This window comes from Bacillus sp. FSL K6-6038 (assembly GCF_038050455.1).
GTDB lineage: Bacteria > Bacillota > Bacilli > Bacillales > Bacillaceae_G > Bacillus_A > Bacillus_A pseudomycoides.
The window spans coordinates 5,133,717-5,191,387 of sequence record NZ_JBBOUH010000001.1; the positions used below are offsets into that span (position 1 = coordinate 5,133,717).

General features: G+C 38.2%; 53 protein-coding genes and 1 pseudogene (2 of these 54 cut by a window edge). 13 read left to right on the plus strand and 41 right to left on the minus strand.

What is annotated here, in order from left to right; genetic code table 11:
• The 5 genes from glyA to NSQ40_RS27045 form a co-directional block, all read right to left on the minus strand.
• On the minus strand, positions 1 to 570 hold the 5' end (the start) of the coding sequence (glyA, locus tag NSQ40_RS27025) for a serine hydroxymethyltransferase (RefSeq protein ID WP_003202273.1). The gene continues 672 nt to the left of window position 1, outside the view; only the first 570 of its 1,242 coding nucleotides appear in the window; the start codon lies at positions 568 to 570; the stop codon falls past the left edge of the window.
• A gap of 251 nt (positions 571 to 821) precedes the next feature.
• Positions 822 to 1,394 carry a TIGR01440 family protein gene (locus NSQ40_RS27030; protein ID WP_033796584.1) on the minus strand — a complete coding sequence of 191 codons (573 nt, stop codon included), beginning with the start codon at positions 1,392 to 1,394 and terminating at the stop codon, positions 822 to 824.
• A gap of 57 nt (positions 1,395 to 1,451) precedes the next feature.
• On the minus strand, positions 1,452 to 1,895 hold the full coding sequence (gene rpiB, locus NSQ40_RS27035) for a ribose 5-phosphate isomerase B (RefSeq protein WP_003202270.1): 444 nt from the start codon (positions 1,893 to 1,895) through the stop codon (positions 1,452 to 1,454).
• 138 nt (positions 1,896 to 2,033) lie between these two features.
• On the minus strand, positions 2,034 to 2,474 hold the full coding sequence (locus NSQ40_RS27040; protein WP_033796585.1) for a low molecular weight protein arginine phosphatase: 441 nt from the start codon (positions 2,472 to 2,474) through the stop codon (positions 2,034 to 2,036).
• A 264-nt stretch (positions 2,475 to 2,738) separates the two neighbouring features.
• On the minus strand, positions 2,739 to 3,236 hold the full coding sequence (locus NSQ40_RS27045) for a PTS sugar transporter subunit IIA (RefSeq protein WP_003202266.1): 498 nt from the start codon (positions 3,234 to 3,236) through the stop codon (positions 2,739 to 2,741).
• Between the two features lie 390 nt (positions 3,237 to 3,626).
• Between NSQ40_RS27045 and NSQ40_RS27050 the strand changes: the two genes are divergently transcribed.
• Together NSQ40_RS27050 and NSQ40_RS27055 are read left to right on the plus strand one after the other, a co-directional pair.
• Positions 3,627 to 4,013 carry a DoxX family protein gene (locus NSQ40_RS27050; RefSeq protein ID WP_003209227.1) on the plus strand — a complete coding sequence of 129 codons (387 nt, stop codon included), beginning with the start codon at positions 3,627 to 3,629 and terminating at the stop codon, positions 4,011 to 4,013.
• Between the two features lie 365 nt (positions 4,014 to 4,378).
• Positions 4,379 to 4,990, plus strand: a complete 612-nt coding sequence (locus NSQ40_RS27055; RefSeq protein ID WP_003202262.1) for a flavin reductase family protein — start codon at positions 4,379 to 4,381, stop codon at positions 4,988 to 4,990.
• A gap of 65 nt (positions 4,991 to 5,055) precedes the next feature.
• Here the strand turns inward: NSQ40_RS27055 and NSQ40_RS27060 are convergent, their stop codons facing one another.
• The 14 genes from NSQ40_RS27060 to spo0F all read right to left on the minus strand — a co-directional run bounded on the left by NSQ40_RS27060 (position 5,056) and on the right by spo0F (position 19,040).
• Complete coding sequence (locus NSQ40_RS27060; RefSeq protein ID WP_018781178.1) at positions 5,056 to 5,331, minus strand: DUF3935 domain-containing protein; 276 nt, start codon at positions 5,329 to 5,331, stop codon at positions 5,056 to 5,058.
• A gap of 229 nt (positions 5,332 to 5,560) precedes the next feature.
• On the minus strand, positions 5,561 to 6,109 hold the full coding sequence (locus tag NSQ40_RS27065) for a manganese efflux pump MntP (RefSeq protein ID WP_006096663.1): 549 nt from the start codon (positions 6,107 to 6,109) through the stop codon (positions 5,561 to 5,563).
• 751 nt (positions 6,110 to 6,860) lie between these two features.
• Entirely contained in the window at positions 6,861 to 7,904 is a 1,044-nt protein-coding gene (locus NSQ40_RS27070) for an L-threonylcarbamoyladenylate synthase (protein WP_016112693.1), read from the minus strand.
• A gap of 107 nt (positions 7,905 to 8,011) precedes the next feature.
• Complete coding sequence (locus tag NSQ40_RS27075; RefSeq protein WP_003209230.1) at positions 8,012 to 8,470, minus strand: hypothetical protein; 459 nt, start codon at positions 8,468 to 8,470, stop codon at positions 8,012 to 8,014.
• A 50-nt stretch (positions 8,471 to 8,520) separates the two neighbouring features.
• Positions 8,521 to 9,402, minus strand: coding sequence for a stage II sporulation protein R (gene spoIIR / locus NSQ40_RS27080; RefSeq protein ID WP_003202253.1), 882 nt, complete (start codon positions 9,400 to 9,402; stop codon positions 8,521 to 8,523).
• A 245-nt stretch (positions 9,403 to 9,647) separates the two neighbouring features.
• Entirely contained in the window at positions 9,648 to 10,499 is an 852-nt protein-coding gene (prmC, locus tag NSQ40_RS27085; protein WP_003202251.1) for a peptide chain release factor N(5)-glutamine methyltransferase, read from the minus strand.
• A complete protein-coding gene (gene prfA / locus NSQ40_RS27090) occupies positions 10,499 to 11,566 on the minus strand; it encodes a peptide chain release factor 1 (RefSeq protein WP_026008495.1) in 1,068 nt (355 codons plus the stop codon). Before prfA ends, prmC begins: the two co-directional genes overlap by 1 nt.
• A 397-nt stretch (positions 11,567 to 11,963) precedes the next feature.
• Positions 11,964 to 12,548 carry a thymidine kinase gene (locus tag NSQ40_RS27095; protein WP_003202246.1) on the minus strand — a complete coding sequence of 195 codons (585 nt, stop codon included), beginning with the start codon at positions 12,546 to 12,548 and terminating at the stop codon, positions 11,964 to 11,966.
• Positions 12,549 to 12,657: 109 nt separating this feature from the next.
• Positions 12,658 to 12,903, minus strand: coding sequence for a type B 50S ribosomal protein L31 (locus NSQ40_RS27100; RefSeq protein WP_000643436.1), 246 nt, complete (start codon positions 12,901 to 12,903; stop codon positions 12,658 to 12,660).
• A gap of 379 nt (positions 12,904 to 13,282) precedes the next feature.
• Complete coding sequence (gene rho / locus NSQ40_RS27105) at positions 13,283 to 14,554, minus strand: transcription termination factor Rho (protein ID WP_003202242.1); 1,272 nt, start codon at positions 14,552 to 14,554, stop codon at positions 13,283 to 13,285.
• 217 nt (positions 14,555 to 14,771) lie between these two features.
• Positions 14,772 to 15,737 carry a class II fructose-bisphosphatase gene (gene glpX / locus NSQ40_RS27110; protein ID WP_003209232.1) on the minus strand — a complete coding sequence of 322 codons (966 nt, stop codon included), beginning with the start codon at positions 15,735 to 15,737 and terminating at the stop codon, positions 14,772 to 14,774.
• Between the two features lie 188 nt (positions 15,738 to 15,925).
• A complete protein-coding gene (gene murA / locus NSQ40_RS27115; RefSeq protein WP_003202346.1) occupies positions 15,926 to 17,215 on the minus strand; it encodes a UDP-N-acetylglucosamine 1-carboxyvinyltransferase in 1,290 nt (429 codons plus the stop codon).
• A 388-nt stretch (positions 17,216 to 17,603) separates the two neighbouring features.
• On the minus strand, positions 17,604 to 18,461 hold the full coding sequence (locus NSQ40_RS27120; protein WP_018781175.1) for a class II fructose-bisphosphate aldolase: 858 nt from the start codon (positions 18,459 to 18,461) through the stop codon (positions 17,604 to 17,606).
• 210 nt (positions 18,462 to 18,671) lie between these two features.
• On the minus strand, positions 18,672 to 19,040 hold the full coding sequence (gene spo0F, locus NSQ40_RS27125; RefSeq protein WP_000398590.1) for a sporulation initiation phosphotransferase Spo0F: 369 nt from the start codon (positions 19,038 to 19,040) through the stop codon (positions 18,672 to 18,674).
• A gap of 204 nt (positions 19,041 to 19,244) precedes the next feature.
• Between spo0F and NSQ40_RS27130 the strand changes: the two genes are divergently transcribed.
• Positions 19,245 to 19,772 (plus strand): DUF2529 domain-containing protein, encoded by a 528-nt coding sequence (locus NSQ40_RS27130; protein ID WP_018764917.1) that lies wholly within the window; start codon positions 19,245 to 19,247, stop codon positions 19,770 to 19,772.
• Positions 19,773 to 19,807: 35 nt separating this feature from the next.
• Here the strand turns inward: NSQ40_RS27130 and pyrG are convergent, their stop codons facing one another.
• The 8 genes from pyrG to NSQ40_RS27170 form a co-directional block, all read right to left on the minus strand.
• A complete protein-coding gene (gene pyrG, locus NSQ40_RS27135) occupies positions 19,808 to 21,415 on the minus strand; it encodes a CTP synthase (RefSeq protein WP_003202338.1) in 1,608 nt (535 codons plus the stop codon).
• 257 nt (positions 21,416 to 21,672) lie between these two features.
• Positions 21,673 to 22,185 carry a DNA-directed RNA polymerase subunit delta gene (rpoE, locus tag NSQ40_RS27140; protein WP_003209233.1) on the minus strand — a complete coding sequence of 171 codons (513 nt, stop codon included), beginning with the start codon at positions 22,183 to 22,185 and terminating at the stop codon, positions 21,673 to 21,675.
• Positions 22,186 to 22,510: 325 nt separating this feature from the next.
• Complete coding sequence (locus NSQ40_RS27145) at positions 22,511 to 23,140, minus strand: TetR/AcrR family transcriptional regulator (protein WP_018764915.1); 630 nt, start codon at positions 23,138 to 23,140, stop codon at positions 22,511 to 22,513.
• Positions 23,141 to 23,203: 63 nt separating this feature from the next.
• Positions 23,204 to 24,343, minus strand: a complete 1,140-nt coding sequence (acdA, locus tag NSQ40_RS27150; RefSeq protein WP_003202333.1) for an acyl-CoA dehydrogenase AcdA — start codon at positions 24,341 to 24,343, stop codon at positions 23,204 to 23,206.
• Between the two features lie 27 nt (positions 24,344 to 24,370).
• Positions 24,371 to 25,501: an acyl-CoA dehydrogenase gene (locus NSQ40_RS27155; protein ID WP_033796586.1), complete on the minus strand. Its 1,131-nt coding sequence runs from the start codon at positions 25,499 to 25,501 to the stop codon at positions 24,371 to 24,373.
• A gap of 89 nt (positions 25,502 to 25,590) precedes the next feature.
• Positions 25,591 to 26,442, minus strand: a complete 852-nt coding sequence (locus NSQ40_RS27160) for a 3-hydroxybutyryl-CoA dehydrogenase (protein ID WP_003202329.1) — start codon at positions 26,440 to 26,442, stop codon at positions 25,591 to 25,593.
• Between the two features lie 18 nt (positions 26,443 to 26,460).
• Positions 26,461 to 27,744, minus strand: coding sequence for an acetyl-CoA C-acetyltransferase (locus NSQ40_RS27165; protein WP_097786662.1), 1,284 nt, complete (start codon positions 27,742 to 27,744; stop codon positions 26,461 to 26,463).
• A gap of 9 nt (positions 27,745 to 27,753) precedes the next feature.
• Positions 27,754 to 29,865, minus strand: a complete 2,112-nt coding sequence (locus tag NSQ40_RS27170) for a (Fe-S)-binding protein (RefSeq protein WP_033796588.1) — start codon at positions 29,863 to 29,865, stop codon at positions 27,754 to 27,756.
• A gap of 204 nt (positions 29,866 to 30,069) precedes the next feature.
• Here NSQ40_RS27170 and cls point away from each other — a divergent pair, with 204 nt between their 5' ends.
• Together cls and uvsE are read left to right on the plus strand one after the other, a co-directional pair.
• A complete protein-coding gene (cls, locus tag NSQ40_RS27175; RefSeq protein WP_341286162.1) occupies positions 30,070 to 31,263 on the plus strand; it encodes a cardiolipin synthase in 1,194 nt (397 codons plus the stop codon).
• Positions 31,264 to 31,308: 45 nt separating this feature from the next.
• Entirely contained in the window at positions 31,309 to 32,262 is a 954-nt protein-coding gene (uvsE, locus tag NSQ40_RS27180; protein WP_033796590.1) for a UV DNA damage repair endonuclease UvsE, read from the plus strand.
• A 180-nt stretch (positions 32,263 to 32,442) separates the two neighbouring features.
• On the opposite strand, the gene NSQ40_RS27185 is transcribed toward uvsE, so the two are convergent.
• Positions 32,443 to 32,580 carry a quorum-sensing peptide PapR gene (locus NSQ40_RS27185; protein ID WP_033796591.1) on the minus strand — a complete coding sequence of 46 codons (138 nt, stop codon included), beginning with the start codon at positions 32,578 to 32,580 and terminating at the stop codon, positions 32,443 to 32,445.
• A 111-nt stretch (positions 32,581 to 32,691) separates the two neighbouring features.
• Positions 32,692 to 33,582: a helix-turn-helix domain-containing protein gene (locus NSQ40_RS27190; protein WP_003202316.1), complete on the minus strand. Its 891-nt coding sequence runs from the start codon at positions 33,580 to 33,582 to the stop codon at positions 32,692 to 32,694.
• A gap of 164 nt (positions 33,583 to 33,746) precedes the next feature.
• Here NSQ40_RS27190 and NSQ40_RS27195 point away from each other — a divergent pair.
• Positions 33,747 to 34,229, plus strand: a pseudogene (locus NSQ40_RS27195) (M4 family metallopeptidase); the annotation flags it as partial.
• A gap of 90 nt (positions 34,230 to 34,319) precedes the next feature.
• Here NSQ40_RS27195 and NSQ40_RS27200 read toward each other — a convergent pair.
• From NSQ40_RS27200 to NSQ40_RS27215, 4 genes are read right to left on the minus strand one after another with little or no spacing between them, the layout of a single operon-like run.
• Positions 34,320 to 34,922 carry a response regulator transcription factor gene (locus NSQ40_RS27200; RefSeq protein ID WP_033796592.1) on the minus strand — a complete coding sequence of 201 codons (603 nt, stop codon included), beginning with the start codon at positions 34,920 to 34,922 and terminating at the stop codon, positions 34,320 to 34,322.
• Positions 34,919 to 36,046: a sensor histidine kinase gene (locus tag NSQ40_RS27205; protein ID WP_003202311.1), complete on the minus strand. Its 1,128-nt coding sequence runs from the start codon at positions 36,044 to 36,046 to the stop codon at positions 34,919 to 34,921. The genes NSQ40_RS27200 and NSQ40_RS27205 overlap by 4 nt, the downstream gene beginning before the upstream one ends.
• On the minus strand, positions 36,047 to 36,781 hold the full coding sequence (locus NSQ40_RS27210; protein WP_033796593.1) for an ABC transporter permease: 735 nt from the start codon (positions 36,779 to 36,781) through the stop codon (positions 36,047 to 36,049). It abuts the gene before it with no gap.
• Complete coding sequence (locus NSQ40_RS27215; RefSeq protein ID WP_003202308.1) at positions 36,778 to 37,680, minus strand: ABC transporter ATP-binding protein; 903 nt, start codon at positions 37,678 to 37,680, stop codon at positions 36,778 to 36,780. Before NSQ40_RS27215 ends, NSQ40_RS27210 begins: the two co-directional genes overlap by 4 nt.
• 171 nt (positions 37,681 to 37,851) lie before the next feature.
• Here NSQ40_RS27215 and map point away from each other — a divergent pair, with 171 nt between their 5' ends.
• Complete coding sequence (gene map, locus NSQ40_RS27220) at positions 37,852 to 38,649, plus strand: type I methionyl aminopeptidase (RefSeq protein WP_026008493.1); 798 nt, start codon at positions 37,852 to 37,854, stop codon at positions 38,647 to 38,649.
• Positions 38,650 to 39,088: 439 nt separating this feature from the next.
• Positions 39,089 to 40,489 carry a M28 family metallopeptidase gene (locus NSQ40_RS27225; protein ID WP_003202305.1) on the plus strand — a complete coding sequence of 467 codons (1,401 nt, stop codon included), beginning with the start codon at positions 39,089 to 39,091 and terminating at the stop codon, positions 40,487 to 40,489.
• Between the two features lie 421 nt (positions 40,490 to 40,910).
• On the opposite strand, the gene NSQ40_RS27230 is transcribed toward NSQ40_RS27225, so the two are convergent.
• The 3 genes from NSQ40_RS27230 to NSQ40_RS27240 all read right to left on the minus strand — a co-directional run bounded on the left by NSQ40_RS27230 (position 40,911) and on the right by NSQ40_RS27240 (position 48,554).
• A complete protein-coding gene (locus NSQ40_RS27230) occupies positions 40,911 to 44,756 on the minus strand; it encodes a Cna B-type domain-containing protein (protein WP_341286163.1) in 3,846 nt (1,281 codons plus the stop codon).
• Positions 44,757 to 46,446: 1,690 nt separating this feature from the next.
• Complete coding sequence (gene argS, locus NSQ40_RS27235; RefSeq protein WP_003202452.1) at positions 46,447 to 48,117, minus strand: arginine--tRNA ligase; 1,671 nt, start codon at positions 48,115 to 48,117, stop codon at positions 46,447 to 46,449.
• Positions 48,117 to 48,554: a DUF1934 domain-containing protein gene (locus NSQ40_RS27240; RefSeq protein WP_016112723.1), complete on the minus strand. Its 438-nt coding sequence runs from the start codon at positions 48,552 to 48,554 to the stop codon at positions 48,117 to 48,119. The genes argS and NSQ40_RS27240 overlap by 1 nt, the downstream gene beginning before the upstream one ends.
• A 203-nt stretch (positions 48,555 to 48,757) precedes the next feature.
• On the opposite strand from NSQ40_RS27240, the gene NSQ40_RS27245 reads away from it, so the two are divergent.
• The gene (locus NSQ40_RS27245; protein ID WP_003202447.1) at positions 48,758 to 49,744 is read left to right on the plus strand and encodes a S66 family peptidase; all 987 of its coding nucleotides are present in this window, start codon (positions 48,758 to 48,760) and stop codon (positions 49,742 to 49,744) included.
• 26 nt (positions 49,745 to 49,770) lie between these two features.
• Here the strand turns inward: NSQ40_RS27245 and NSQ40_RS27250 are convergent, their stop codons facing one another.
• On the minus strand, positions 49,771 to 50,133 hold the full coding sequence (locus NSQ40_RS27250; protein WP_018764896.1) for a YxeA family protein: 363 nt from the start codon (positions 50,131 to 50,133) through the stop codon (positions 49,771 to 49,773).
• A 225-nt stretch (positions 50,134 to 50,358) separates the two neighbouring features.
• Between NSQ40_RS27250 and NSQ40_RS27255 the strand changes: the two genes are divergently transcribed.
• Positions 50,359 to 51,396 carry a PTS sugar transporter subunit IIC gene (locus NSQ40_RS27255; protein ID WP_003209243.1) on the plus strand — a complete coding sequence of 346 codons (1,038 nt, stop codon included), beginning with the start codon at positions 50,359 to 50,361 and terminating at the stop codon, positions 51,394 to 51,396.
• A 73-nt stretch (positions 51,397 to 51,469) separates the two neighbouring features.
• Positions 51,470 to 51,616 (plus strand): hypothetical protein, encoded by a 147-nt coding sequence (locus tag NSQ40_RS27260; protein WP_155896280.1) that lies wholly within the window; start codon positions 51,470 to 51,472, stop codon positions 51,614 to 51,616.
• Between the two features lie 138 nt (positions 51,617 to 51,754).
• On the opposite strand, the gene speB is transcribed toward NSQ40_RS27260, so the two are convergent.
• The 4 genes from speB to NSQ40_RS27280 form a co-directional block, all read right to left on the minus strand.
• Positions 51,755 to 52,627 (minus strand): agmatinase, encoded by an 873-nt coding sequence (gene speB, locus NSQ40_RS27265; RefSeq protein ID WP_003209245.1) that lies wholly within the window; start codon positions 52,625 to 52,627, stop codon positions 51,755 to 51,757.
• Positions 52,628 to 52,945: 318 nt separating this feature from the next.
• Positions 52,946 to 53,773: a spermidine synthase gene (gene speE, locus NSQ40_RS27270; protein WP_003202439.1), complete on the minus strand. Its 828-nt coding sequence runs from the start codon at positions 53,771 to 53,773 to the stop codon at positions 52,946 to 52,948.
• A 186-nt stretch (positions 53,774 to 53,959) separates the two neighbouring features.
• Positions 53,960 to 55,123: an MFS transporter gene (locus tag NSQ40_RS27275; protein ID WP_033796598.1), complete on the minus strand. Its 1,164-nt coding sequence runs from the start codon at positions 55,121 to 55,123 to the stop codon at positions 53,960 to 53,962.
• Positions 55,124 to 55,128: 5 nt separating this feature from the next.
• Positions 55,129 to 55,536, minus strand: a complete 408-nt coding sequence (locus NSQ40_RS27280) for a MerR family transcriptional regulator (protein WP_016112729.1) — start codon at positions 55,534 to 55,536, stop codon at positions 55,129 to 55,131.
• Between the two features lie 151 nt (positions 55,537 to 55,687).
• Between NSQ40_RS27280 and NSQ40_RS27285 the strand changes: the two genes are divergently transcribed.
• Positions 55,688 to 56,413 carry a glycerophosphodiester phosphodiesterase gene (locus tag NSQ40_RS27285; RefSeq protein WP_003209250.1) on the plus strand — a complete coding sequence of 242 codons (726 nt, stop codon included), beginning with the start codon at positions 55,688 to 55,690 and terminating at the stop codon, positions 56,411 to 56,413.
• A gap of 85 nt (positions 56,414 to 56,498) precedes the next feature.
• Positions 56,499 to 57,671, plus strand: the 5' portion of a protein-coding gene (locus NSQ40_RS27290) for a transglycosylase domain-containing protein (protein ID WP_033796599.1). The gene runs 879 nt beyond the window's last position; the window shows 1,173 of its 2,052 coding nt (coding positions 1-1,173); the start codon lies at positions 56,499 to 56,501; the stop codon falls past the right edge of the window.

The window sequence follows — 57,671 nt, forward strand, 5'->3', positions numbered from 1 at the left end:
AACTTCGTCTGCGATTTCACGGAATCTCTTGAAATCGATAACACGAGGGTACGCACTTGCACCTGCAACGATTAATTTTGGCTTATGTTCTTTTGCTTTTGCTAACACATCATCATAATTGATGCGGTGTGATTCAGCATCAACGCCATATTCTACGAAATTATATTGTACCCCACTAAAGTTAACAGGGCTTCCGTGTGTTAAGTGACCACCGTGGGATAAATTCATACCAAGTACTGTATCGCCTTGCTCTAAAATCGTGAAGTATACAGCCATGTTCGCTTGTGCACCAGAGTGTGGTTGAACGTTCACATGCTCTGCGCCAAAGATTTCTTTTACGCGATCACGTGCAATATCCTCTACTATGTCTACATGCTCACAACCGCCATAGTAACGTTTACCAGGATATCCTTCTGCATACTTGTTTGTTAAAACAGAACCTTGTGCTTCCATTACAGCTTCACTTACGAAGTTTTCTGAGGCAATTAATTCAATTTTTGAACGCTGTCTTCCTAGTTCTGCTTCAATTGCAGCAAATACCTTTTCATCTTGACGTTTTAAATGATCCACCAAAATCCCCCTTTTCTGAACGAATTACACTGATTCCCGATAGTTTTTTCTTATTTATTGAGAAAAAACGAAAATTCAAGTTGTAATTCTTTAGAACCTTCATGTTTTCAACTACATTCTAACATGACTTTCTATATCATAAAAGAAAAAAAGACCGAGTTCGGTCTTTTCTTTTATCCTTTACGAAGTCAGACTACATACCTCTTTACATGTTATATAAAGGATACAGTATTTCTGTTTCTTCTTTATTTTTAGCTACAAGTAACTGCTTCTTCTACTGCCGCATATACAGCACGTGCCCCACCAATAAGTTTCGCACGTGTTTTAGCCATCGTTACGTGTGCACTTCCAATCTCTTTTACACGTGTACGAATTGGAACCGCAACATGTTTTAGATGCATACCAATAAATGTATCACCGATATCCATGCCCGCATCTGCTTTTATAAATTCCACGACTACAGGATCCTTTAGATTGTGATAGGCATATGTTGCTAATGCACCACCGGCTGATCTAACAGGCGTAACAGTTACAATTTCAAATTGATACTTCATTGCTACTTCTCTCTCTACTACTAAAGCACGATTTAAATGCTCACAACATTGGAATGCCAACTCTATACCAGCTTGCTCTTGAAATTGTTTTAGCTCAAAAAAAATCGCTTCCGCCACTTCCATCGTTCCTGATGTCCCAATTCTCTCTCCGAGCACCTCGCTCGTGCTACAACCCACTACAAAAATTTGCCCGCTTTGTAAAGAAGCTTGCTCTTGAAAATCAGAAAGCGATATTTGTAGCTGCTCTTTCATTTTTACTATTTCCGTCATGACGCCTCTTCCTTTCACAGATTGGTTCAACAAATTATAGTATGTCCTAATAGAAGATTACTTCGCTTCGTATGTTTTAATTTTCCCTACGCGATTTTCGTGACGTCCGCCTTCATAATCAGTTGTTAGCCAAATTTTTGCGATATCACGCGCTAAACCAGCACCAATTACACGCTCACCCATCGCTAACATATTCGTATCATTATGTTCTCTTGTTGCTCTTGCACTAAATGTATCATGTACTAACGCACAGCGAATACCGTGTACTTTATTTGCTGCAATTGACATACCAATGCCTGTTCCACAAATTAAAATACCACGGTCTACTTCACCATTTGCAACCATTTCTGCCGCTGGAAATGCAAAATCAGGATAATCAACAGAACCTGCTTCACATTCACATCCTAAATCAACATATTCAATATTCAATTCTTCTAATAAACTTACGATTTCTTTGCGGATATTCATTCCACCGTGATCAGATGCTACTACTACTTTCATTTTGACCCCTCCAAAATTTTAGTGAAACTTCTATCAAGTAGGATTACTTATCCCCACTGATGAATGATTGCAAAAGTTTGATACTCACTTGCTCATTCCAAGCAAGATCATCTCCAGTATCGTATTATACACGAAACATTAACCTTCTGAATATTTTTCCAATAAAGTTTGTACAAGTTTTTCCATCTCTACTAATGTTGATTGATAAATAGAAAGAGAACCGCCAAACGGGTCTGAAATATCTTTACTTGTACCCTCTACAAATTCATAGAATGTATGCACTTTCTCCCTAGCACTCGGATGATATTCAACCACAAGTTGTTTATGGCTTTCCGTCATCGTGAGTACCATATCAGCCCACTCAAGTAATTCATTCGTTATTTGCTGCGAAGCATGCGCTACTTTAATCCCCTTTTCTGCTAATGCATCTTTTGCATGTAAAGATGCATCACTTCCAAAACTGGCAAAAACACCAGCAGACTTCGCCTCAAATTTCCCTTCCCCATAGTGACGAAGCAACGCTTCTGCCATTGGGCTACGACATGTATTTCCAGTGCAAACAAACAACACTCGCTTCATCCAAATCCACTCCTTATGGTGAATGTCCTACATTCATCATAACGTACATTACAATGGAACAAAAGAAATGTGAACATACAAAAGGCGCATTTCCCTTTTATTTTTTCTAAGAGAAATACGCCTTATCCACATATATGTGAAACCCTAGTTCCAAGTACCTTCAATATAGTATCATACATCACTAAAACATCCCACGAAAAAAACTTATGACTAAATAAAATAAGGAATCCATTTCATATAAAATGGATTCCTTACAAAAAATCATTATTTCATTGTAACTTTCATTACTTCTGTTGAACCTTTTGTAGCTGAAACACCTACAGTTGTATTAATAGATTCAGCTGCATCTGTATTTGTAATAACAATTGGAGTAATTGTGCTTTTTGCTTTTTCGCGAATTAATTCTAAATCGAAAGAAATTAATTTATCGCCAGCTTTCACAGCTTGTCCTTCAGATACGTGAGCTTCGAAACCTTCGCCTTCCATTTTTACAGTTTCTAAACCAACATGGATTAAAATTTCTGTACCGTTTTTCGCTTTAATTCCAACAGCATGTTTTGTGTGGAATAATTGTACGATTTCGCCATCTACTGGTGATACAACTACACCTTCAGTGGGAACGATTGCAACACCGTCGCCCATCATACGACCAGCGAATACTGGATCTGGTACTTCTTCAATATTTTTCACTTCTCCAGTTAATGGAGCTACGAGTGTTTCTACATTTGTTTTTGAACCAAGGCCAAATAATTTTTTAAACATAGGATAGTCCTCCTTATAATTAGGTTGAAAATGTATAGGGCAATCCCTAGTAAAGATTGAGATACACGTAAGACTTCATACTTCAAATATTATATTGTAAAAACGCTTTCGAAAAGAATTACGTTATTACCAATAGACCCTTATTGTATCGCTTTGCAAAATTCCAGTCAATTCAGATTGTCTGAATAACAATTATGAGAATTAACTTCTTACTTGTATTTTCTCTTTTTCTCCTCCGCTCGTCTAGAGGTCTTTACAACATATTTATTTTTTATTATTGATTTGTAAAATTTTCTTCAAATTTTATAAGAAAGTCACTTGACTAAAGTAAGTAACTCATTTATTATAACTTACATAATGTAAGTAAATAACTTTTTGGAGGTTTTATAAATGATGAACATCGGTCTTCTTCTTATTCGTCTTGTTATCGGAATTACATTCATGGGTCACGGTACTCAAAAATTATTTGGCTGGTTTGGTGGTCACGGTCTGAAAGGAACAGGCGGCTGGATGGAATCAATCGGCTTACGCCCTGGCGTATTCATGGCATTTATGGCTGGCGCAACTGAGCTATTAGGTGGTTTCTTATTCGCTTCAGGTATCTTCACTTGGGTTGGCTCATTATTTATCGTTGGTACAATGCTAGTTGCAATCTTTACTGTACACGGAAAAAATGGCTACTGGGTAACACAAAACGGGTTTGAATATAACATGATCTTAATCGCTATTGCAGTTGGCGTTGCGTTAACTGGACCTGGCGCTTACATTTTACTTTAATCAGTTATCTCAAATTCAAGATATATAAGTGCAAATTGAAAAAACTTTTTTTAGGTGGGAGAGAGCATCCGGCCATGCATAGAAGCGGTCAGATCCTTTTCCAGCCCCATGCCAAGTGAAAACAAAGCGAGAAAATGAGTGCAGATCATCTTTTATTCTTCATAGCCGCGACTTATATGTTGAAAAATCAAAATGTATTTATATATTTATTAATGATAGGAGTAGATTCCAAGCTGGAATCTACTCCTATTCTTTTTTCTCATTTACAAAAACCGTCAAAAAAATATTTTTTTAGCAGGAGTTTCCCTCCATTATCTTGTAAACAAACAAAGAAGTATTCATATCGAGGAAGGGAGATTACAAATATGCTTTCGATTAATCCAAACGAACAAACAGAAAAAGATAATTACAAATTATTAACAGGGAGTATCATTCCGCGCCCTGTAGCATTCGTAACTTCTGTAACAAAAGATGGTGTTTTAAACGGGGCTCCATATAGCTATTTTAATATCGTTGCTGCTAATCCGCCGCTCATTTCTGTTTCCGTACAACGTAAAGGAGGAGAAAGAAAAGATACTTCTCGAAACGCCATTGAAAAAGGTGAATTTGTTGTACATATTTCCGACGAATCCTATGTGGAGGCCATCAACGAAACCGCTGCAAACCTCCCTCCAAATCAAAGTGAGATTGAATTAGCGAAACTAACCCCGATCGAAAGTGATGTCATCTCCGTACCAGGCGTAAAAGAAGCGAATATTCGAATGGAATGCGTATTAGAACGCGCCATCCCACTAGGTGGAACAGAAGACTCCCCAGCATGTGACCTTCTTATCGGCCGCGTTGTCCGGTTCCACGTTGCAGAACATTTATATGAAAACGGACGAATTCATGCAGAAGGACTAAAACCAGTAAGCCGCCTAGCAGGACACAACTACGCAAAATTAGGAGAACAATTTGAGCTTGTAAGGCCAATTTAAAAGTGGCGACAGCTCGTTCATTCCACAACAAAAAATCCCCCGCCATTATAAGCGGGGGATTTTTTTTATATTTCTTCACGCTTTTCTTCTAGCGTAGGCGCATTTTCCTTCTTCGGTTTTCCAAGCTTTACAACAAAGAAATATAAAGAGAGCAATGTAATAAGAAAAACGATAAAAAATGGATACGGCGAATAAAACATACGAGCCGTCTCTGTTTTTCCCTCAATAAATTTTAAAGAACTTATATCTAAAAACTCAGCAAACATTTGTACACCGAGCATACTAAACCAAAATACGAAAAAGCTAATAATAATACCCAAAATTTGTTTTACTCTTGTCACTTGTACCATCCCTTCTATGTATAAGAGTTAGAGTTATTTTTAGTGCGACAAGCAATAATAGAAACAGTAAGGTTGTACAGGAAAGAGGCTTCCGTTACCATTCCCAATTTCATTTCATCCAGCAAAGTACTACTATTTATAAAATAGCCCCGTAAACAATAAACCTACATAACTATCTTGATAAAAATGTCAAAAACTAAATGTACCATTTTCTTATATGATAGCAAGATTATATTGGAAAAAGAAGACATAATCCAAACCCAACAAGAATAATACCGCCGAGTACTTCACCATATGTACCGAGCATATGCTTTGCATGTCTTCCAATAAGTAAACCACCCCATGCTAATATCATACTGACCAATCCAAACATCAATATTGTTACAACCATTTGCGCTCCGTAAATCCCGAGGCTGAGCCCAACTGAAAAGCTATCTATACTTACACTAAATGCAAATACCAATAAGCTAATTCCTACCGGAGCAGACCTTGTTTCTTCACTTTCTAAAATGGAAGAATACACAATATAAAATCCTAATCCAATTAACAGAATAGCCCCAGCAACAGTCGCAATATGCCCAAATTTCTCTGATAAAAAACGACCTAGTATCATACCGAGAAACGGCATAACAATATGAAACAGCCCTATTGTCATACCGATATAAATGATTTGTCGCATTCTGAGCGTTATCATACCCATGCCGAGGCTTACAGAAAATGCATCCATCCCTAAGGCAAATGCCATTATAATCAAAGGTACTAGTTGTTCAACCGTCATCCATGTCCCTCCTCGGACTTGCTACTTCACAATATGCTCATCCGAGGAGAAATAGAATCTACGAAATTTTTCTGTATAAAGTGAAACTTTAATCAGTGGGAGTTTTCTTCATCCCCCACTGATTATTAGCCCCACTAATAGGGCTTTTACAGGATACATCCATTTCAATTATCCAACATTCACATTAGGGCCATGAAAAACAAAAGGTGAACCCGCGCTCGTTCTCTCCTTCTGGTTTCACTCGGCATGGGGCCAAAAAGGTACTGACCGCTTCTATGCATGAGCGGATCCTCTCTTCCAACTTAAAAAATGGAATACCTCGTTTTTCAATTTGTATTTACACAAATTAAAACTTTCACCGCATACTCCCATTTTCATTATCCAACACTCACATTACGGGCTATGAAAACAAAAGGTAACCCGCGCTCGTTCTCTCCTTCTGGTTTCACTCGGCATGGGGCCAAAAAAAGCACTGACCGCTTCTATGCATGAGCGGATCCTCTCTTCCACCCTAAAAAATGGAATACCTCGTTTTTCAATTTGTATTTACACAAACTAAAACTTTCACCGCATACTCCCATTTTCATTATCCAACACTCACATTACGGGCTATGAAAACAAAAGGTAACCCGCGCTCGTTCTCTCCTTCTGGTTTCACTCGGCATGGGGCCAAAAAAAGCACTGACCGCTTCTATGCATGAGCGGATCCTCTCTTCCACCCTAAAAAATAGGTTTTAATTTTTCAACTCGCCTACTCTTCAATAATAATATGATGCCCTGCCGCTTTCGTTAAACGGTTCATGATCGCATTTCCAATTCCTTCATTCGGAAATGACTCACTAAAAATCACATCTACTTTACTGGCATCAAATGTTCTCAGCACATCGTATAATTTAGTTGCAACGCTTGCTAAATCACTTCGCACTCCGCAAGACAATACAACATCCGCTTTATATTCATGTTGATATTCTTCTGTCGTTAATACACCTACCGTATACCCTTCGTCTTTCTTCTGATCTACAAGCTGTTGAATAAAATCACGAGACCCTTCAACAATACTAAGTGGTGCTTTCGGTGCATAATGTGTATATTTCATCCCTGGTGCCTTCGGTTTTTCTTTCTCATCTTTTAGCGCAGGATCTAACGAAACAGTTCCGATCACTTCTTCTAGCTGTTCCTTCGTAATCCCACCTGGACGTAAAATCGTCGGTACTTCACTTGTACAATCAATTACCGTTGATTCAACCCCAACGCCAGTCGCACCACCATCAACAATACCAGCAATCTTTCCATTTAAATCTTCATATACGTGAGATGCTAGTGTTGGACTCGGACGCCCAGAACGATTGGCACTGGGTGCTGCAACAGGTACATTCGCTTCTTCAATAAGAGCTAGCGCCACTGGATGATCCGGCATTCTAACTCCAACTGTATCTAAACCAGCCGTAACCTTTTCAGAAATCCCCTCTTTTTTCGGTAAAATAATTGTTAATGGTCCCGGCCAAAAGTGCTTCATTAAGACTTCTGCAACCTCTGGTATTTCTCTAACAATTCCTTTTAACTGCGATTTAGAACCAATATGGACAATCAGTGGATTATCACTCGGTCTGCCTTTCGCTTCAAAAATTTTCGCAATTGCTTCATCATTCATCGCATTTGCTCCTAGCCCGTATACCGTCTCTGTCGGAAAAGCAATCGCTTCATTTTCCCTTAGTAATTTTGCTGCTTTTTGTAATTGTGGATAATCTTTTTTTATTTCCACAACATTATCCACAGTCCACATATTTGTATGCATTTTTTCCCACGTCCTTTTTTCCCATGAAATACTTGTTATATTTAGTTTACTATGAGATTTATCCAAAAGACAAACAAGGTTTATCCACAAAATGTGGATAAACCCAATTAATCAGTGGATAACTTTGTGAATAGCTGACAATTTAGTATTATTACATTCTGCTGTTTTATATTTTCACAAAAATGTTCTAACTGCTGAATATCCTCTGGAACTTTATGTTTTTCCACAGTTATAAAGTTAAAAAACTGAAAGATCGTCACAGATTGTGGATGATTTGTGAGTAAATATACTTGCCCCATACTTTTCTCTTTCATATACTGCAAAAACATTTCAAAAAAATATAAGAAAGTCTTGTTATCCACAATGGGTGTGAACAAACAAGAACGAATGAGTGCATTTTCTCCTTTTTGTTCATAACCAATTACAGCTTGTATCTCTCCGGCATCTTCCAATATCATAAATTGCTCGTATAACTCATTTATTTTATCATCTTTTTTATTAGCTTGTCCGAAAAAAGAATGTAATCTCTCAACATCAGCGTTTGTAGCAAAATAAGTCTTTTTCACAACAAATCCCCCCTCATTTCTATATATGAGGAAGGATTCCAAAATAGTACTTATTTAGAAAATAACGATGTGAATGCTTCTACAATAAATAATTTCACTTTCGGTTTTTCCTCTTGCTCTTCTGTTTCTACTGTTTCAATTGTTTGTTTTTGTTTTTGTTTCTTCTCCAGAGGTTTTTCTATTTTTTCCACAGGCTGTTTTTCTCCCTGTTTTACGCTTTTTTCTTGTGCAATCTTTTCATTTGTTTCTTTCACAGGAGTTTGTACTTTTGAAATAACCTCTTTTTTCGATGTTTCTTGTCCCTTTTTTTGTTTTGACAGAACATCTTGATTTTGTTTTTCCGATACCTCTTCTTTTTCTTCCTGTATTTTTACTGGCCGTTCTTCCTCATCCATTGATTCTGCTTTTACAACATGCTCTTCTTTTTTTACAGCCGATCCACTAGAGAAATCTAGAAAACACATTGGCGGGAATAACACGCACCACCAATTTGCCCCTTCACCTTTTCCAATTGAAATGAGTACTGCTTCATATTCCCCTGCTGGATAAATAAAATTCCCATATACTTTTGTAGGAAATTTAATGTTTTTGCTAAATGTAACTTGAAATGATTCTTTACTTCCTTCGCGTTTTAACGTATTAGCAACCGTTTTTTCAATTTCTGGGATTTGACTCTGAATAACGCGACGTGCATCTTCAAACGATTTCAAATCTGCTACCCAACCATCAATTTGCATCTTTACTTCATCGCGCACTTTACGTTTGAGCGCCTGATCTTCCTTCGAATCGCTATTTGCTAAAATACGTAATCGAACAGCTTCTTTCGGAATAACAGTTTTTCCCTTCGCATCAACTTTCATATATCCAAACTGCACAAGTAACTGTGCACCAATTAATAATAAAAGAAAATAGGCAATCGCTTGTTTTTTCATCTCCTACACCGTCCCTTCTGTAAACAGTGTAGACACTCTTACCTCTTTCTAAACTATTAAATTCTAAATCTATAGAAAAACTTTCGAGTGTATGTAAATACAAATTGAAAAAACGATTTAAAACCTTTCTTTTTGGATGGAAGAGAGCATCTAGCCATGCACAGATGCGGGCTTTTCATAGCCGCGACTTATATGTTGAAAAGGCAAAATGGATTTATATAGAAAAATGGAGTAAGGTTCTATCCTTACTCCATTTCCGCAAATACCATACGATCTTTTCCGTTAATATCAAATACAACTTCTACATGGGCATGCGGAAATGTCTGCTGCAATAACCTTTTAACATCTTCACCTTGCCCTATGCCTACTTCAAAAGCAACAATTGCTTTTCTTTGCAAGACGTTTGGCAACTCTTCCATAAAACGGCGATAAAAATCAAGCCCATCTTCCCCGCCAACAAGCGCACGCTTCGGTTCATGCTCTTTTACAACCGGAGAAAGACCTCTCCAGTCTTCTTCTGGAATATACGGGGGATTTGAAACAACAACATCTAATTTTTGCCCCGTTTCATAAAACGGTGATAATAAATCACCATGATAGAACGTTACATTTGCACCTAATGCTTTTGCATTTTCTTTCGCAACTTCAATAGATTCCTGTGCGATATCTACTGTATACATACGAAGATTTTGATTTTCTAAAGCGAGCGTAATTGAAATTGCTCCACTTCCCGTACCAATATCAGCTATATGCAGTTCCTGCTTACCAAACATACGCTGGATTCTATCTAATACACCTACTATAAGCTCTTCTGTTTCTGGTCTTGGTATTAATACTTCTTCATTTACGAAAAACGAACGACCATAAAACATTTCATATCCCATCATATATTGAACAGGAATCCCACCTACATGTTTGTGGATAAAGTTCGTAAACGTCTTCTGTTGTTCCTCAGACATTTCTTCACGCATGTTCATCATTAAGCCTGTTCGATTCGTCTTTAATACATGACAAAGGACAATTTCTCCCGCATTTTCATCTCGCCCATTTTCTTGTAAAAAAGAAGAAGCCCATTTCAGGGCTTCATAGACACGCATTACTCAGCTGCCTCCATCTTTTGCGCCTGATCTTCCATCACTAAGGCATTGATGAAATCATCTAACTTACCTTGTAAGATTTGATCTAGCTTCTGAATCGTTAAACCGATTCGATGGTCTGTAACACGGTTTTGCGGGAAGTTATACGTACGAATACGCTCTGAACGGTCTCCCGTACCAACAGCTTGTTTACGGTTTTGATCGTACTCAGCTTGCGCTTCTTGTCTAAATTTATCATAAACACGTGCACGTAATACTTTCATTGCTTTTTCTTTGTTCTTAATTTGCGATTTTTCATCCTGACAAGATACAACTACACCAGTCGGTAAATGCGTTAAACGTACCGCTGACATCGTTGTATTAACACTTTGTCCACCAGGACCACTAGAAGCAAATGTATCAACACGAACATCTTTTTCATGAATATCGATTTCTACTTCTTCTGCTTCCGGTAATACAGCTACAGTTGCTGTAGAAGTATGGATACGTCCTCCAGATTCTGTTTCCGGAACACGTTGCACACGATGTGCACCATTTTCAAACTTCAACTTTGCGAAAGCGCCTTTACCGTTGATCATAAAGATAATCTCTTTATATCCACCTAACTCTGTATAACTCGCTTCGATAATTTCAGTTTTCCAACCTTGTACCTCAGCATAACGGCTATACATACGGTATAAATCACCAGCAAATAAAGCAGCCTCATCGCCACCAGCAGCACCACGAACCTCCACAATAACGTTTTTATCATCATTCGGGTCCTTTGGAACAAGTAAAATTTTCAGACGCTCTGATAATTCTTTCTCTTGTCCCTCTAACTCAGAAACTTCTTCCTTTACCATCTCACGCATGTCAGCATCTAACTTTTCTTCTAACATTGCCTTCGCATCTCGTAATTGCGCACGAACATCTTTATACTCACGGTACACCTCTACCGTTTCTTGCATATCAGATTGTTCCTTTGAATATTCACGAAGTTTATTCGAATCACTAATAACCTCCGGATCACTTAACAGCTCGTTTAACTTCTCATAACGATTTTCTACAGCTTGCAAACGATCTAACACATCATTCACCTCAACATCCTAGTCTTTAATACAAATAGTATATGGTACTTAATCAAAAAAACGCAAATTATTATTTTAAAAGTGCAGGCGGCTCGCTCAGAATGGGAGGGGGATGGAGCTTCTGACATAGAGGCGCCTTTTGCCTCGCAGGAAGAAGCGAAGCCACCGACCATTCTTGCCGCCGGAGCTAGATATTATTTAAAAGCGCAGGTGGCTCGTTCAGCTCTGACCGGCTAAGGTTCTTTCGCACACAAGGCGCTCTTTGCCTTTTGTGCGGAAGGTTCTTAGACGCGAAGAGCTTGCCACCGAAACTAGATATTATTTTAAAAGTGCAGGCAGCCCGCCCCACTCTTCATCTATTTTCGAAAAAAACCCGCCCTATTGTAGCGAGTTTTACTTATTTTTGTTTTGTAGGTACTGCATGACAATGACGACAACGCGGCTCATATGACTCTGAAGCCCCAACTAAAATAATTGGATCATCGAATGCAGCTGGTTCTCCATCAATTAAACGTTGTGTACGGCTTGCTGGAGATCCGCATACAGAACAAACTGCTTGCAATTTTGTTACATGTTCAGCAATCGCCATCAGCTGAGGAACTTGTCCAAATGGTAGACCACGGAAATCTTGGTCTAAACCGGCTACAATGACACGATAGTCACGATTTGCCAATATTTGCACCACTTCCACAATGTCCCCATCAAAGAATTGCACCTCATCAATTGCAATAACGTCCATTTCTTCTGTTATATGATTAAATATATCTTTTGAAGCTGAAACAGGAACTGCTTTTACCTTTAATCCATTATGTGATACAACATCTTCTTCACTATAACGATTATCAATACATGGTTTAAATACAATCGCATGTTGCTTTGCAAACTGGGTACGGCGCACGCGGCGGATGAGCTCTTCTGATTTTCCAGAAAACATACTTCCGCAAATCACTTCAACCCAACCGTTTTGATTTATTAAGTACATGGAGCTCTCCTTTCATCTACTTTTTTATCCAAAGTAGGGTAAAGGTTTAATATTTTCGCAAAAAAAACAGACAAGCGAATAGATACACTTGCCTGTTTTATGTTTTTTATTACTTAAGACCGTATTTCTTATTGAAGCGGTCAACACGTCCGTCTGCAGTAGCAAACTTCTGACGTCCAGTGTAGAATGGGTGAGAATCAGAACTGATCTCAACTTTTAGTAATGGATAAGTGTTTCCATCTTCCCACTCAACCGTTTCGCTAGATCCTTTAGTAGATCCGCTTAAGAATTTGAAGCCTGTGTTTGTGTCCATGAATACAACTTTCTTGTAATCCGGATGAATTCCTGCTTTCATTCTTTTCATCTCCTTCCGCCCTGAATCATTTTCGAAACAGAGTTTTTCATCTTTAGCTGCGAATACAACTATAATGATGAAACACATATGATGAAATTATAACAAGGCTAACTTCATTTTGCAACTACCTGTTTTTGTCTTTTATAAATTAAAAGTGGAAGCGGCTCGTTCAGAATGAGAGGGGGATGGAGCTTCTGACGTAGAGGCGCCTTTTGCCTCGTAGGAAGACGCGAAGCCACCGACCATTCTTGCCGCTGGAACTGGATATCACTCTAAAAGCGGAGACGGCTCATTTAACTCTAACCAGCTAAACTTCTCCACAAAAAGACATGAAAAAACTCGCTTAGCATAAAAATAAGCGAGTCATCACCGTTTCCCTTTACTTCGTTGTTACATATCTTTTGGAATCTGCAACAATGTTTTGTAAAAATTCTTCATTTGTTTTCATTTGACGCATCTTGCGTAAGAAACTTTCAACAAAGTCTGGTGTATCACGCATTGTTTTGCGAATGCCCCATAGCTTGTCTAAATGTTCTTTCGGAATTAATAGATCCTCTTTACGCGTACCAGAACGGCGAATATCAATCGCTGGGAAGATACGACGCTCAGCTAACGAGCGATCCAAATGAAGTTCCATATTACCTGTTCCTTTAAACTCTTCGTAAATAACATCATCCATACGAGACCCTGTATCAACAAGTGCTGTTGCTAAAATCGTTAAGCTACCGCCCTCTTCAATGTTACGAGCTGCCCCGAAAAATCGTTTTGGTCTATGGAACGCAGCTGGGTCAATACCACCCGATAATGTACGTCCACTTGGTGGAATAACAAGGTTGTAAGCACGTGCTAAACGGGTAATACTATCCATTAAAATGATAACGTCTTTTTTATGTTCTACAAGACGCATCGCACGTTCTAATACAAGCTCTGCCACCTTAATGTGGTTTTCCGGTACTTCATCGAACGTAGAACTTACAACATCACCTTTAACAGAACGTTCAATATCCGTTACTTCCTCTGGACGTTCGTCAATTAAAAGTACGATTAATTCTGCTTCTGGATGATTTGTTGTGACACTATGAGCAATTTCTTTTAATAGTATCGTTTTACCAGCCTTTGGAGGCGCGACAATTAAACCACGTTGTCCAAATCCAACTGGTGCAATTAAATCCATGATGCGTGTTGATAGTTTCTTCGGCTCCGTCTCCAATTTCATTTGACGATTTGGATATAACGGTGTTAATGCAGGGAAATGCACACGCTCTTTTGCTGATTCTGGATCATCACCATTTACTGCTTCGACTTGCAGCAATCCAAAATAGCGTTCGTTTTCTTTCGGCGGGCGTACTTTACCAGAAACCTTATCTCCATTACGCAAATCAAAACGACGAATTTGCGAAGCTGAAATATAAATATCTTCTGAGCTTGGAGAATAGTTGATTGGACGTAGGAACCCAAATCCTTCTGATTGAATAATTTCGAGTACACCTTCCATGAAGAAGAAACCTTCTTTTTCTGCACGAGCTTTTAATATAGCAAAAATTAACTCTTTCTTTGTTAATTTGCTGTAATACGAAATCTTAAATTCTTTCGCATGCTCGTATAACTCTTTTAATTTCATGTTTTCTAATGCTGCAATTGACAAATTCATTCAGACACCACACTTTGACATTATTCTCTTTTCACATGGGTAAAGGGAAAATATACGGAAGGCAAATACATAATAATGAAAGGCAATAAGTTCAAGTAGGGTAATATTCACTATTGTAACCCTTTTATCCAGTTTTAATCAATACGTTGTAACACAAATACAAGAAGCGAAGACAAGAAAATTTGTCTCCGCTTTTTATATTGCTTCTGTTTTCTCTTTATTTAATTACTAAATTTGGTTTTTTATTTAAGCTATGGCGTCCGTCAACGAAACGAACTGTTCCGGATTTTGCACGCATAACAAGGGATTCTGTTGTACCAACACTGCCTTTAAATTGAACACCACGTAGTAATTCACCATCTGTTACGCCTGTTGCTGCAAAGATTGCGTCGTCACCTTTCACTAAGTCTTCCATACGAAGGATACGATTTATATCTTCAATACCCATTTTTTTACAACGAGCTAATTCTGCTTCATTTTGAGGAAGAAGCTTCCCGTGAATTTCCCCGCCCAAACATTTTAATGCAACTGCTGCAAGAACGCCTTCAGGTGCACCACCAGAACCGAATAAAATATCAACACCTGTACGATCAAATGCTGTATTAATTGCTCCAGCTACATCGCCATCATTAATCAATTTAATACGAGCGCCAGCTTTGCGAATTTCTTCAATAATCGCTTGGTGACGCGGGCGGTTTAGAACTGTTGCTACAACATCTTCAATATCTTTATTTTTCGCTTTTGCAACAGCGCGTAAGTTATCAATAATAGGTGCGTCAATATCAACTGCACCAACTGCTTCTGGTCCAACTGCAATTTTATCCATGTACATGTCAGGAGCATGTAACAAATTACCGTGATCCGCAATCGCAATAACAGCAAGTGCATTCCAGCCTCCAGCTGCTACGATATTCGTTCCTTCTAACGGATCAACTGCAACATCGACGCGCGGTCCGTATCCTGTACCTAATTTTTCCCCGATGTATAGCATTGGCGCTTCATCCATTTCCCCTTCACCAATTACAACTGTACCTTTCATCGGAATTGTATCGAACACATCGCGCATTGCTGATGTTGCTGCACCGTCTGCTTCATCTTTTTTTCCGCGTCCCATCCAACGCGCTGATGATAATGCTGCAGCCTCTGTTACACGTACTAACTCCATAGATAAACTTCTTTCCACAATAATCCCTCTCCTTTAAGTCTTAATATTTATGCCGTATTTTGTGAACCGGTTCCTTCTATAAAGTGTAGCTTCCGTCAGCAGTAATTCTTCGTCCCCCATTAACGGAAGCACCACCACTTCATCTTCATTTTGCAATAATAAGCAAAACTCCATATCAAGAGTACATTGCCAACAATCTTTGCAAATTATGCATTTTTCATTTCTTCAATCTCTTGCCGCGTCATTTGTTCTCGCCAAATGTTCGCACCAAGACCTTTAAGCTTGTCTACTATATTTTCATAACCTCGGTCAATATGTTCAAGCCCTGTCACTTCTGTAATCCCTTCAGCCATTAATCCTGCAATTACAAGTGCAGCACCCGCTCGTAAATCGCTCGCTTTTACCTTTGCTCCTTGCAAAGCAACAGGTCCTGTCACAATAGCAGAACGGCCTTCTACCTTAATTTGTGCATTCATCCGGCGCAATTCATCAATATGTTTAAAGCGAGCACCATAAATCGTATCCGTTACAACTCCCGTTCCATGCGCCTTTGTTAAAAGAGTTGTAAAAGGTTGTTGTAAATCTGTCGGAAATCCTGGATACACAAGTGTTTTTATATCAACAATCTTTAACTTACGATCCCCATTTACCTTAATTTGATCATCGTTCGTCTCAACTTGTACACCAGCTTCTCGTAATTTTGCAGTGATTGACTCTAAATGTTGCGGGATTACATTATCAACTGTTATTTCTCCACCAGACGCCGCTCCTAAAATCATGTACGTACCCGCTTCAATTCGGTCTGGAATAATAGAATGGTGACAACCGTGCAGAGAATTCACACCATCAATACGAATCACATCTGTACCAGCACCTTTAATTCGTGCCCCCATACTTGTTAGTAATGTTGCTACATCAATAATTTCTGGTTCTTTCGCAGCGTTTTCAATCACCGTTCTACCTTTTGCACGCACAGCTGCTAGCATAATGTTAATCGTTGCTCCTACACTAACAACATCTAAATAAATACGAGCTCCTCGTAATTCATCCGCTCTTAAATAGATTGCACCTTGCTCATTTGTCACATGTGCACCTAATGCTTCAAATCCTTTAATGTGCTGATCAATTGGTCTTGGCCCTAAGTGACATCCACCAGGAAGCCCAATTACAGCTTTGTTAAAGCGGCCAAGCATAGCGCCCATCAAGTAATAAGAAGCACGCAATTTTTTTACCTTCCCGTTCGGCAAGGGCATAGCAACCATTTTGGAAGGATCAACCGTCATCTCTTCCTCCTGATTGTACGTTACAACTCCTCCAATTTCCTCTAATAGGTCTCCTAACATCTTCACATCTGAAATATTAGGTACACCACCGATGGTCACTGGAGTATCAGCTAAAATGGTCGCTGGAATTAGAGCAACAGCACTGTTCTTTGCACCGCTCACGCGAATTGATCCGTTTAAAGGTCGTCCACCTTCAATCAGCAACTTTTCCATGTTGAGCTCCCTTCTTATGAATGTATTTATTTTCCTTAAGAATCTCATTTGTTCAGCATACTATCAAGAAAAACAAAAGAGCCAATCATTTTTGACTTTTCCCTTTCCTCAACTTAACAAGCGGTAAGCCCTCACCTTAAAATAGGTAGGCTTTAGGCGAGTAGATGAAGACTAACTGCCCGTCAAGCTATACTCGTCAATTCATCTTAGATACATGATAACGTTTATTAATAGAATCATTCACACCATTTTCCATTTTCACATTTCCTTACAGTTCATGTGAATAAATTGGCAATTCATTTAATCTTAAGACTTGTTCACGCTTTCATTATACAACGAAAGGAAACCGTCTAAAAGACTAGACGGTTTCCAAAACGGAATTTTATTCTTACGCTTTACCGTTAGAACCGAATTCACGAATTTTACCAATAACAGTTGCTTTGATAGCTTCGCGGCCAGGTCCGATAAATTTACGAGGATCGTAAACTTCTTGATCTTTGTTTAATACTTCACGAACAGCTTTTGTAAACTCGATTTGGTTCTCAGTGTTTACGTTGATTTTTGAAGTACCTAAAGAAATAGCTTTTACGATATCAGCAGTTGGGATACCAGTACCACCGTGAAGTACTAAAGGTACACCAGTGAAGTCGCGAACTTGTTCCATTTCTTTAAATCCTAAGTTAGGCTCACCTTTGTAAGGGCCGTGTACAGAACCTAAAGCTGGAGCTAGGCAATCGATACCTGTTGCTTCAACAAGGTGTTTACACTCTTCAGGATTAGCATAGATAACGCCTTCAGCGATTACATCGTCTTCTTGTCCGCCAACTGTACCAAGCTCAGCTTCTACAGATACGTTACGAGCGTGTGCGTATTCTACTACTTTTTTAGTAGTTTCAACGTTTTCTTCGAATGGGTGGTGAGAAGCGTCGATCATTACAGATGTGAAACCTGCATCGATTGCTTCTTTACATTTTTCGAAGCTTGAACCATGGTCAAGGTGAATCGCTACAGGAACAGTGATGTTCATTTCTTCGATTAAAGCTTTAACCATAGCTACAACTGTTTTGAAACCAGTCATATGACGAGCTGCACCCTCAGATACACCTAATATTACAGGAGATTTTTCTTCTTCCGCAGCAGCTAAGATAGCTTGAGTCCACTCTAAGTTGTTCATGTTGAATTGACCAACTGCGTATTTTCCTTCTAGTGCTTTGTTTAGCATTTCTTTCATGGAAACTAAAGGCATGATGAATCCTCCTAAAAAACGTTTTTTGTATCCGATAAGTTCTTATCGCTGGTAGTATGACCAGAATAAGGTAAAATATGTATATCTACATACCGGACTTTTTTCTACACTCAATAGGATAACAACTTGTACTCAAAAACTCAACTGTATTCACCTGCTCATCAGTCCATGTAAACGCTTTTTTTCATATTTTTTATAAAAAATTCATTTTTAAGCCTCTACAGCGATTTCATTTCGTACCGCTTGGCGAATTTCATCAATATCAAACGGCTTAGCAAAGTGCATTAAAGCTCCTAAATCTTTTGCTTCTTGGATCATATCCAACTCCCCATAAGCAGTCATTAAAATAACTTTAATATCTTCGTTAATTTCTTTCACATGTTTTAAAATCTCTATACCATCCATACCTGGAATTTTCATATCTAGAATAACTAAATCTGGATTATCCTTTTTCACGATATCTAAAGCTTGAAATCCATTTGCTGCTTGGAACGTTTGATAACCTTCTTTTTGGAACACTTCATGCAATAACACACGAATGCCGTATTGATCATCAACGATTAAAATTTTCCCTTCCATAGTCCCCAACCTTTCTGTGTAAATACAAGATTAAAAGCTTCTTATATCTTATTCGGTTTATTTTCGCTATTCTTTACCAAATTCCTTCCCATTCTTTCTTATTTTACCGCCTACTATTTTGTTATGCTACCTCTATTACTTCGCCTTTCTAAAAAAATAAGCTATAATGAAAGCCGCCTTAACACAATCGAAAGGAGCAATACAATGTTAAAAATTTTTTCTACTCAGCTAAGCGGCTATTTCACAAAGATTTCTCAAAAAGAAGAGATGAATATAGAAGATAGTGCCCGTCTACTTGCGCAAGCGTTAGTTGGTGATGGCATCGTTTATTTACACGGTACAAACGAAATGGACGGCGTTGTTTCGGAAGCATTACACGGCGCAGAGCCGCTAAAACATGCAAAGCGCTTAATCGAAAATGGTACAAAAGCAGAAGTGACATCCGCAGACCGCGTACTTCTTATCAGTCGTTTTTCAACAGATGAAAATATTATTTCATTAGCGAAGCAGCTACAAGAAGAAGGACACTCCATTGTTGGTATTTCAGCCATCCAAAATGGCGAAGTCTCACTAGAACAATTCACAGATGTACATATTGATACAAAATTGCTAAAAGGTTTAATCCCGGATGATGAAGGCAACCGTTATGGGTTCCCAAGTTTAATCTTATCTCTATTTGCTTATCACGGATTAAAATTTACAATTGATGAAATGATAAACGAATATGAGTAAAAGAAAAAGGCGTCCAAATTTGGACGCCTTTTTTATTACTTGCTTTCTTTATTCGTAATAGAAGCTTTTACGAAATCATGGAACAATGGTTGTGGACGGTTTGGACGAGATACAAGTTCTGGGTGGAACTGTGCTGCCACGAACCAAGGGTGATCTTGTAATTCAATGATCTCTACTAAACGACCATCTGGGCTTGTACCAGAGAAGATAAATCCAGCGCCTTCCATGTCTTTACGGAATTCGTTGTTGAACTCATAACGATGACGATGACGCTCGTATACAACTGGTTCATTATACGCATTGTAAGCATTTGTTTCTGGAGTAAGCTTACATGGGTATAGACCAAGACGAAGTGTGCCACCTAAGTCTTCTACATCTTTTTGTTCTGGTAATAAGTCAATAATTGCATAAGGCGTGTCAGGATTAATTTCAGAAGAGTTAGCCCCTTCTAATCCTAATACGTTACGTGCAAATTCGATTGATGCAAGTTGCATTCCTAAGCAAATTCCTAAGAATGGAACTTTATTTTCACGTGCATATTGAATTGCAGCGACTTTTCCTTCTACACCGCGATCGCCGAAGCCACCTGGTACAAGGATACCGTCTGTGTCGCCAACTAATTCTTTTACGTTTTCTGCTGTTACGTGCTCAGCATTTACCCATTTCACTTCTACATCTGTATCAAATGAATATCCTGCATGGCGAAGTGCTTCTACAACAGAAATGTATGCATCTTGAAGTTCTACATATTTACCAACAAGAGCGATTTTTGTTTTCTTAGATAGGTTACGTACTTTTTCAACTAATGCAGTCCACTCTGTCATATCTGCAGCTGGATTGTCTAGTTTTAAGTGATCGCAAACGATTTGGTCCATATTTTGCTCTTGAAGCGATAATGGAACTGCATATAACGTATCTGCATCACGCGCTTCGATAACTGCTTTTGTATCGATGTCACAGAATAAAGCAAGTTTGTCTTTCATATCTTGAGAAACAGGCAATTCTGTACGAACAACGATAATATTTGGCTGAATACCTAAGCTACGAAGTTCTTTAACGCTATGTTGCGTTGGTTTTGTTTTCATTTCACCCGCTGCTTTTAAGTACGGGATTAATGTACAGTGAATATACATTACGTTGTCACGACCAATATCGCTCTTAATTTGGCGAATTGCTTCTAGGAATGGTAGAGACTCGATGTCACCAACAGTTCCCCCGATTTCTGTAATAACAACGTCCGCATTTGTTTCGCGGCCTGAACGATATACACGCTCTTTAATTTCATTTGTTATGTGAGGAATAACTTGAACTGTTCCTCCTAAATATTCACCACGACGCTCTTTTTGAAGAACAGAAGAGTAAATTTTACCTGTTGTTACGTTGCTGTATTTGTTTAAGTTAATGTCAATGAAACGCTCATAGTGACCAAGGTCTAAGTCTGTTTCTGCGCCATCATCTGTTACGAATACCTCACCGTGTTGGTATGGGCTCATTGTCCCTGGGTCTACGTTAATGTATGGGTCAAACTTTTGGATTGTTACGTTTAAACCACGATTTTTTAAAAGTCTTCCAAGAGATGCTGCTGTAATCCCTTTCCCTAAAGAAGATACTACACCGCCTGTTACGAAAATATACTTAGTCATAAAAGTACTCCCTTCTACTTTGTTGTTATATAATCACCGTTGCAAAGCGCAACGTATGTAGATAACACCTTATCTATCTTATTGTTAGACTCTTTTTATTTTCTAACCAAAAAACAAAAAAGAAAATTGCTCCCCTCATCACGAAAAGTAATAAGTAGGGAGCAATTTTCTTTTATATTTACACTTTAAAAGTATTATCGTCCTGTTTTAAAGAGCCCAAAAATGATTCTACATGGACGATAATAAAAAGTCAAGAACTACACTTCTTCCTCTTCTTCTGTTTCATCATACTCAAGTTCTTCGTCAGCGAATTCTTCCTCTTCATCATCTTCATCTAAATCATCAAGATCATCGTCTTCGTCAAGAACCTTGTCCAAATCTTCTACATCATCTTCTTCGTCATCACCGTCGAAGTCGTCTTCGTCTTCTTCAATGTAGTCATCAAAATCTTCTTCCTCTTCAACCTTACGTTTTTTCTTAGGCTTTGGCTGAGGTAAGATTTCTTCATCAATTTGCTCGTATGGGTACCAACTGCGTATCCCCCAACGGTTTTCTCCTAAATTGATGAAACGTCCATCGATATTTAAATCTGTATAGAATTGTGCGATCTTCGCAGCAACTTGTTCTTGAGATAGTCCCAGCACTTGAGCGATTTCCTGAACTAAATCATGGAATGACGTTGCCTGTCTTTTATCCTCTAAAACACTATGTACAACTTCAATCATGGATAATTCTTTTAGCTCTTCTGGTGAATATTTCTTAAAATCCACTTATGCGGCACTTCCTTTCTTAAAATATAATCCTATATATAACGGCCTGTTTAAAAAAATCCATACTATTCATTATAAACAAAACTCCAACAAATATGCTACAAAAAAAACGGGAAACTTTCACGAGCAATCGATAAAAGTGATTACAGACCAGTATTTACAAGATTAACCTGTAGGGACTATATAAAGTGAAACTTTAATCAGTGGGGATTTCCTCTCATTTTCTCCTTCTGGTCTCACTCGGCATGGAGCTAAAAAAGGCACTGGCCGCTTCTATGCACGGCTAGATGCTCTCTCTCCCGCCTAAAAGAGGGGGGATATCGTTTTATTTCGGAAGCATATGCGCGCCATGTAATACATACCTAATCTGCATTTCTGTATATTCCTCTAATGTATAAAGTTTTTGCAGGGCCCAGCGTCTAAATCCCCACATTTGTCCTTGAATGAAAATATTATGAGCCAGCAGTTGAATTTCCTTTTTCGTTAATGTAAATGTGCCATTTTTCGTACACTGTTCTAAAATATTTTCAAACATTCCCACCATTTGAAACTCTTTTTCTAGTACATATGGAAGAGACTCTTTCGGTAAAAAACGAACTTCTTGATACATAATTAATACTTCTTCTTGCAACTCATCCATTACTTTAAAATAATTCGTAATGGCTACCCTTAAACTTTCAACGCTTCCTTTTTCCGTGCAGACCACTTCTTCTAATCGTTCTTTTACATGTTCATAAATACTATCACATACTAAATACAACACATCATCTTTCGTACGGATATATTCGTAAAGTGTCCCAATACTAAACCCGGCCGCTTTTGCAATTTCCCTCGTTGTTGTACGAGGAAATCCCTTTTGCTTAAAGAGCTGCACCGCTCCTTTAATCATCTGCTCGCGCCTTAGTGCAACCAATTTCTCATCCTTTACAGACGCATGCACATTGTGCTTAACCATCCTCTTCACCTCTCTCTACCATTTGGAAGGAAAAAGCGTAGGAAAATACCTACGCTTTTTCTCTTATTTCGTTAACATGCGAGAAATTACAAGCCTTTGAATCTCTTGTGTTCCCTCATAAATTTGCGTAATCTTTGCATCACGCATGAACCGTTCTACCGGGTAATCTTTCGTATAACCGTAACCACCAAATACTTGTACTGCTTCCGTCGTTACTTTCATCGCTGTATCCCCAGCAAACACCTTTGACATCGCTGATTCTTTTCCGTACGGAAGTCCTTCTGATTCTAGCCAAGCAGCTTGGTATGTTAATAGGCGTGCTGCCTCTACACTTGTCGCCATATCTGCTAATTTAAAACCAATTCCTTGCTGCGCAGCAATTGGCTTTCCAAACTGATGCCGTTCTCTTGCATACTCCACAGAAGCATCTAAAGCTCCTTGCGCAATACCAACAGCTTGCGCCGCAATACCGTTACGACCACCGTCTAGCGTCTGCATTGCAATTTTGAACCCTTGTCCTTCTTCGCCAAGTAAATTTTCAGCAGGAATACGGCAGTCTTCAAACATGATTTCTGTTGTTGGTGAAGAGCGGATCCCAAGCTTGCTCTCTTTCTTACCAACTGAAAATCCTAGCGCATCGCTTTCTACAATGAATGCACTTGTGCCGCGCTGCTTTGATTCTGGATCAGTCAATGCAAAGACAACATAAATATCAGCAATGCCGCCATTTGTAATAAAAATCTTAGAACCATTTAAAATGTAGTGATCGCCATCTCGCTTCGCTGTCGTTCTCATTCCGCCTGCATCTGAACCAGAACCTGGCTCTGTTAAACCGTATGCACCAATTTTCTTCCCTTCCGCCATCGGGCGTAAAAACTTTTGTTTTTGTTCCTCTGTTCCAAATTTAAAAATGGGCCAACCAGCAAGCGAAGTATGAGCAGATAACGTGACACCTGTCGAAGCGCAAACACGGGATAACTCTTCTACAGCAATCACATACGCTAAGTAATCGCTTCCAATCCCGCCGTATTCTTCAGGCCATGGAATTCCTGTTAAACCAAGGTCCGCCATTTGGTCAAATAAAGCGCGGTCAAATCGTTCTTCTTCATCTCGCTCCGCTGCTGTCGGCGCCACTTCATTTCTCGCAAAATCTCGAACCATTTTTCGTATCATTTCATGCTCTTCTGATAATTTAAAATCCATGTTCCTTCCCCTCACTCTCTCTTCTCTTTATAATGCTCGGCTAATAACAAGCCGCTGTATTTCACTCGTTCCTTCATAAATCTCACAAATTTTTGCATCACGGAAAAATCGCTCAACTGGATAATCTTTCGTATAGCCGTAACCGCCAAATACTTGTACTGCTTCAATTGCGACATCCACCGCTGTTTTCGAAGCAAACAGCTTTGCGATAGATGCTTCCTTCCCGCAAGGAAGTCCCTGTGCCCTAAGCGATGCCGCTCTATATACAAGTAACCTCGCAGCTTCTACGCTCGTAGCCATATCCGCCAGTTTAAAGCCCAGTCCTTGCTGCGCGGCAATTGGCTTTCCAAATTGCTGACGCTCCTTCGCATAATCCACTGCACATGCTAGCGCTGCCTCGGCGATGCCAAGTGCCTGTGCTCCAATACCAATGCGACCAACATCTAAATTCGCCATCGCTACTTTAAAACCTTGTCCTTCTTCACCAAGCAGGTTTTCTACTGGTACTTTCATATCTTCAAATGTTAATTGCACTGTACGAGAACCAAGCAGTCCCATCTTATGTTCGTCTTTTCCAACGATTAAGCCTTGTGTATCTTTCTCTACAATAAACGCAGAAATTCCGCTCTTCCCTGCATCTGGATTCGTAGAAGCAAACACGATATATGTATCCGCCTCGCCACCGTTTGTAATAAATACTTTCGAACCGTTAATGACATAGTAATCACCTTGCTTTACGGCTCTTGATTTTAAGCTACCTGCATCTGATCCCGCATTTGGCTCAGTTAAAGCAAATGCACCTAAATATTCACCCGTCGCTAGTTTAGAAACATATTTTTGCTTTTGTTCTTCTGTTCCAAAATATAAAATTGGGTTTGTTCCAACCGATGTGTGTACCGCCAAAATAACACCAATTGTCGCGCTCACCTTTGATAATTCCTCAATAGCTAAAATGTAAGAAATGAAATCCATTTCCGCACCGCCATATTTCGCTGGTGCTGGAATCCCCATAAGTCCAAGTTCACCCATTTTCTTCAAAATCTCTCTAGGAAACACCCCTTGTTCCATCTCTGGAACAAAGGGAGCGATTTCCTTTTGTGCAAAATCTCGAACCATTTTCCTCATCATCTGCTGCTCTTCTGTAAAACGAAAATTCATATGCCCCGCCCCCATTTGCGATATATCTTTTTTCAACCACCTGGTAAGACCACTACTTTGTAAAAAAGAGGGAGACCTACCCTTGCTTTCTATTCGTATACGTAGAAACCACGACCTGTTTTTCGACCTAACCAACCAGCATTTACATATTTACGTAATAACGGACATGGGCGATACTTACTATCTCCTAGTCCTTCATGCAGAACCTCCATAATGTACAAACACGTATCTAGACCAATAAAATCTGCTAATGTTAACGGCCCCATTGGATGATTCATACCGAGCTTCATCACTTCATCAATTGCTTCTTTTGTTGCGACGCCTTCATATAGCGTATAAATCGCTTCATTAATCATCGGTAATAAAATACGGTTGGAAACAAATCCAGGGAAATCATTTACTTCAACTGGTACTTTTCCGATTTTCTTTGTAATGTCTTCGATTGTTTCGTATACTGCATCATCTGTTGCAAGACCCCGAATGATTTCAACAAGCTTCATAACCGGAACTGGATTCATAAAGTGCATCCCAATTACTTTCTCTGGTCTTTTCGTTACCGCTGCAATTTCTGTAATTGGTAAAGACGATGTATTTGTCGCCAAAATCGCATGTTCTGGTGCAATTTCATCTAAATTCGCGAAAATTTTCTTTTTAATATCCATTTTCTCAACGGCTGCCTCAATAACAAGATCTGCTTCTTTTACACAATTTAATTCAAGCGTCGCTGTAAGACGATTTAAAGTTACTTCCTTTGACTCTTCATCCATGCGTCCTTTTTCTACTTGGCGTGCTAAGTTTTTTGTAATAATGGATAATCCCCGATCTAATTGCTCTTGTTTCAAATCCTGCATATATACGTCATATCCTGCCATCGCACATACTTGTGCAATACCTGAACCCATTTGCCCCGCACCGATTACAACAATTTTTTGCACACTCATTTTTTCTCCCCCTTTTTATTAATGAACTTCAATCATAATCGCGTCGCCTTGACCACCGCCGCTGCAAATCGATGCAATTCCAATGCCGCCGCCGCGCTGCTTCAGTGCATGAATAAGCGTTACAATAATCCGTGCCCCGCTTGCTCCAATTGGATGTCCCATCGCAACCGCGCCACCGTTTACGTTAATTTTTCCCGGATCAATTCCTGCAATATTTGCGCTCGCAATTGCAACTGCTGCAAAGGCTTCGTTAATCTCAAATAAGTCAATCTCATCCACTGTCTTACCTGTTTTCTTCAAAAGCTCATTAATCGCATACCCTGGTGTTCTTGGGAAATCTTTCGCTTCTACCGCAATTGCTGTATGTGCTAAAATCGTCGCTAACGGTTTTCTTCCTTCTTGCTGCGCTCTGTCCTCGCTCATTAATACAAGCGCCGCGCCGCCATCATTTAACCCTGGTGCATTTCCAGCCGTTACTGCCGCTGTTTTATCAAATACAGGCTTTAGCTTTGCTAGCTTTTCAACTGTTGTATCTTCGCGCGGCGCTTCATCTTTTGTAACAACAATCGGCTCACCTTTTCGCTGCGGTACAGATACTGGTACGATTTCCTCTTCAAATCGTCCTTCCTTCTGCGCAGAAACTGCACACTGATGACTGCGATATGCCCATTCATCTTGCACTTCGCGAGAGATTCCGTCCTCCTTCGCGACTTCTCCGCCATACACACCCATATGTACGCCAGAAAATGAACACGTTAAGCCATCTACTACATTTAGATCGGCAACTTGATTATGTCCCATCCGGTATCCCCATCGTGCACCTTGTAAAATATAAGGACTATTGCTCATCGATTCCATTCCGCCTGCTACAATAAGCGTTTGATCTCCAGTACGAATAATTTGATCAGCCATTGTTACAGCACGAAGACCAGATGCACAAACTTTATTCACTGTTTCTGTACGAGTTTCCCAAGGAAGTCCAGCTTCTCTCGCCGCTTGGCGCGAAGGAATTTGCCCCTGTCCTCCTTGAATCACCGCTCCGAATATAACTTCTTCAACATCATTTGCAGCAACATCCGCTCGCTCAAGCGCAGCTTTAATCGCAATTCCTCCAAGTTCCGTTGCTTTTACATCCTTTAAAGATCCCCCAAACTTTCCAACCGGTGTTCTTGCAGCACTTAAAATAACTGTTCTTACCACGTTTATTTCCCCCATTTCTTTTTTCGGCGCTGAGCGCCCGCTCGATACTCCTACGCTGAGAAGAGGTGCAAATCTTGCACCTCTTTCTAAAGTTGTATGGATTCTTACGTATTACATAACTTCTTTTTTAGACCCAATTACAGAGCGTTCTAAAATCTCTGTTACATCAAGTGTCTGAACTTGCTCTTCTACTTCTTTTGCTTTCGTACCGTCACTAATCATCGTTAGGCAGTACGGGCATCCCGTACCAATGATTGACGGTTTCACAGCAAGTGCTTGTTCTGTACGTGCAACGTTAATGCGCGAACCTGTTGTTTCTTCCATCCACATAAGTCCGCCGCCTGCACCGCAGCACATGCCTGTTTCACGATTACGCTCCATTTCAACAACTTTCACACCTGGAATTGCTTTTAAAATACTGCGCGGTGCTTCATATACTTCGTTGTATCTTCCTAAATAACAGGAGTCATGATACGTAATCGTCTCTTCAATACGGTGAACCGGCTCTAATCGTCCTTCTTTCACCCACTGTGCTAATAATTCTGTATGGTGATAGACTTCTGCTTGTAGGCCAAAGTCTGGATACTCATTTTTAAATGTGTTATAGGCATGCGGATCAATCGTAACGATTTTCTTCACGCCTGCTTTTTCAAATTCTTCAATGTTCTTTGTGGCCATCTCTTGGAATACAAATTCGTTTCCAAGGCGGCGCGGCGTATCTCCCGAGTTCTTTTCTTTATTACCAAGAATCGCAAAGGAAATGCCCGCTTTATTCATCAGCTTCGCAAATGATATCGCAATTTTCTGACTGCGGTTATCATAAGATCCCATGGAGCCTACCCAGAATAAATATTCGAACTCTTCGCCAGCCTTTGTTTTCTCTTTCACAGTTGGAACGGTTACTTCATCATCGCCTTGGCGCCACGTTTCACGCTCTTTACGGTTCAGCCCCCACGGATTCCCTTGGCGCTCAATATTTGTCATCGCACGCTGCGCTTCTGGATCCATTTTTCCTTCTGTTAAAACGAGATAACGACGTAAATCAATAACTTTGTCAACGTGTTCATTCATAACTGGGCATTGATCTTCACAGTTACGGCACGTTGTACATGCCCAAATCTCTTCTTCTGTAATGACGTCTCCGATTAAACTTGGATCATAAGCAAGTGCTGTAGCAGCCGATTCTTGTTGCCCTTGCCCCGCTGCCATCATCGCTAACTGATTTCCTTGTGTATTGTTAAACGCAACCGCCGGAACCCATGGAGCCCGTGATGTTACCGCTGCCCCCTTATCCGTTAAGTGATCGCGAAGTTTTAAAATTAAATCCATTGGTGACAATATTTTGCCCGTTCCTGTTGCCGGGCACATATTTGTACAGCGCCCGCACTCTACACAAGCGTATAAATCAATAAGCTGCGTCTGTTTGAAATCCTCAATTTTCCCAACGCCGAATGTTTCTTGTGTCTCATCTTCAAAATCAATTTTTTCAAGTTTCCCTGGATTAGAAAGGCGAGTAAAGAATACATTAACAGGTCCGGCAATTAAATGTGCGTGTTTTGATTGTGGTACATAAACTAAAAACGTTAACAAAATAAGTAGATGCACCCACCAAGAGAAATAGAACACAGAAATGGCTGCGGTTTCATTTATTCCTGAGAAAACGTAAGCGATTCCAGAAGCGATTGGTTCGCTCCACGAAAGCTCTTCGCCGTGCCATATAATGCCCATTCCGTTACCAAGTAGTACAGAAAGCATTAAGCCTCCGATAAAAATAAGAACAAGGCCTGATTTAAAATTACGTTTTAAACGAACAAGTTTTTCAACGTATCTTCTATGAAAAGCCCAAAAAACTGCGATTAAAATCATAAGTGTGATAATTTCCTGGAAGAATGTAAATGCAGGGTATAGTGGTCCAAGTGGAAGATGTGATCCTGGTGCTAATCCTTTCCAAACGAAGTCAATTGCTCCAAATTGGACAAGAATAAATCCGTAAAAAAACATAACGTGCATGATACCGCTTTTTTTATCTTTCAGCAATTTTTTTTGACCGAAAACGTTAACCTTAAGAATATCCCACCTCTCTTTAAAGCGGCGATCAAATTCTACTTTTTTTCCTAATTGTATGTAGGCCATCCTTGTTCGTATCAAATATACAAACAAATATCCAGCATAAGCAATAACAGCAATGGCAGCCAGCCAATTAATGATCAGTAAACTATTCATTTTTATGATACCCCTCTCTTTGTAAGCCCTCTTTCTTTTAGAATCTTCGAAAATAAATAATTTTCTGAATTATATCCCCTATTCCCATTATATAATGAGTGAGCATTCAGTCAACAGTTTTTTGTTATACAACACAACATTTTTTCATAAAGCTGTTTATTTAGGTGAAACTATAAGAATGAATTCTCAGGAGGTAATTTGATAATGGTCTTTTTATCTCTCTTACTAATATGCTTAGTCATATGGGTCTCAGTCGACTTTTTACTTGGAAGAAAACATCATTTTAAAAAAATAAAGTCCCGCCCTTTTCCCTTACGACGTAGCAATTTTAAATTGTATACATGGGGAACAAATTTATACAATGATTTATTTCTGGATATAAAGGGGGCAAAGCATCATATACATATTTTATTTTTCATTGTCAAAAATGATGAAATTAGTCAAACCTTTTTACAGCTTCTCACTGAAAAAGCCAAACAAGGTATAGAAGTACGTCTCCTTCTCGATCGTATAGGAAGCCATCATTTATCAGATGAAGCCATTCGCTCACTCAGGCAACATGGTGTATCTTTTTCATATTGTCATAAAATCAAGATCCCTTTTCTCTTTTTTTCTGCAAACCAAAGAAATCATAGAAAAATTACGATTATCGATGGGAAAATTGGTTATATTGGAGGTTTCAACATTGGAGAAGAATATTTAGGGCATGATCCTGAATTGGGCCTTTGGCGTGATTATCATTTACGCCTGACTGGCGAAGGCGTACAAGATTTACAAAAACAATTTTTGCACGATTGGCGCGATGATACAAATGAAGATTTATTAGAAGAAGCATCATTTTTTCCTAAACAGATGCCAGGTCCTATGCTACACCGCTTTATCCCAACAGACGGTGCCTATTTACAGGAAACATTTGTATCACTTATTGAAAGTGCAAAAGAGGAATTATATATCGGGACACCCTATTTCATTCCGGGAAAAATAGTAATGAATGCATTATTACAAGCAAAAAAACGAGGTGTTCGCATTACGATTCTCGTTCCTAAAAAAGCAGATCACCCACTCGTTCGCGAAGCTAAATTACCATACTGCCGGAAATTGATGAGGGCAGGGTGTAATATTTATGAATTTCAACAAGGATTTTTTCACGCGAAAATTATTATGGTAGATAATCATATTTGTGATATCGGAACAGCTAATTTTGATATGAGAAGTATATACATCAATCATGAAATAAATTGTCTCCTGTATGACTCAGCTTTTATACAAGAAATTAAGGTGCAAATTAGCAAAGATATTGAGGGGTCTACATTGCTTACTTGGAAAGATGTTTCCTCTCTCTCCCTTGTCGATAAAGGAAAAGAATGGATTGGGACGTTACTAGCGTTTTTCTTATGAAATGAAACTTTTATAATTAAATAATAAATAACGGGGGTAGGACAGATGATTATGCGCTTTGGGTATGTCTCACATGCAGTCGCTTTGTGGGACTGCTCCCCTGCTAAAACAATGACATTTACAACGTGGAAAAAGCTTGGTAAACAGGAACGAGAAGAAAAATTATATAATATTACAATGCAAAACCTTATGCATACATTACGTATCCTGCATTACAATATCGCACATGAAATTCCATTATACCGATTATCATCTTCTATCGTCCCACTCGCAACCCATCCTGAAGTTGATTTTGATTATATCGATATATTTACACCCTTTTGGCGTAAGATGGGGAAATTAATTCGAGAGCATAACTTACGAGTCAGCTTTCATCCAAATCAGTTCACATTATTTACAAGTGAAAAACCTCATATTACAGATAATGCGGTTTTAGATATGACATATCACTATAACGTATTAGATGCAATGGGATTAGCAGACTCTTCCTACATTAATATCCATATTGGAGGTGCATACGGCAACAAAGAGAAAGCTTTACTACGCTTTCATGAAAACTTAAAAAAGCTCTCTTTCCATATCAAGCAGCAAATGACACTTGAAAATGATGATAAAACATATACAGCTTCTGAAACATTAGCTGTTTGTAAGCAAGAAAGAATCCCTTTTGTATTTGATTATCATCATCACATGGCAAATCTTTGTGATGAACCGTTAGAGGAACTACTACCAGCTATTTTCGAAACGTGGAATCATACACATACAGTTCCTAAAGTCCATATTTCTTCACCAAGGTCAGAAAAGGAATTTAGAGCTCACGCTGACTATATTGATGCTGCATTTATAAAACCTTTTTTACACGTTGCCAAGGCAGTGAATCAAGATTTCGATATCATGATTGAAAGTAAACAAAAAGATTTAGCACTTTTTCAATTAATAGATGAACTCGCTTCTATAAGAGGAGTGAGACGAATAAGCGGTGCAGCGTTACAATGGTAATTGTAACGCTGTTTCACGATTCTCTTCTCTTTGGTGTGATTGCCGAAGGTGTTAAGAGCAAGGAATAATAATCATTCTTACATACCTAAACCTTTGACTACATTCAAGAGCTTTGAATTATCTAACACTTTTATCCCTAACAAAAATAAAGAACCCGTATACGGGTTCTTTATTTTTATCTTAATGTTCAAATGGTAAATCTGAAGCTAATTGTACTTGTTCTTGTTGATTTGTTAATGCGTGATCTTGACTTACTCCGAATGTAATGCCAGCTAGCATCGCCATTACCATTAAACCGCATGCAAGAAACTTTTTCATCACTCATCACCCTATGTTCTATTTTCTCTAAATATATCATGAAATAATTTCTAAAAAAATGCAATTATGCATATCCTCGTATAATTTCGTTATTTAAAAATAAAGCTTTACTTAGCGGGAAAATGTTGTCTGTTCGCCATAGCCAGACAATTCCTTTTCCGCTAACAATGTTTCTTTATAAGAATGTAAATCTAGTAGATCAAAAAATAATAAAGCTTTTTCATAAACAAATGTAATTTCACTTGGCGGATAGGTTAATTTCTCTAAGCACTCTCCCTTTTGATAGTACAGTTGTCCAAGGAGGTTCATACTCCCTATAAAGCGCGATGTTTCAATTGCTTTTTCTACTTGCTGAAGCGCTTTCTCATATTCATCATTTAAGTATAAAGCTTTTGCATAATTATATCGAACCTTAACAACGAAATCCTGATCGCTCTGTAATGACTCCAGCTGATTTAAAATATCTTGAAATAATGTAATAGCTTTTTCTAAATGATTATTTTCTGCATAAATACTAGCAATCGAATTTTCAATATATAAGTTTTGAAACACATCCACTCCACCATATTGCTGATGCATTATATTTTTCAGCTCTAAAATGCAGTATTTAAAATTAACTTTCTTTAAAACATAAGAGGATAAATGATAATACCATAGAAGAAACTGCTTAAATTCTGGGTGACATTCTTCTTTTTTAAGTTCCTCTGACACAATTTTATGAATTTCATCATACCGCTTCTTCTTAGACAATAATTGAATCTGATCCTTAAACTGTTTCTTTCTTTCAATATCAGAATAAATGAGCACTTCATAAAAATGAATGATGGGAACTCTTAGCTTTGCTGCAATTCCTTGGAGTATATCCATACTTGGATATACTGAACCTGCTTCAATTCTGCTCACTTCTGATTGATGACATATATTATCAGATAACTGTTTTTGTGTTAAACCTCTTAACATTCTAATTTTCTTTATTTCCGCTCCCAGCTTTGCTGCGTGCATAATTGTTCACCATCCCATTACAGAAATCTAACTTCCGAAGTTGTCATACCACTACAATACTGGTTTTCGACAATTTTTGACATGAAACATTGCATAATATGTATCATTTAGCAAACTTTTCTTGTAAATCATCTTATACAAATACAATACTCGTAGTGTTAGAGATGAATGATAGAAAAGTTGCTAGTGTATTCCTTGTTTTTGGTCTACTCTATCCTTTATCAATGGAAGCAATTCTCGTGCCCCAGAAATTGATAAAAGTGAAGCGAACGTTGAAGTTGCTCAACCTAGTTTCATAATTAGTACATAAACTGAACCACAAAACGTCACAGTGGGAAATATCGCTAAAAATACTTAAAAGTTGAAGTACAAGAGGTTAACGCGTAACAAAAACAAGTTACCACTGAAAAAATGTTGATTTTCAACCTACAAACAAAAAGGCAAAAGAAAATCAAGCCGAAGTACGTCTTTCCCAAACATATGAAAATAACAAAATATATGGTCAAGACATCATTGCTCAAGTAGATAAACATGGGGTAATTAAGACAATTAGTGGTAAAGTTGTCCAAAATCTAGAACAGCAACCTAATCTTACTATACCAAACTTTTTGTCGAAAAATGAAGTAAAATCTGTATTATGCAATATTCCAACACAGATACTCCTTCTTAGCAACAGTAAATAATACGGAGAATAATAGAAAAAGATGTTTACCACTATAACCGGTAAACATCTTTTTTTATATCCAGCCCTTTTCTTCCGCAATCGCAATTGCTTCAATTCGGTTTTTCGCATTTAATTTTGTTAACACATCTGAAATATAATTCCGTACAGTACCAGATGAAAGATACAGTGTCTTGGCAATTTCATTTGCTGTTTTTCCTTCTTTCGCTAATAGAAGTACTTCTTTCTCACGATCTGATAATGGATTTTGTTCTTGCCATAACCCAAACATTAATTCAGGGGAAATCTCTCGTTTCCCTTGCATTACATTACGGATTGCGGCTGCTAAATCTTCACTTGGGCTATCTTTTAATAAATACCCGTGAACACCCGCTTTCATTGCTCTTTCAAAATATCCTGGACGTGCAAATGTCGTTAAAATCATTACCTTACATAATGATTTTTTCTTTTGCAATTCCTCTGCAACATCTAAACCACTTTGAATCGGCATTTCAATATCCATAATACTTATATCTGGCTGCAACTTTTCAATTAATTTTAAAGCTTCTTCACCATTCTCCGCCTGCCCTACCACTTCAATGTCGTCTTCTAAATCAAGCAGAGCTCCGAGCGCTCCCCTAAGCATTCGTTGATCCTCAGCAATGATGATTCTAATCATGCTCTCACCTCATCTTTTCCTGTTCTAATTACAATTGGAACCTTCACCGTTAACATCGTCCCAGGATGCGTTTCATCTAGTTCAAGTGCTCCATCAATAAGTGCAAGCCGTTCTTTCATACCTAAAATGCCATTCCCATCATGACTTTGTGCTTGTAATCCCACTCCATTATCTTTCACCTGCAAAACCAGTTCTCCTTGCGTTTCAAATAAAGAAACCGTACATTCCGTCGCCTTACTATGCTTTACAACATTCGTTACTGCTTCTCGTAAACACATCCCTAAAATATTTTGCTCAAGTGGCGATAATGCACCAGAACTCGCTTTCTGCTTTACCTCTAGTGAAATATTAGCAGCTTGCAGAATCGCCTTTATTTGCTCAAGCTCTTCCTCAATAGTAATCATCCGCATATCAGAAATTAATTCACGCAGCTGCTTTAAAGCTGTGCGCGATGTTTGCGTAATTTCCTTCGCTTCTATACTTGCACGCTCTGGATTTTTTACAATCAGCTTCTCAACAAGCTGGCTTTTTAAAGTAATGAGGGATAACGTATGTCCTAAAGTATCGTGAAGGTCTCTGGCGATTCGCTGACGTTCTTCACGTTTTACTAGATCTTTAATTTGTTCGTTTGCTTCACTTAACTGGTTCCTTAACACCTTTTTTTGATTAAAACTACGCATAGCAAAAGGCATCAGAAGCATCATAATAAACATTGGTACAGCACCTAAAAAAGATGTCAACGAAAAATCATTTCTGTATACAAATATGAATGTGATAACGGTTAGTACTAATAAAGAAAATAGTATTCGGAATGATTTCTTTGTAGGTGCAAATGCTATTGCATTTGCAGTAAAAAAGCCTAAATAAATAAGATATGGATTATAAAAAAAACCTAACACAAATGCGATGATCATTTGTATACATGCCCATATCATAAATGTCTTTTGCACAAAATAAAGTTGTCGGTATGCCAAAACAAAGATTACTAGCATACCGCTTCCTAACAATAGTTTCCAACCAGTTTCTTGTAGTAATGTGTAGATTGGAAACGCTAAATATACAAGCCATATATACGGGAAGAATCCCATATGTTTCGGAAAAATCTCAAACTTCTTCTCCATCATTTATACCGCTTCCTGTCTTTTTCTTATATATATTGATATTACAACAAATATAAGGAAATAACCTCCTAAAATCGCGATATTCTCCCAGCCTATAGATTTCCCCGCTACAATATCCCATGCCCCGCTTCCGAAGTGATATGTTGGTGTCCACTCTCCAATTGTTCTTAGCACTTTCGGAAACACTTCAATCGGCATCCATAAACCGCCTAGTACTGCTAAACTCATATTTAAAATGTTTGCGAGACCAGAAGCTGCATCTGCTTTCTTAATTGAACCTACAATCGTTCCAAGTGCTAAAAACGGCGTCACACCTATTAATAGCCATAATCCAGCACCAATCCATTGCCCGATCGTTAATTCCACGTTATTGATTAGTATGCCTGCAATAAAGATCACAAGTATTGAAAAAGCATTTACCACTGTTTGAGAAATAATTTTAGCTGTTAAATATGCTCCCTCTGGAAGTGGTGTAATTTTTAAAAGATGTGTCCATCCCTGCCCTTTTTCTTGAGAAAGTCTCACACCAAAACTAAAAAGTGCCGTTCCTACAATACTGAAAGTAGCCATCGAAATTAAATAGTGCGCTTTCCAAGCATCTCCGTTCTGCGGTACTTGAATGACATTTGTAAAAATGTAATAAAACAGAACTGGCATTAATAATGAGAAAAAGATAAATAATTTATTGCGAAACGTACGTAAGATTTCTATTTTACATTGCATCCATAAGGCTTTCATACAATTCCCTCCTTCTGATTTGCGACAAACTGTTCAAACGCTTCATCAAGACTTCCTCGTTCAACTGAGATATCTGTAACAGGTAAATTCTCTTTATAAATTGCTTGCAACGTAGCATCCGTATCATCTGTTGTGAGAATAACACGCGGTTCATGAAACTGTACTGCTGTAACATGCGGTAACCCCTTCAGCAAGTCTGTTGGAATTTTTTCTTTTGTGTAAAATGAAATGGTTTTTCGAGAAATCGTTGCTTTCATTTCCTCCGGAGTTCCATCAGCAATGATTTCTCCGTTTGCAAATAGTAAAATTCGATCTGCTAACACATCTGCTTCTTCTAAATAATGCGTTGTCAAAATAATCGTTTTCCCTTCACTCGCTAGCTTTCGAATCGTTTCCCAGAAAGCCTTTCTAGATGTAATGTCCATTCCTACAGTCGGTTCATCTAAAAATAATAAATCTGGGTTTCCAGCAAGTGCGAGTGCAAAGTTTAATCTTCTTTTTTGACCACCTGATAATTTTTCACAACGCTGCCTTTTTTCCGATTCTAAATTTGATAACTGAAGTAATGTTTCTTTTGCAACTGGATTCGTATAATAGCTGCGAAATAGATCAATTGCTTCCTCCACTGATATACTATCGATAACACTCACCTCTTGTAGCATTGCACCGAGGCGATTACGAACTGCTCGCTGCTTGGGACTCTTTCCGAATATAGAAACACTTCCTTCTGATGGATCCTTTAATCCAAGCATCATTGAGATTGTTGTTGTTTTCCCTGCACCGTTTGGCCCAAGAAGTGCAACAATCTGCCCCTTCTCCACATGAAATGAAACGTTATTTACAGCCTTTTTATGTTTAAATGTTTTTGAAACACCATTTACTTCAATAATCTTTCCCATCTTGCCACCTCCACTGTTCCTTATATTTACATTGTATAAATTGGAAGAGCTGGAAAACAGTAAAATACGTCATGATATGAATATGACAATTGTCATGAAGTTCCTATGAAACCCGTCAAGGCGCCTTAAAAAGTATACTAACCGTACGCCAGTAGCAGGACAAAAATAAACATGATACAATCGTGTAAGATATATATTCGAGGAAGGACAGTGGTTTTTTTTATGATCATCCGTAATGAGAAGGATTTAGAAGGTTTACGAAAAATCGGCCGCGTTGTTGCGCTTGCACGCGAAGAGATGAAAAAACAAGCAAAGCCAGGTATGACAACGAAAGAGCTTGATTTGATCGGTAAAAAAGTATTAGATGAGCACGGTGCTATTTCTGCACCTGAAAAAGAATATGATTTCCCAGGTGTAACTTGTATTAGTGTAAATGAAGAAGTTGCACACGGTATTCCAAAAGATCAAGTATTAAAAGAAGGCGACTTAGTAAATGTTGATGTATCTGCGGCACTTGACGGTTATTATGCAGATACAGGTATCTCTTTTGTTCTTGGGCAAGATGAAGAAAAAGAAAAACTTTGCCAAGCAGCAGTAGATGCATTTTGGGCAGCAATGAAAAAAGTAAAAGCTGGTTCGAAACAAAACCAAATCGGTCGTGCTGTTTCTAACTTTGCTCATAAAAATGGCTATGCCGTTATCCAAAACTTAACAGGGCATGGCATCGGTCTTAGCTTACACGAAGCACCAAATCACATTCTAAGCTACTACGATCCAATGGATAATGCACTTCTTAAAGATGGTCTTGTTATCGCTGTAGAGCCTTTCATTTCTATGAAAGCAGACCATATTATTGAACGCGGCGATGACGGTTGGACATTTGTAACACCAGATAAAAGCCTTGTTGCACAATGTGAACATACAGTCGTCGTAACACGCGGTGAGCCGATTATTTTAACTGAACTGTAAGGGATAAAAGGAATGCAAGTGGCATTCCTTTTTCTATACAAAAAAAAGAGAAATCACACTGATTTCTCTTCTTTTCATATGGATGCCTTACATCTAATGATAATTATCATGAAATGTGGAAACATGACAATTATCATGTTCAAAAGGTTCAAGCATGAGAAAAAGAAATCTCACCATGGATTTCTTTTTCTCTACATATTCTAAAGCTTGGGTACACTAGACATGCAATTTAGGGGCTTTTAAAACAAGAAAGCGAACCTTTGTCTAAAATAATAGCACATACATCCTCTCTAAAAATATGCATATATGCATATGAAATGATTCTACTTTTATTTCTCAACTTGAATTAATTGAAAATACAAAAAACAGGAGATAGAATAGAGTCGTTATCCGTCTTCTTTTGTCAGTCAGATAGAATAGAAGAATAGGAGAGGAATATATGAAGAGAACATTGAAACAAAAAATAGTAAGCTCTTTGCTTGCTGCAACATTCGCTGTCAGCTTAGCTCCAATTGGACAAGCAAAAGCTGACTCCCCGTCAGAAACGATCAAAACTCCACCTATTACAGGACAAGTTAATGCTAACCGTGCAATCGAACACGTCCGTTTTTTATCAGAAACAATTGGCCCGCGCCCTGGTGGAACACAATCAGAAAAATGGGCTTCTCGCTATGTTGGGATGCAATTACAGTCAATGGGATATGAAGTAGAATATCAGCCATTTGCTGTACCCGATCAATATGTAGGATTTATTGATTCTCCTTTATCACGTTCAAAAAATTGGCAAGCAGGCGCCGCCCCAAATGCTTTAATTTCTACTGAGGCTGTCACCGCTCCTCTTATTTTTGTGCCGAATGGGACAAAATTAGAGGAAATTCCAAATGAAGTAAACGGAAAAATTGTCTTATTTGAAAGAGGTGCAACAGTAGCAGACTACAACAAACAAGTAGAAAATGCCGTTGCAAAAGGTGCAAAAGGCGTTCTCTTATATAGCCTAATTGGCGGCCGCGGCAACTATGGCCAAACTTTCAATCCAAGATTAACGAAAAAACAGTCCATCCCTGTATTTGGTCTTGCTTATGCACAAGGTAATGCCTTCAAAGAAGAATTAGCAAAAAAGGGAAGTACAATCCTTTCTTTAAAAGCACGACATGAATCAAACTTACAATCTCTAAATGTTATCGCGAAAAAGAAACCGAAAAAGAGCACTGGAAATGAAAAAGCTGTTATTGTAAGTTCACATTATGACAGCGTTGCCGGAGCACCAGGAGCAAATGATAATGCTTCTGGAACAGGGTTAGTATTAGAACTAGCTCGCGCATTTCAAAATGTAGAAACTGACAAAGAAATCCGATTTATTGCTTTCGGTTCAGAGGAAATGGGGTTGCTTGGTTCAGAGCACTACCTTGACAACTTATCTCAAAAAGAACGCGATCGTATTCTAGGCGTTTTTAATGCTGATATGGTTGCTACAAACTATGATAAAGCAAAAAATTTATATGCAATGACTTCAGATGGATCTACGAATCTTGTAACTGATGCTGCACTAAATGCTAGTAAACAATTAAATAATGATCTTGTTCTGCAAGGAAAGTTTGGTTCTAGTGACCATGTGCCATTCGCTTATGCTGGCATCCCTGCCGCTCTATTCATCTGGATGGGAGTAGATAGTTGGGATCCACTCATCTATCATATTGAAAAGGTATACCATACGCCGCAAGATAACGTTCTAGAAAACATCTCACCTGAACGTATGAAAATGGCTTTAGATGTCATTGGCACTGGTGTTTATGATGTTCTGCAAAAACCGGCGGTACAAACAGGGCAGAAAGCTGCTTAATTATCACCAAATCCACTCACTCCAAAGTGATGGCTTTTTTTGTTAAAAAAATAAATAAATATGCATAAAAGCATATTTATTTCAAGATATTATCATGTATAATACTTAATATAACAATAACTAAATATAACAATAATGATTATACTTGATAAGAAGGCATTTCTATTATAAAAAAACGATTCTTGTAGGTGTATTAACTTTTGCTGGACAGGAGCTACTGCTGCAACCATTCAAGAACAAAACTTTACAAAATACTATTTCTAATTTCGCCATAGAAAAACCCCCTTCAGGTTGCATTCTTCCCTTCACTTTATCGTGAAGTTTTTTTGAATATCTACCTAAAGGGAGTAATATCAATAGTAATTTTTTAATTTGTCTGCTACTCAGATTACAGTGTAATCAATAATCTAAAGCTTTTTTATTATTTTATTCGTTGTCGAGTGAATAGAATTCCACCTAAAACGAATAATATCATACCTACAACGATTGAAATCATTTCCGCTGATGTTCCTCCTGTATTAGGAAGCATTGATGTCGGCTTATCATTTTCTTCAGTAGGTGGAACTTTTGAATCGTTATTTGTGTTTGGATCTTTTGGATCTTTTGGATCTACACCTGTTTCGTCTTTGATTTTTGTATTCGTGATGTCATAACCTTTTACTTCGGATTGATATCCATTTACCGGTTGTTCTTTCACTTCATACTTATATGCCTTACCTTCGGCATCATATGCCGCTAAATCTTTGAATTCATACTTCCAACCGCTTGCTTCACTTACTTCTTGTGTCGCAAGCACTTTGCCATTTTGTAGTAAGTCTACTTTGATCATTGCCGGACGATCTTTCGCATTGTCGTCTTTCCATGTCTTCGTTCCTTCTACTTTTGTTTGGCTTACTTTTGTATTCATGATGTCATAACCTTTTACTTCGGATTGATATCCATCTACCGATTGTTCTTTCACTTCATACTTGTATGCCTTACCTTCGGCATCGTATGCCGCTAAATCTGTAAATGCATATTTCCAACCGCTTGCTTCGCTTACTTCTTGCGTTGCAATCACTTTACCATTTTGTAGTAGGTCTACTTTGATCATTGCCGGACGATCTTTCGCATTATCGTCTTTCCATGTCTTCGTTCCTTCTACTTTTGTTTGGCTTACTTTTGTATTCGTGATGTCATAACCTTTTACTTCGGATTGATATCCATCTACCGATTGTTCTTTCACTTCATACTTGTATGCCTTACCTTCGGCATCGTATGCCGCTAAATCTGTAAATGCATATTTCCAACCGCTTGCTTCGCTTACTTCTTGCGTTGCAATCACTTTACCATTTTGTAGTAGGTCTACTTTGATCATTGCCGGACGATCTTTCGCATTATCGTCTTTCCATGTCTTCGTTCCTTCTACTTTTGTTTGGCTTACTTTTGTATTCGTGATGTCATAACCTTTTACTTCGGATTGATATCCATTTACCGGTTGTTCTTTCACTTCATACTTATATGCCTTACCTTCGGCATCATATGCCGCTAAATCTTTGAATTCATACTTCCAACCGCTCGCTTCACTTACTTCTTGTGTCGCAAGCACTTTGCCATTTTGTAGTAGGTCTACTTTGATCATTGCCGGACGATCTTTCGCATTATCGTCTTTCCATGTCTTCGTTCCTTCTACTTTTGTTTGGCTTACTTTTGTATTCGTGATGTCATAACCTTTTACTTCGGATTGATATCCATCTACCGGTTGTTCTTTCACTTCATACTTGTATGCCTTACCTTCGGCATCGTATGCCGCTAGGTCTGTAAATGCATATTTCCAACCTGTTGCTTCGCTTACTTCTTGCGTCGCAATCACTTTACCATTTTGTAGTAGGTCTACTTTGATCATTGCCGGACGATCTTTCGCATTGTCGTCTTTCCATGTCTTCGTTCCTTCTACTTTTGTTTGGCTTACTTTTGTATTCGTGATGTCATAACCTTTTACTTCTGTTTTATATCCGTCTACTTTTTGTTCTTTCACTTCATACTTATATGCTTTTCCTTCAGCATCGTATGCCGCTAAGTCTGTAAATGCATATTTCCAATCGCTTGCTGCGCTCACTTCTTGCGTCGCAATCACTTTACCATTTTGTAGTAGGTCTACTTTGATTGTTTCTGGACGTCCTTCACCATTTCCGTCCTTCCACGTCTTCGTTCCTTCTACTTTTGTTTGGCTTACTTTTGTATTCGTGATGTCATAACCTTTTACTTCTGTTTTATATCCGTCTACTTTTTGTTCTTTCACTTCATACTTATATGCTTTTCCTTCAGCATCGTATGCTGCTAAGTCTGTAAATGCATACTTCCAACCGCTTGCTGCGCTCACTTCTTGCGTCGCAATCACTTTACCATTTTGTAGTAGGTCTACTTTGATTGTTTCTGGACGTCCTTCACCATTTCCGTCCTTCCACGTCTTCGTTCCTTCTACTTTTGTTTGGCTTACTTTTGTATTTGTAATGTCATACCCTTTGACTTCTGATTGATATCCATCTACCGGTTGTTCTTTTACTTCATACTTATATGCTTTTCCTTCGGCATCGTATACCGCCAGATCTTTGAATTCATACTTCCAACCTTTTTCCGCTGTTACTTCTTGTGTTGCGATTACTTGGTCGTTTTGTAGTAATTCTACTTTGATCGTCTTCGGACGATCTGGTGCGTTATCGTCTTTCCATGTTTTCGTTCCTTCTACCTTTGTTGTTTGTACCACTTTTGTATTCGTAATATCATAACCATTTACTTCTGTTTGATATCCATCTACCGGTTGTTCTTTTACTTCATACTTATACGCCTTACCTTCGGCATCATATGCCGCTAAATCTTTGAATTCATATTTCCAACCGCTTGCTTCTGTTACTTCTTGCGTTACGATCACTTTATCATTTTGTAGTAAGTCGACTTTAATTGTTTTCGGACGATCTTTCGTATTATCGCCTTTCCATGTTTTTGTTCCTGCAATGGATGTAGTTTTCACTTTATTTGGAATTGGCAACTTAACTCCATTTACAACACCTGATTTAACTTCGAAACTTACTTTTGCTTGAGGATCGAAATCAACATAGTCTGGAGCTGAAACCTCTTGCACATAATATTTACCTGGTTGTAAATTAGGAATTTCGATTATACCTTGCCCATCTGTTGTATATACATCTCCAACTTGTTCACCCGACTCTTTATACAACTTAAATGAAACATTCGGTATGAATTTATCTTCATTCCCTTCAAGATACTTAACAATTTTTAGCGTTCCTTTTGAAGGCAAGTCACCTTCAGCACCACCGCCAGCTGTCATATTTTCGACTGGGTAACTACCCGATTCAGTAACTGGGTCTTTGTGCAGAACTTGGTAATCAATCGTATAATCATTCTTAAAAAACTCTTGCTTCTTTCCGGCTTCCGTTATAGTAGATGTATAACCAATCGAAAAGGAGGCAAGACGTGCTTTATCCTTATAAAGCACAACTTTAAATGATTTGTCACCAGTAAAGGTAATCGTTCCGTAACGTTGCTTTTCAAACTCTTGTAGCGTTAAAGATCGACGACCTATATAATCATCAATAATTATATAGAAACTATCCTTATTAAGTGTTTGACCTTTCTGTAAATTATCAGTCACAACAATATCGCGACTTAACTCTTCTTTATTTAAGTTTATATTCAAGAACCAACGTACTTCATTGTCCTTACCTGAGTTCATATCACCAGTTTTATAAAAAAACGGTGGCTTTCCAGGATCTGTACCACCACCACCGCTTGGGCCGGTAATTGTTACAGATTGCTTATCTACATTTGTACCGAAATTGGTTTCAATCTCTTTCTTTTGATCCGTTCCTACATTAGCGGCTTCCACGTAAAAGTTTAAATACCCTTTAATATTTTGATGTGTACTCACTCTATCATTAAATGTACATACCACAGTACCTGCAGTGACTTTACAAGTACCATAGTCATCTAATAGAAACTCTCTATCTAATCCTTTTAATTCTGGAGGCAGCGTTAATGTTAGTGTATCTCCAGGCTTTAGCCTAAGTCCATTTTTTTCACTGAAGTTTACAGTTACTTTAGTCCGTTCTGTGGTCTGTAGATTTGTTTTACCAATCTGAAAACTATCCACAAACCCTGCTGTATTTAACTCTTGTGCATTTGCTACTATACCTAAAAAACTCTGACCTATAGTAAACATAAAAATCATTATAATCGAAAAAATCGAAGTTATTCTTTTTAAATACATGCTTTATGTTATCCTCCCTATAAAATTAAATGTTGCTAGATTCTGGTACAAACATACTATGACAAAGATTCTATTATTCAATGTCATTAAGCTATTTTATTTAAATATGTTTGATAGCTATTATCATCTTTTTCTATTTTTTCAACTCTTCTATTGTTTAGAAACTTGAAATTTGCTTTTTATATAGATTCATCTAATTTCTCCCACATGTCTAAACTGTGTTATTTCTGGTCTATATTGTTTACCAAAAATAGATAAGGGAAAGGACAAACTTTGATAAAGGAATTCCAATTACAAATACACATGAATGGGCCATAGAACAACTTCAGAGTCAGGAGAAGACAATTCAACAAGCATTCACGATAAAACTCATGACAGTCATTCGTCTTATTATGCCGTAGAGTTTCCTAAATTTCTTCATATCTAGCGCAAACGATTGCTCTATACGCAAAAAATTTTAGTGTGAGGAAGTATAGACGAGCTACTTCACAGCAAATATGCATTTGGTCAACCCCCATAATTATCCTCATAAAGAATAACAAGAAGTACAGCGTATAATCGAATTTAGCACCCCGGCCGAAGAGAGTTATGGCTTTGAAACGTGCTAGGATACTCGTATTCTAAAGGATGTCATTGAAGATATGTCTTCGTTTTCTGTCATCATGAGTCGAAGTGAAATTAGCCATATGTTAAAACGTTTTATGTTTCGTTGCACAACTGAACTACACACCGAAACAATCAGACAAGAAATGTTCCAATATAAACGCTATATGATTAAAAATGCTCCAGACGAAGTATTTTGCCTATGAAGATAAAAGTCATATTCTCCAAATCTGAATACAGTGGAACGAATTTGGGGGTAAATAAAAAAGAGTGTACTGGGCAACTAATTTCATGTGAATCGTGCAGAAATATGAAATTCAGCCTTTTCATTTTTGGAGTCTATAAATGAGTGTCGAGAAAAAGTAATTTGCCTAATGGATCTATGGCTATGTCGAAGAATTAAAATGAACTTATACATACATTTCACTTACTCGCTAAGAAGAGTTAGCTTTTCTAGGGCGACATTACATTTTAATATCGAGAGATTTATATATATAAGTGATGATAATATCAAAATCGAGAGATTTATATCCTTTCATTATTTTTATCAAATCATGAAAACTTTAGTTGGACTATATGTACTATTTTAGACATAAAATCCCTAGTTTTTTGACTAGGTTGGAAGTTTTCAAGATTAATTACTAATTGTGTAGATACTTGGTTAGATGAAGTGTTAGTTTAGTATTCGGCATAGTTGTAACAACACCATTTACAACAATCACACCATTTACTGGTAACATTTCATCTACTAATACTACATGTATAGCTTTTTGATAATTTTACCCCCGACAACCTATTATTCTAGAATTGTTCTAAAAAATCAATAGTTAATTGATGTTTTTCTATTTTCACTTCATCACCATAACATATATTTAGAGTAGAAAACTGAAACAGAAAAAGAGATAGCTTTGCCATCTCTTTTTCTGCCCTGCTTCCCCTCATCAAGCCGTACGTGAGGTTCTCCCCCATACGGCTTTTCGATGGTCTGCTTTCTTTGCCATCTAATCAGTCTATAGACTGATCAGATGTTTTTATATCAACCTGTATATCACTTTTAAACAAAAATAAGCATCTTTTCTTTTGCCTATTACATTTTCTCAGGTGCAGATACACCAACTAATGCTAATGCATTTTGAAGTGTAATGCGTACTGCACGCATTAAGTCGTAACGAGCTTTACTTAATTCTAAGTTATCTGGGTTTAATACTTTTTCTGCATTGTAGAAGCTATGAAGCGCTGCTGCTAATTCAAACGCATAGTTTGTAATGCGGTGTGGCAGACGTTTTTGCGCTGCTTCTGCAACTGCTGCTGGGAATTCACCCAGTTTTTTCAGTAAGTCTACTTCTTTTTCAGAAGCAACAAGTTTGTAATTGATATCTCCACCTGCAGTTAATCCAAGTTCTTCACCTTGACGAAGGATACTGCATACACGTGCATGAGCATATTGTGCATAGTATACAGGGTTTTCGTTAGATTTTGATACCGCTAAATCCATATCAAAGTCTAAGTGAGAGTCACCGCTGCGCATTGCAAAGAAGTAACGCATTGCGTCCACGCCTACTTCTTCCATTAGCTCACGAAGTGTAACAGCTTTACCTGTACGCTTACTCATTTTTACTTTTTCACCGTTTTGGTATAGTTGTACCATTTGGATGATTTCTACTTCTAACGTCTCTTTATCGTAACCAAGCGCTTGAATCGCTGCTTTCATACGAGGAATGTAACCGTGGTGGTCAGCGCCCCAAATGTTGATTAATTTATCAAATCCACGCTCTAATTTATCACGGTGATACGCGATATCTGGCGTTAAGTATGTGTAAGAACCATCATTTTTAATTAATACGCGGTTTTTATCATCACCATAAGTCATAGAACGGAACCAAGTTGCTCCGTCTTCTTCAAATATTTCATCGCGCTCTTTTAATACCGCAAGAGCTTGATCAATTTTTCCATTTTTGTATAGTGATGTTTCAGAGAACCATACGTCAAACTTAACACGGAAGCTTTCTAAGTCTTTTTGAAGTTTTGCTAATTCGTATTTCAAACCGTACTCACGGTAGAATTCATAGCTTTCTTTCTCATCAGCTTTTGCATAACGATCGCCAAACTCCTCAGCTAAGCGTTGTCCGATTCCGATGATATCCGCACCATGGTATCCATCTTCTGGCATTTCTTTTTCTAGCCCTAATGCTTGCATGTAACGAGCTTCGACAGAAAGCGCTAAATTATGAATTTGGTTACCAGCGTCATTAATGTAGTATTCACGAGATACATCGTATCCTGCTTTTGCTAATACGTTGCATAATGTGTCACCTACTGCCGCACCACGTGCATGTCCTAAGTGAAGGTCACCTGTTGGGTTTGCAGATACGAACTCAACTTGTACTTTTTCACCTTTACCAGTGTTTGTTTCACCATAATTCGTGCCAGCTGTAACAATTACCGGAATTAAGTCTGTTAAATAGCTATTATCCATATAGAAGTTAATAAAACCAGGACCAGCAATTTCAATCTTTTCAATAGAAGCTTTTGCTTTATCGAAGTTTGCAATTAATTCCTCTGCAATCATACGAGGAGCTTTTTTTGCTACGCGTGCAAGCTGCATCGCCATGTTTGTAGAAAAATCACCATGCGTTTTATCTTTTGGAGATTCTAATACAACGTTTGGAATTTGTTCTTCTGTTGCTAACTCTGCTTTTAATACGGCAGCTTTAATTTCTTCTTTAATCAATTCTTTTACTTGTTCTAAAGAGTTCATTATTTTGCCTCCTTCAAATTAATCGTAATTGTATATCGGCCCGCTTCTTGTTCACTTAGAAGCAATGCGTACGTTAAAAAGAGTTGTCCTTTTTTCTTCTCGTCCGACCATTTAAAAAGAACGTTATCAGTTTTCGTTTGCAATGCAAACGTACCAAGTTCACTCGTATACGTACCAGTTGTCCATTCACCTTTCGCATGCGTCTGACGCATAGAAACAGCACCTGAACGCATAATGAGAACTTGTTCACCTTGAATTTTAATGATTGTCTTTACTTCGCCTTGTTCGTTCGGCTCTTGAAACGTTACATATGTACCTTGACCTTTTACATAGTATTGACCATTTGCCTCAAAAGCAACGGTCTCCTTTCGTGCCCCTTCACGGATTTCTGTTACGAAATGAACGTGTACTGGCAAGCCTGCAAGTTGTTTCTCCACGTCTTGCACACCTTTCAATATGTTATAGATATTAAATAAACTTTATAATAAATCACTTTTCCTATCATATCAAAAAAAACCTATGTCTGTCTGCTGAAAAATCAGGAAAACCCTGTTTCAAAAAAACAATTTATAAAGATCTATCTCCTATGATAAAATGTCTTTTAAATCTAAATTTTCTTTCATTAAAAGGAGTGCTCCAAATGATACCACCAAAGTTAAAACAAGGTGATGAAATTCGAGTCATTTCACCTTCTTGTAGTTTAAGTATTGTCTCAGATTATAATCGTGAGCTTGCTATGAAACGAATAGCAGATATGGGATTTCGTGTTACATTTTCAAAAAACGCTGAAGAAATTGATCGTTTTGCTTCTTCTTCCGTTTCTTCTCGAGTTCAAGACCTCCATGAAGCTTTCGCAGACTCCAATGTAAAAGCAATCTTAACAACACTTGGAGGATATAATTCCAATGGGCTACTAAACCATATAAATTACGACTTAATTCGTAGCAATCCAAAAATTTTATGTGGTTATTCTGATATTACAGCTCTAGGCAATGCAATTTATGCAAAGACTGGTCTTATTACATATTCAGGTCCTCACTTTTCTTCTTTTGGAATGGAGAAAGGGCTCGATTATACGATAGATTACTTTTTAAAATGCATGACTTCTGAAGAGCCAATAGAAATACAACCTGCTGAAACGTGGAGCGATGACTCTTGGTATATGGACCAAGAAAATCGCACTTTCTTCCAAAATGAAGGTTATATTTCCTTACATGAAGGTGAAATAGTTGGCGAAATTATTGGCGGTAATATGAGTACCTTTAATTTACTACAAGGCACAGCATATATGCCGAGCTTACGAGATAAAATATTATTTTTAGAAGAAGATGCTCTTACAGGAAAAGCTACAGTTAAGACTTTTGATCGTTACTTACACTCTCTCATCCAACAACCAGATTTTGAACATATAAAAGGCATTGTAATTGGAAGACTACAAAAAGGTTCTGAAGCTGTCATAGAAGATATTCAAGAAATGATTTATTCAAAACAAGAGCTTTCCCACATTCCTGTAATTGCAAATGCCAACTTTGGTCATACAACTCCAATCTTCACTTTCCCAATTGGCGGACGTGTAGAAATTGTTTCTACTCAAACAAACACATCGATTACAATTTTAAAACATTAAAAAAAGGAGCGAACAATTCGCTCCTTTTACACTTTCTGTAATTGTTTTAAGGCTTTTTCTGGAATTTCTTCTTTTGAAATTTCAGCCCAGCCTTTTCCTTGCATGCCCTTAGCATAAATTTTTATAAAAGCACCTGAATGTAGCTGACGATTCATGATCTTTTTAATCGTTTGTTGCTTTCCATCCTCTGTATACCCTTTGAATGTATACAAATATTCATCGTCTATTTTCTCACCCTTATTTATAACTGCGTAATAATCTTGTATTTCTTTATTTGAAAAGAAGTTATCGACAAAAGCCTCTACACCTTCTGTTTTTGATTGTAAATAATATGCCGTACCACCTAAAAGAATGGCAAAGACGACTAACACTTTTATTACCAATTTCATATATGGCCTCCTGTTTATTCTTATCAGTCACATATTTATATCTGTATTATACAGATAAGGGCATACTATATACTATTGAAATGTATTACACTTTCCTTACACTATTGTAAGGAAAGCGCTCGCAGTATTTTCCCAATAAAAAAATTTTCCGTTTAAACAACTTTTGTATTATTATTGAATAATACAAATTTTTATAAACAAAATTAAAAAGGGGACATTTTTCAAATGGCTATCTTGCAAGGTTTAGCACTACTACTCGTTGTACTTTTTCTTTTTACACTGTTTAGCTTTCGTGCTCCTTACGGAATGAAAGCAATGGGGGCCCTGGCCAATGCTGCAATCGCAAGCTTTCTTATTGAAGCATTTCATCGATATATCGGCGGCGAAATGTTTCATAACAACTTTTTACAATCGGTTGGACAAGCTTCCGGTAGTATGAGCGGTGTCGCGGCTGCTATTTTAGTAGCACTCGCAATTGGTGTATCTCCTGTATATGCTGTTTTAATCGGTATCGCCACTAGTGGATTTGGTATTTTACCAGGATTTTTTGCTGGATATGTATGCGCCTTTGTCGTTAAATTTCTAGAAAAGAAATTGCCAGCTGGTGTGGAATTTCTTGCCATTTTATTCGTTGCAGCACCACTTTCTCGCGGAATGGCTATGCTTATGGACCCCGTTGTAAATGCTACACTTGGAAAAATCGGCTCTATTATTTCAATCGCAACCACAGAAAGCCCAATTATTATGGGAATTATGCTTGGCGGACTCATAACAGTTATTTCTACATCTCCTTTAAGCTCCATGGCGCTAACTGCTATGCTTGGATTAACAGGTTTACCAATGGCTATTGGTAGTCTTGCAGTAGCAGCCTCTGCTCCAATGAATTTTATTTTCTTTAAACGTTTAAAGATCTGTTCAAAGAAAGATACAATTGCTGTAGCAATTGAACCATTAACACAGGCCGATGTCGTAGCAGCAAATCCCATTCCAATCTATACGACAAACTTCGTTGGTGGTGCACTTGCTGGTATTATTACATCCTTATTCCAACTTGTGAACAATGCCCCCGGTACAGCATCACCAATTCCAGGACTCCTTGTTCTCTTTGGGTTCAACGATGTAATGAAAGTAGCCATTGCAGCTATATTATGTGGAATCGTGACCACAATTATTGGTTATATCGGAACAATTATTTTCCGTAAGTATCCAATTCGTTCCGCTGATGAAATTCGCGGAATCGCTTCGGAAGAAAAAGTTGCATAAGAAAAAGGAGCTAGTTCCATCAGGTGGGACTAGCTCCTTTTTTCTTATACGTTTTGTAAACGGATGTCGAATTTTGCAGAAGCGTCGATATATGGATGCTGCGAGCCGGCTTCCGCTTTTACTTTATCCAGCTACAGCGGCTAGAATGCTCGGTGGCTTCGCTTCTTCCTACGAGGCAAAAATGCCTCTACGTCAGAAGCTCCATCCCCTCCCATTCTGAACGAGCCGCTTCCGCTTTTACTTCATCCAGCTGCGCCAGCTAGAATCTCTGGCCATTTCACACTCTCGGTCGAAGCCAAAAGCGCTTCTCGGTCGAGTGCTCCAATGACCTGCGATTCTGAGCAAACTGCCTCCGCTTTTACTTCACCCAACCAAGAAGCATTTCCCGCACGAATTTGCTTGCTGCGATTGGTGTTTGATCACTATGATCATAGACTGGAGCTACTTCTACTAAGTCTGCTCCAACTACTTTTATATTTGAATTTGCAATTGCTACGATGGAATCTAATAATTCTTTAGATGTGATACCACCAGCTTCTAGTGTTCCTGTTCCAGGAGCATGTGCTGGATCTAACACGTCAATGTCAATTGTGACATAAACTGGGCGTCCTGCAAGCTTTGGTAATACTTCTTTCAACGGTTCTAATACGTCAAATTTGTATAGATTCATGCCCACTTCTTTTGCCCATTCGAATTCTTCTTTCATTCCAGAACGAATTCCGAAAGAATATACGTTTTCCGGACCAATTAAATCGCACACTTTACGGATGGGTGTAGAGTGAGATAAAGGCTCCCCTTCATATGACTCACGCAAATCAGTATGAGCATCCATATGAATGATTGCTAAATCCGGATATTTTTTTGCCATTGCCTTAAAAATTGGCCAAGACACTAGGTGCTCACCGCCAAGACCTAGTGGAAACTTACCGGCATCTAATAGTTTTGTTACATATTCTTCAATCATGTCTATACTGCGTTGTGGATTTCCGAATGGTAGCGGAATATCACCAGCATCAAAATATTTTACATCTTCTAGTTCACGATCTAAATATGGACTGTACTCTTCTAGTCCAATCGATACTTCACGAATACGTGCAGGACCAAAACGAGAGCCTGGACGGTAACTTACTGTCCAATCCATTGGCATCCCATAAATTACTGCCTCTGCATCTTCAAAACTTGGATGACTTTTAATAAATACTTTACCTGAATAAGCTTCATCAAAACGCATATTCTTTTCCTCCTTATGTGGAACTTAAGGTATCCCAACCTTTCATTATTTCTCAAATTTGGAGTGCTACACTCCTCTTTCTCGATTTACCTCAATCTTCTTTTAGCGATAGAAGATTATTTTATTATAATAGCGTCAGCAGCTAGCATGTCCGTTCTATCGCACACCTTGAATGAGCTGCTTCCGCTTTTCTTTTGTCCAGCTACAGCGGCTAGAACGCTCGGTGGCTTCGCTTCTTCCTACGAGGGTAAAAGACGCCTCTACGTCTGAAGCTCCATCCCCCTCCCATTCTGAACGAGCCGCTTCCGCTTTTAATTATTATTTAATTAAGTCTCCAACAAACTTCGGTAATACGAATGCTGCTTTATGCAGTTCTTTTGTGTAATATTTCGTTTCGATTTCGTGGAAACGCTCTTCGCTTACTTCTAACGGGTCATATTCTTTAGATCCAATTGTAAATGTCCACATTCCACTTGGGTATGTTGGGATATTCGCTGTGTATAAACGTGTAATTGGGAAGATTTCTTTTACGTCTTTAAACACAGTTGAAATTAATTCTGGTGTAAACCAAGGGTTATCCGTTTGAGCAACGAAAATCCCATCTGCTTTTAACGCTTTTGAAATTCCAGCGTAGAATCCTTTTGTAAATAAGTTTACTGCTGGTCCTACTGGCTCTGTAGAGTCAACCATAATTACATCGTACTCATTTTCGCTTTCTGCGATGTGTAGGAAACCGTCTCCTACTTTTACTTCAACACGCTCGTTATCTAACGCACCTGCAATTGATGGTAAGTACTGTTTAGAGTACTCGATTACTTTACCGTCGATTTCAACAAGTGTTGCTTTCTTTACGCTTGGGTGCTTTAATACTTCACGGATTACACCACCATCACCACCGCCAACAACTAATACGTTCTCAGGGTTTGGATGTGTAAATAAAGGTACGTGTGCCACCATTTCGTGATACACAAACTCGTCCTTCTCTGTTGTCATAACCATGCCATCTAAAATAAGCATGTTTCCGAACTCTTCTGTCTCAACCATATCAAGCTTTTGAAATTCTGTTTGCTCCGTATGTAATGTGCGGTTAATACGCGCCGTAATTCCAAAATGTTTTGTTTGTTTTTCAGTGAACCATAGTTCCATCGTACAATCACGCCTTTCATTGCAAATTTATAATAGGGACATCATTAATGTCCCCTAACAAAAATAAAACAAAACATACAAAATGTATAGTTAAAAGTACAAAAATACCGAAAATATATTTTGGTAAAAGTATTTTTATTCATATATTATTTAAACACTATATTTAACAACAAAGAAAACCCTTTCTTAAGAAAGGGTTTCTGATTCTAATTTAGAACCTTCTCGAACAGGAATCAAAATCATAACACAACCAACTAATACAACAATTCCCCCAACTAAAAATGGACTTTGCGGTGAAATCGCATGGCCGATAATTCCTGATAAAATTGGTGCAATTGCCCCGCCAAGCCAACGAACGAAATTGTATACACCGGACGTAATAGATCTTTCATAAGGTGAAATATCCATGACATAGCTTGTATATAAAGCGTTATTTAGTCCCGATGCTAATCCAGATAAGACGATAAGAACAATTTGTAACCACATAACTTTAACAAAAAATAATGCGATTAGCAGAATTGCAAATACAAGTAAGCTAAATCGTAACAATGCTTTCGGTTCATATTTCCCTTCTAATTTATGCGCCAATATGGCAGATCCATATGCTAAAGCAAGTCCCCAACCGCAAAATACGAAACCTAACTGAATTGCCGATAAATGCATAATAAGTGGTGAATATGCTAATACAACGAAAAATCCGTAATAATATAACATACCTGAAATTGCACCTTGCATAAACGGTTTATACTTAATAAGGTTAAGTAATTCCGCCACTCCAGCTGCTTTTCTCTGTACTTTTCGCTCCGGCTCTTTTACAAAAAAGAAAACAAGAATAAATGCTAATAAAATTAAAAGACTTGTCGCAAAAAATGGGTAACGCCAAGAATGTCCACCTAGTAGTCCTCCTAATAATGGTCCACCGGCCATCCCTAAACCAATCGCAGCTTCATATAAACCAACCGCTTCATGTACTTCTTTACTAAGAGCAATTAATAATGTCATCGCTGTTGCAAAAAACATCGCATTACCTAGCCCCCAGCCAGCACGGAAAAGAGATAACTGGGCAATCGTTTGTGATATACCACATATAAAAGCAAATACAGTTACAATTGATAAACCAATTGTCATCATTCTCTTATCACCAAACCGTGCTGCGAATAAACCAGCCGGTAGCATCATAATTGCCATCGTTAAAATATAAGCTGTAAATAACATCTCCACTTGCCAATGCGTTGCCCCTATCTTCTCAGCGATAATCGGCAAAATAGGATCAACTACTCCGATGCCTGAAAAGGCAAGGAAAGTAGCCAGCACTGTAATCAATCTCCCCAATTTTTGTTTGCTCTCCATATTCATTACTCTCCTTTTGTGTCCTCCAAGAATTTACGTGCACGCCCTAAACTATTCTCTAATTCTGCTTTCACGCGCTCCATTTGTTTCATTTTTGTATCCAGCGTTTGCACTTGGTTCTCAAGCATATCCTTAATTTCTTGAATCACTTCACGGTCACGTGGATTGTCACTATTTCGTCTTTGTTCCATGCGTTCTTTTAATGATAAGAAATGCTGCATTTCTTGAAGTGTGATTCCTAATACTTCTTTCGCTTCTACAATCTTTTTAATACGTACAATATCTTCATCTGTATAAAGACGAATATTCCCTTCGCTACGCTCCGGCGGATGAATTAAACCAATTTCCTCATAATAACGAAGTGTACGTTTGGTTAATCCAACTTGCTTCGTTACCTCATCGATCTTATACATGTTTACTCCTCCTCTCATCACATTATTACATTTTACGTTAACGTTAACTTTTATGCAACTGTTATACTTTTGTAAATGTTTGGCATATAGATTGTATTTTTCTCACCGCAGTTTCATAATGGAAGAAATGAACTCATAAGGAGATTTTCAGATGAAAAAACCACTTATTTTTGCCCATCGCGGAGTTAAAGGAACACATCCAGAGAATACAATGATTGCTTTTCAAGAAGCAGAACGTATTGGTGCCCATGGCATCGAACTTGATGTTCACCTTTCGAAAGATGGTGAGCTTGTTGTGATTCACGATGAAACTGTTGATCGTACGACAAATGGAATTGGACTAGTTTCTGAAAAAACAGTAGTGGAATTACAGTCTCTTGATGCTGGTAGCCATAAAAGCCCTTCTTTTCATGAAGCAAAGATTCCAACCTTACGCGAAGTATTCATTTGGCTCTCTACGACAAATTTACAACTTAATATTGAATTAAAAACAGACGTAATCCACTATCCAGGTATCGAAGAAAAGGTTGCCGACCTCGTTCGTGAATATCATCTTTCAAACCAAATTATATTCTCATCTTTTAACCATGATTCCGTTTCCCTACTCGCGGAAATTGCACCTGAAATTCCAAGAGCTATTTTATACGATGAACCACTCAGTGATCCAATTGCTGAAGCCAAGAAAAGGGAGGCGTCCGGATTACACCCAAATTTTCAGTTACTAACAAAAGAATTTGTGCAAACTGCACAGCAGCAAGGCTATGTTTTCCGTCCCTATACAATCAATGAAAATAAAGACTTACAAACAATGATCGATTACGGTGTAGATGTAATTATTACGGATTGGCCAATGCGCGCTTTTGAGCTTCTTTCTTAATTGAAAGGGCTCTTTTTCATTTTGTGTTTAAAATACGAAAAAACCCTCAATACTAATAAAAGTATACGATGAGGGGATGAAAAAGATGGATCAAACTGTGAATCCAAAACTGAAAAAATATAAACGTCTTTTCTTCACCGCACTTTTTTCATGTGTTCTTTTTTTCGTTTTTTCGTTTTTTATCATCATCATAGTAGCAAAGATTATGGGGCCGCCTCCCATCGCTGTCCCGCAAACGAGCACCTTTTATGCCAATGATGATACTGTAATAGGACAAAGCAACGGGATGCAAAAGCGCTATAACGTATCTCTCGACCAAATCTCTCCTTATGTGAGAGAAGCGACACTCTCTATTGAAGACCAACGATTCTATGATCACCATGGCTTCGATATAAAAAGAATTGCTGGTGCAATCATTGCAGATATAAAAGCAATGGCAAAGGTCCAAGGTGCTAGTACGATTACGCAGCAATATGCCCGCAATCTATATTTAGATCATGATAAAACTTGGAAACGAAAAGCGTTAGAAGCAATATATACCATTCGTCTTGAGGTTAATTACAGCAAGAATCATATTTTAGAAGGATATTTAAATACGATTTATTACGGACACGGCGCTTATGGTATTGAAGCCGCTTCCCGTCTTTACTTTAATAAATCTGCTAGTGACTTAACATTAGCAGAGGCTAGTATGTTAGCTGGTATCCCAAAAGGCCCTAGCGTATATTCTCCCTATTTAAAGGAGGAACGAGCAAAAACAAGACAATCAATCATTTTAGATGAAATGGTAGAGCAGGGCTATATTACGAAAGGGCAATCTTCCTCTGCCAAAAAGGAAAAGCTTACATTTGCTTCATTAGAAACAAAAGAAGTCGCAGAAATAGCACCTTATTTCCAACACGCTGTACACTCCTCTCTCCTGCATGATATTGGACTCGATGAGCAAACATTACAGCGCGGTGGATTCCATATTTACACAACACTAGACCCAAAACTACAAACAATAGCCGAGCAATCTGTAAAAGATACGATTCCAGAAACAACTAATATACAAACGGCTCTTGTCTCAATGAATCCGAAAACAGGAGAAGTAGCAGCTCTTGTTGGTGGAAAAGATTATAAAGAAAGTCAATTTAACCGAGCGATTCAGGCATCTCGCCAACCAGGATCCACCTTTAAACCTTTTTTATATTATGCTGCACTCGAAAAAGGATTTACACCAGCGACTCGCTTAAAAAGCGAATATACAGTATTTACA

What these genes read in the sequence shown, in the direction of transcription:
- NSQ40_RS27030 (WP_033796584.1), bottom strand. Translation starts at nt 1,394, where the DNA reads ATGACGGAAATAGTAAAAATGAAAGAGCAGCTACAAATATCGCTTTCT.
- rpiB (WP_003202270.1), bottom strand. Translation starts at nt 1,895, where the DNA reads ATGAAAGTAGTAGTAGCATCTGATCACGGTGGAATGAATATCCGCAAA.
- NSQ40_RS27040 (WP_033796585.1), bottom strand. Translation starts at nt 2,474, where the DNA reads ATGAAGCGAGTGTTGTTTGTTTGCACTGGAAATACATGTCGTAGCCCA.
- NSQ40_RS27045 (WP_003202266.1), bottom strand. Translation starts at nt 3,236, where the DNA reads ATGTTTAAAAAATTATTTGGCCTTGGTTCAAAAACAAATGTAGAAACA.
- NSQ40_RS27050 (WP_003209227.1), top strand. Translation starts at nt 3,627, where the DNA reads ATGATGAACATCGGTCTTCTTCTTATTCGTCTTGTTATCGGAATTACA.
- NSQ40_RS27055 (WP_003202262.1), top strand. Translation starts at nt 4,379, where the DNA reads ATGCTTTCGATTAATCCAAACGAACAAACAGAAAAAGATAATTACAAA.
- NSQ40_RS27065 (WP_006096663.1), bottom strand. Translation starts at nt 6,109, where the DNA reads ATGACGGTTGAACAACTAGTACCTTTGATTATAATGGCATTTGCCTTA.
- NSQ40_RS27070 (WP_016112693.1), bottom strand. Translation starts at nt 7,904, where the DNA reads ATGCATACAAATATGTGGACTGTGGATAATGTTGTGGAAATAAAAAAA.
- spoIIR (WP_003202253.1), bottom strand. Translation starts at nt 9,402, where the DNA reads ATGAAAAAACAAGCGATTGCCTATTTTCTTTTATTATTAATTGGTGCA.
- prmC (WP_003202251.1), bottom strand. Translation starts at nt 10,499, where the DNA reads ATGCGTGTCTATGAAGCCCTGAAATGGGCTTCTTCTTTTTTACAAGAA.
- NSQ40_RS27095 (WP_003202246.1), bottom strand. Translation starts at nt 12,548, where the DNA reads ATGTACTTAATAAATCAAAACGGTTGGGTTGAAGTGATTTGCGGAAGT.
- NSQ40_RS27100 (WP_000643436.1), bottom strand. Translation starts at nt 12,903, where the DNA reads ATGAAAGCAGGAATTCATCCGGATTACAAGAAAGTTGTATTCATGGAC.
- rho (WP_003202242.1), bottom strand. Translation starts at nt 14,554, where the DNA reads ATGAATTTGTCAATTGCAGCATTAGAAAACATGAAATTAAAAGAGTTA.
- murA (WP_003202346.1), bottom strand. Translation starts at nt 17,215, where the DNA reads ATGGAAAAGTTGCTGATTGAAGGTGGACGACCTTTAAACGGATCAATT.
- NSQ40_RS27120 (WP_018781175.1), bottom strand. Translation starts at nt 18,461, where the DNA reads ATGCCTTTAGTTTCCATGAAAGAAATGCTAAACAAAGCACTAGAAGGA.
- spo0F (WP_000398590.1), bottom strand. Translation starts at nt 19,040, where the DNA reads ATGGAAGGGAAAATTTTAATCGTTGATGATCAATACGGCATTCGTGTG.
- NSQ40_RS27130 (WP_018764917.1), top strand. Translation starts at nt 19,245, where the DNA reads ATGTTAAAAATTTTTTCTACTCAGCTAAGCGGCTATTTCACAAAGATT.
- pyrG (WP_003202338.1), bottom strand. Translation starts at nt 21,415, where the DNA reads ATGACTAAGTATATTTTCGTAACAGGCGGTGTAGTATCTTCTTTAGGG.
- NSQ40_RS27145 (WP_018764915.1), bottom strand. Translation starts at nt 23,140, where the DNA reads ATGGTTAAGCACAATGTGCATGCGTCTGTAAAGGATGAGAAATTGGTT.
- acdA (WP_003202333.1), bottom strand. Translation starts at nt 24,343, where the DNA reads ATGGATTTTAAATTATCAGAAGAGCATGAAATGATACGAAAAATGGTT.
- NSQ40_RS27155 (WP_033796586.1), bottom strand. Translation starts at nt 25,501, where the DNA reads ATGAATTTTCGTTTTACAGAAGAGCAGCAGATGATGAGGAAAATGGTT.
- NSQ40_RS27160 (WP_003202329.1), bottom strand. Translation starts at nt 26,442, where the DNA reads ATGAGTGTGCAAAAAATTGTTGTAATCGGTGCGGGGCAAATGGGTTCA.
- NSQ40_RS27170 (WP_033796588.1), bottom strand. Translation starts at nt 29,865, where the DNA reads ATGAATAGTTTACTGATCATTAATTGGCTGGCTGCCATTGCTGTTATT.
- cls (WP_341286162.1), top strand. Translation starts at nt 30,070, where the DNA reads ATGGTCTTTTTATCTCTCTTACTAATATGCTTAGTCATATGGGTCTCA.
- uvsE (WP_033796590.1), top strand. Translation starts at nt 31,309, where the DNA reads ATGATTATGCGCTTTGGGTATGTCTCACATGCAGTCGCTTTGTGGGAC.
- NSQ40_RS27185 (WP_033796591.1), bottom strand. Translation starts at nt 32,580, where the DNA reads ATGAAAAAGTTTCTTGCATGCGGTTTAATGGTAATGGCGATGCTAGCT.
- NSQ40_RS27190 (WP_003202316.1), bottom strand. Translation starts at nt 33,582, where the DNA reads ATGCACGCAGCAAAGCTGGGAGCGGAAATAAAGAAAATTAGAATGTTA.
- NSQ40_RS27200 (WP_033796592.1), bottom strand. Translation starts at nt 34,922, where the DNA reads ATGATTAGAATCATCATTGCTGAGGATCAACGAATGCTTAGGGGAGCG.
- NSQ40_RS27205 (WP_003202311.1), bottom strand. Translation starts at nt 36,046, where the DNA reads ATGATGGAGAAGAAGTTTGAGATTTTTCCGAAACATATGGGATTCTTC.
- NSQ40_RS27210 (WP_033796593.1), bottom strand. Translation starts at nt 36,781, where the DNA reads ATGAAAGCCTTATGGATGCAATGTAAAATAGAAATCTTACGTACGTTT.
- NSQ40_RS27215 (WP_003202308.1), bottom strand. Translation starts at nt 37,680, where the DNA reads ATGGGAAAGATTATTGAAGTAAATGGTGTTTCAAAAACATTTAAACAT.
- map (WP_026008493.1), top strand. Translation starts at nt 37,852, where the DNA reads ATGATACAATCGTGTAAGATATATATTCGAGGAAGGACAGTGGTTTTT.
- NSQ40_RS27225 (WP_003202305.1), top strand. Translation starts at nt 39,089, where the DNA reads ATGAAGAGAACATTGAAACAAAAAATAGTAAGCTCTTTGCTTGCTGCA.
- NSQ40_RS27230 (WP_341286163.1), bottom strand. Translation starts at nt 44,756, where the DNA reads ATGTATTTAAAAAGAATAACTTCGATTTTTTCGATTATAATGATTTTT.
- argS (WP_003202452.1), bottom strand. Translation starts at nt 48,117, where the DNA reads ATGAACTCTTTAGAACAAGTAAAAGAATTGATTAAAGAAGAAATTAAA.
- NSQ40_RS27245 (WP_003202447.1), top strand. Translation starts at nt 48,758, where the DNA reads ATGATACCACCAAAGTTAAAACAAGGTGATGAAATTCGAGTCATTTCA.
- NSQ40_RS27250 (WP_018764896.1), bottom strand. Translation starts at nt 50,133, where the DNA reads ATGAAATTGGTAATAAAAGTGTTAGTCGTCTTTGCCATTCTTTTAGGT.
- NSQ40_RS27255 (WP_003209243.1), top strand. Translation starts at nt 50,359, where the DNA reads ATGGCTATCTTGCAAGGTTTAGCACTACTACTCGTTGTACTTTTTCTT.
- speB (WP_003209245.1), bottom strand. Translation starts at nt 52,627, where the DNA reads ATGCGTTTTGATGAAGCTTATTCAGGTAAAGTATTTATTAAAAGTCAT.
- speE (WP_003202439.1), bottom strand. Translation starts at nt 53,773, where the DNA reads ATGGAACTATGGTTCACTGAAAAACAAACAAAACATTTTGGAATTACG.
- NSQ40_RS27275 (WP_033796598.1), bottom strand. Translation starts at nt 55,123, where the DNA reads ATGGAGAGCAAACAAAAATTGGGGAGATTGATTACAGTGCTGGCTACT.
- NSQ40_RS27280 (WP_016112729.1), bottom strand. Translation starts at nt 55,536, where the DNA reads ATGTATAAGATCGATGAGGTAACGAAGCAAGTTGGATTAACCAAACGT.
- NSQ40_RS27285 (WP_003209250.1), top strand. Translation starts at nt 55,688, where the DNA reads ATGAAAAAACCACTTATTTTTGCCCATCGCGGAGTTAAAGGAACACAT.